Origin of the sequence: Arthrobacter sp. CG_A4, assembly GCF_035985125.1 — a bacterium.
In the GTDB taxonomy this organism is placed as follows: Bacteria; Actinomycetota; Actinomycetes; order Actinomycetales; family Micrococcaceae; genus Arthrobacter.
In genome coordinates this window covers 1-57,671 of the sequence record NZ_JAXCID010000005.1, presented here as the reverse complement: position 1 = coordinate 57,671, position 57,671 = coordinate 1, and the positions used below count along the sequence as shown (strand labels likewise).

Annotated in this window: 46 protein-coding genes (1 of these 46 running past the window's edge); 29 read left to right on the top strand and 17 right to left on the bottom strand. The window is 67.2% G+C overall.

Annotation, left to right across the window (positions count from 1 at the left end; all coding sequences use genetic code 11):
- Positions 1-231, top strand: the end of a protein-coding gene (gene metK, locus RCH07_RS03565; protein WP_326966099.1) for a methionine adenosyltransferase. Its footprint begins 1,005 nt before the window's first position; only the last 231 of its 1,236 coding nucleotides appear in the window; the start codon falls outside the window, past its left edge; its stop codon occupies positions 229-231.
- Between the two features lie 180 nt (positions 232-411).
- Positions 412-2,616: a primosomal protein N' gene (locus RCH07_RS03560; protein WP_326966098.1), complete on the top strand. Its 2,205-nt coding sequence runs from the start codon at positions 412-414 to the stop codon at positions 2,614-2,616.
- Between the two features lie 504 nt (positions 2,617-3,120).
- Here RCH07_RS03560 and RCH07_RS03555 read toward each other — a convergent pair.
- The 4 genes from RCH07_RS03555 to RCH07_RS03540 form a co-directional block, all read right to left on the bottom strand.
- Positions 3,121-4,230: a glycosyltransferase family 4 protein gene (locus RCH07_RS03555; protein ID WP_326966097.1), complete on the bottom strand. Its 1,110-nt coding sequence runs from the start codon at positions 4,228-4,230 to the stop codon at positions 3,121-3,123.
- A complete protein-coding gene (locus RCH07_RS03550) occupies positions 4,227-5,153 on the bottom strand; it encodes an alpha/beta fold hydrolase (protein WP_326966096.1) in 927 nt (308 codons plus the stop codon). The genes RCH07_RS03555 and RCH07_RS03550 overlap by 4 nt, the downstream gene beginning before the upstream one ends.
- 11 nt (positions 5,154-5,164) lie before the next feature.
- Positions 5,165-6,025, bottom strand: a complete 861-nt coding sequence (locus RCH07_RS03545) for an aldo/keto reductase (RefSeq protein WP_326966095.1) — start codon at positions 6,023-6,025, stop codon at positions 5,165-5,167.
- 62 nt (positions 6,026-6,087) lie between these two features.
- Positions 6,088-7,050 (bottom strand): sugar-binding transcriptional regulator, encoded by a 963-nt coding sequence (locus tag RCH07_RS03540; protein WP_326966094.1) that lies wholly within the window; start codon positions 7,048-7,050, stop codon positions 6,088-6,090.
- A gap of 125 nt (positions 7,051-7,175) precedes the next feature.
- Here RCH07_RS03540 and RCH07_RS03535 point away from each other — a divergent pair, with 125 nt between their 5' ends.
- The 3 genes from RCH07_RS03535 to glpK all read left to right on the top strand — a co-directional run bounded on the left by RCH07_RS03535 (position 7,176) and on the right by glpK (position 11,482).
- Positions 7,176-8,975, top strand: coding sequence for a glycerol-3-phosphate dehydrogenase/oxidase (locus tag RCH07_RS03535; protein WP_442784765.1), 1,800 nt, complete (start codon positions 7,176-7,178; stop codon positions 8,973-8,975).
- A 158-nt stretch (positions 8,976-9,133) separates the two neighbouring features.
- Positions 9,134-9,883, top strand: a complete 750-nt coding sequence (locus tag RCH07_RS03530; RefSeq protein WP_326966092.1) for an MIP/aquaporin family protein — start codon at positions 9,134-9,136, stop codon at positions 9,881-9,883.
- An 84-nt stretch (positions 9,884-9,967) separates the two neighbouring features.
- On the top strand, positions 9,968-11,482 hold the full coding sequence (gene glpK, locus RCH07_RS03525; protein WP_326966091.1) for a glycerol kinase GlpK: 1,515 nt from the start codon (positions 9,968-9,970) through the stop codon (positions 11,480-11,482).
- A gap of 97 nt (positions 11,483-11,579) precedes the next feature.
- Here glpK and RCH07_RS03520 read toward each other — a convergent pair whose 3' ends face one another.
- The 4 genes from RCH07_RS03520 to RCH07_RS03505 are packed head-to-tail and all read right to left on the bottom strand — an operon-like array spanning position 11,580 to position 19,308.
- A complete protein-coding gene (locus RCH07_RS03520) occupies positions 11,580-12,500 on the bottom strand; it encodes a hypothetical protein (protein ID WP_326966090.1) in 921 nt (306 codons plus the stop codon).
- A 37-nt stretch (positions 12,501-12,537) separates the two neighbouring features.
- The gene (locus RCH07_RS03515) at positions 12,538-15,681 is read right to left on the bottom strand and encodes an efflux RND transporter permease subunit (RefSeq protein WP_326966089.1); all 3,144 of its coding nucleotides are present in this window, start codon (positions 15,679-15,681) and stop codon (positions 12,538-12,540) included.
- A gap of 1 nt (position 15,682) precedes the next feature.
- Positions 15,683-16,135: a hypothetical protein gene (locus RCH07_RS03510; protein ID WP_326966088.1), complete on the bottom strand. Its 453-nt coding sequence runs from the start codon at positions 16,133-16,135 to the stop codon at positions 15,683-15,685.
- Complete coding sequence (locus RCH07_RS03505) at positions 16,132-19,308, bottom strand: efflux RND transporter permease subunit (protein WP_326966087.1); 3,177 nt, start codon at positions 19,306-19,308, stop codon at positions 16,132-16,134. The genes RCH07_RS03510 and RCH07_RS03505 overlap by 4 nt, the downstream gene beginning before the upstream one ends.
- A 786-nt stretch (positions 19,309-20,094) precedes the next feature.
- Here RCH07_RS03505 and leuS point away from each other — a divergent pair.
- The 5 genes from leuS to holA all read left to right on the top strand — a co-directional run bounded on the left by leuS (position 20,095) and on the right by holA (position 27,718).
- A complete protein-coding gene (gene leuS, locus RCH07_RS03500) occupies positions 20,095-22,626 on the top strand; it encodes a leucine--tRNA ligase (protein WP_326966086.1) in 2,532 nt (843 codons plus the stop codon).
- Positions 22,627-22,692: 66 nt separating this feature from the next.
- Positions 22,693-23,703 (top strand): DegV family protein, encoded by a 1,011-nt coding sequence (locus tag RCH07_RS03495; RefSeq protein WP_326966085.1) that lies wholly within the window; start codon positions 22,693-22,695, stop codon positions 23,701-23,703.
- Between the two features lie 153 nt (positions 23,704-23,856).
- A complete protein-coding gene (locus RCH07_RS03490) occupies positions 23,857-24,723 on the top strand; it encodes a helix-hairpin-helix domain-containing protein (RefSeq protein WP_326966084.1) in 867 nt (288 codons plus the stop codon).
- A gap of 26 nt (positions 24,724-24,749) precedes the next feature.
- Positions 24,750-26,771, top strand: a complete 2,022-nt coding sequence (locus RCH07_RS03485) for a ComEC/Rec2 family competence protein (RefSeq protein ID WP_326966083.1) — start codon at positions 24,750-24,752, stop codon at positions 26,769-26,771.
- The gene (gene holA, locus RCH07_RS03480; protein ID WP_326966082.1) at positions 26,705-27,718 is read left to right on the top strand and encodes a DNA polymerase III subunit delta; all 1,014 of its coding nucleotides are present in this window, start codon (positions 26,705-26,707) and stop codon (positions 27,716-27,718) included. Before RCH07_RS03485 ends, holA begins: the two co-directional genes overlap by 67 nt.
- A 196-nt stretch (positions 27,719-27,914) precedes the next feature.
- On the opposite strand, the gene rpsT is transcribed toward holA, so the two are convergent.
- Positions 27,915-28,175: a 30S ribosomal protein S20 gene (rpsT, locus tag RCH07_RS03475; RefSeq protein WP_326966081.1), complete on the bottom strand. Its 261-nt coding sequence runs from the start codon at positions 28,173-28,175 to the stop codon at positions 27,915-27,917.
- 260 nt (positions 28,176-28,435) lie between these two features.
- Positions 28,436-29,062, bottom strand: coding sequence for a type II toxin-antitoxin system PemK/MazF family toxin (locus RCH07_RS03470; protein WP_326966080.1), 627 nt, complete (start codon positions 29,060-29,062; stop codon positions 28,436-28,438).
- Between the two features lie 231 nt (positions 29,063-29,293).
- On the opposite strand from RCH07_RS03470, the gene lepA reads away from it, so the two are divergent.
- Both lepA and hemW read left to right on the top strand, forming a co-directional pair.
- The gene (gene lepA / locus RCH07_RS03465) at positions 29,294-31,147 is read left to right on the top strand and encodes a translation elongation factor 4 (protein ID WP_326966079.1); all 1,854 of its coding nucleotides are present in this window, start codon (positions 29,294-29,296) and stop codon (positions 31,145-31,147) included.
- 45 nt (positions 31,148-31,192) lie between these two features.
- The gene (hemW, locus tag RCH07_RS03460; RefSeq protein WP_326966078.1) at positions 31,193-32,431 is read left to right on the top strand and encodes a radical SAM family heme chaperone HemW; all 1,239 of its coding nucleotides are present in this window, start codon (positions 31,193-31,195) and stop codon (positions 32,429-32,431) included.
- A 72-nt stretch (positions 32,432-32,503) separates the two neighbouring features.
- Here hemW and RCH07_RS03455 read toward each other — a convergent pair whose 3' ends face one another.
- Together RCH07_RS03455 and RCH07_RS03450 are read right to left on the bottom strand one after the other, a co-directional pair.
- Positions 32,504-32,923 (bottom strand): DUF4870 domain-containing protein, encoded by a 420-nt coding sequence (locus RCH07_RS03455; protein ID WP_326966077.1) that lies wholly within the window; start codon positions 32,921-32,923, stop codon positions 32,504-32,506.
- 175 nt (positions 32,924-33,098) lie between these two features.
- Positions 33,099-33,950 (bottom strand): DUF3097 domain-containing protein, encoded by an 852-nt coding sequence (locus RCH07_RS03450; protein ID WP_326966076.1) that lies wholly within the window; start codon positions 33,948-33,950, stop codon positions 33,099-33,101.
- Between the two features lie 238 nt (positions 33,951-34,188).
- On the opposite strand from RCH07_RS03450, the gene hrcA reads away from it, so the two are divergent.
- The 3 genes from hrcA (at position 34,189) to RCH07_RS03435 (ending at position 37,182) form a co-directional block, all read left to right on the top strand.
- On the top strand, positions 34,189-35,202 hold the full coding sequence (gene hrcA, locus RCH07_RS03445) for a heat-inducible transcriptional repressor HrcA (RefSeq protein ID WP_326966075.1): 1,014 nt from the start codon (positions 34,189-34,191) through the stop codon (positions 35,200-35,202).
- Positions 35,203-35,263: 61 nt separating this feature from the next.
- Positions 35,264-36,391, top strand: coding sequence for a molecular chaperone DnaJ (gene dnaJ, locus RCH07_RS03440; RefSeq protein ID WP_326966074.1), 1,128 nt, complete (start codon positions 35,264-35,266; stop codon positions 36,389-36,391).
- A gap of 2 nt (positions 36,392-36,393) precedes the next feature.
- Entirely contained in the window at positions 36,394-37,182 is a 789-nt protein-coding gene (locus tag RCH07_RS03435; protein ID WP_326966073.1) for a 16S rRNA (uracil(1498)-N(3))-methyltransferase, read from the top strand.
- Between the two features lie 9 nt (positions 37,183-37,191).
- Here the strand turns inward: RCH07_RS03435 and RCH07_RS03430 are convergent, their stop codons facing one another.
- Complete coding sequence (locus RCH07_RS03430; protein ID WP_326966072.1) at positions 37,192-38,097, bottom strand: GerMN domain-containing protein; 906 nt, start codon at positions 38,095-38,097, stop codon at positions 37,192-37,194.
- A gap of 487 nt (positions 38,098-38,584) precedes the next feature.
- On the opposite strand from RCH07_RS03430, the gene RCH07_RS03425 reads away from it, so the two are divergent.
- The 10 genes from RCH07_RS03425 (at position 38,585) to RCH07_RS03380 (ending at position 48,141) form a co-directional block, all read left to right on the top strand.
- Positions 38,585-39,673, top strand: coding sequence for a PhoH family protein (locus RCH07_RS03425; protein WP_326966071.1), 1,089 nt, complete (start codon positions 38,585-38,587; stop codon positions 39,671-39,673).
- On the top strand, positions 39,670-40,143 hold the full coding sequence (ybeY, locus tag RCH07_RS03420; protein ID WP_326966070.1) for an rRNA maturation RNase YbeY: 474 nt from the start codon (positions 39,670-39,672) through the stop codon (positions 40,141-40,143). Before RCH07_RS03425 ends, ybeY begins: the two co-directional genes overlap by 4 nt.
- Positions 40,140-41,471 (top strand): hemolysin family protein, encoded by a 1,332-nt coding sequence (locus RCH07_RS03415; protein ID WP_326966069.1) that lies wholly within the window; start codon positions 40,140-40,142, stop codon positions 41,469-41,471. Before ybeY ends, RCH07_RS03415 begins: the two co-directional genes overlap by 4 nt.
- Complete coding sequence (era, locus tag RCH07_RS03410; RefSeq protein WP_326966068.1) at positions 41,455-42,414, top strand: GTPase Era; 960 nt, start codon at positions 41,455-41,457, stop codon at positions 42,412-42,414. The genes RCH07_RS03415 and era overlap by 17 nt, the downstream gene beginning before the upstream one ends.
- Positions 42,415-42,656: 242 nt before the next feature.
- Complete coding sequence (locus RCH07_RS03405; RefSeq protein ID WP_326966067.1) at positions 42,657-44,120, top strand: LCP family protein; 1,464 nt, start codon at positions 42,657-42,659, stop codon at positions 44,118-44,120.
- 138 nt (positions 44,121-44,258) lie between these two features.
- The gene (locus RCH07_RS03400; RefSeq protein WP_326966066.1) at positions 44,259-44,792 is read left to right on the top strand and encodes a DoxX family protein; all 534 of its coding nucleotides are present in this window, start codon (positions 44,259-44,261) and stop codon (positions 44,790-44,792) included.
- The gene (locus RCH07_RS03395; RefSeq protein WP_326966065.1) at positions 44,789-45,208 is read left to right on the top strand and encodes an Rv1678 family membrane protein; all 420 of its coding nucleotides are present in this window, start codon (positions 44,789-44,791) and stop codon (positions 45,206-45,208) included. The genes RCH07_RS03400 and RCH07_RS03395 overlap by 4 nt, the downstream gene beginning before the upstream one ends.
- Entirely contained in the window at positions 45,183-46,334 is a 1,152-nt protein-coding gene (gene fadE16 / locus RCH07_RS03390) for an Rv1679 family acyl-CoA dehydrogenase (protein ID WP_326966064.1), read from the top strand. The genes RCH07_RS03395 and fadE16 overlap by 26 nt, the downstream gene beginning before the upstream one ends.
- Positions 46,331-47,143, top strand: a complete 813-nt coding sequence (locus RCH07_RS03385) for an Rv1680 family SBP-like protein (protein ID WP_326966063.1) — start codon at positions 46,331-46,333, stop codon at positions 47,141-47,143. The genes fadE16 and RCH07_RS03385 overlap by 4 nt, the downstream gene beginning before the upstream one ends.
- Positions 47,137-48,141 carry an Rv1681 family radical SAM protein gene (locus tag RCH07_RS03380; protein WP_326966062.1) on the top strand — a complete coding sequence of 335 codons (1,005 nt, stop codon included), beginning with the start codon at positions 47,137-47,139 and terminating at the stop codon, positions 48,139-48,141. Before RCH07_RS03385 ends, RCH07_RS03380 begins: the two co-directional genes overlap by 7 nt.
- 12 nt (positions 48,142-48,153) lie before the next feature.
- Here RCH07_RS03380 and RCH07_RS03375 read toward each other — a convergent pair whose 3' ends face one another.
- Entirely contained in the window at positions 48,154-50,106 is a 1,953-nt protein-coding gene (locus RCH07_RS03375) for a M13 family metallopeptidase (RefSeq protein WP_326966061.1), read from the bottom strand.
- 250 nt (positions 50,107-50,356) lie between these two features.
- On the opposite strand from RCH07_RS03375, the gene leuA reads away from it, so the two are divergent.
- From leuA to RCH07_RS03360, 3 genes are read left to right on the top strand one after another with little or no spacing between them, the layout of a single operon-like run.
- Complete coding sequence (gene leuA, locus RCH07_RS03370) at positions 50,357-52,096, top strand: 2-isopropylmalate synthase (protein ID WP_326966060.1); 1,740 nt, start codon at positions 50,357-50,359, stop codon at positions 52,094-52,096.
- A gap of 57 nt (positions 52,097-52,153) precedes the next feature.
- Positions 52,154-52,948, top strand: coding sequence for a DNA repair protein RecO (recO, locus tag RCH07_RS03365; protein WP_442784768.1), 795 nt, complete (start codon positions 52,154-52,156; stop codon positions 52,946-52,948).
- Positions 52,949-52,950: 2 nt separating this feature from the next.
- On the top strand, positions 52,951-53,784 hold the full coding sequence (locus tag RCH07_RS03360) for an isoprenyl transferase (protein ID WP_326966058.1): 834 nt from the start codon (positions 52,951-52,953) through the stop codon (positions 53,782-53,784).
- A 66-nt stretch (positions 53,785-53,850) separates the two neighbouring features.
- On the opposite strand, the gene RCH07_RS03355 is transcribed toward RCH07_RS03360, so the two are convergent.
- Genes RCH07_RS03355 through RCH07_RS03345 form a run of 3 tightly spaced genes read right to left on the bottom strand, consistent with a single transcriptional unit; the run spans position 53,851 to position 56,306 of the window.
- Positions 53,851-54,987 carry an alpha/beta hydrolase gene (locus tag RCH07_RS03355; protein WP_326966057.1) on the bottom strand — a complete coding sequence of 379 codons (1,137 nt, stop codon included), beginning with the start codon at positions 54,985-54,987 and terminating at the stop codon, positions 53,851-53,853.
- Positions 54,984-56,093, bottom strand: a complete 1,110-nt coding sequence (locus RCH07_RS03350) for an alpha/beta hydrolase (protein ID WP_326966056.1) — start codon at positions 56,091-56,093, stop codon at positions 54,984-54,986. Before RCH07_RS03350 ends, RCH07_RS03355 begins: the two co-directional genes overlap by 4 nt.
- Before the next feature lie 9 nt (positions 56,094-56,102).
- Positions 56,103-56,306: a hypothetical protein gene (locus tag RCH07_RS03345; RefSeq protein WP_326966055.1), complete on the bottom strand. Its 204-nt coding sequence runs from the start codon at positions 56,304-56,306 to the stop codon at positions 56,103-56,105.
- Between the two features lie 67 nt (positions 56,307-56,373).
- Here RCH07_RS03345 and RCH07_RS03340 point away from each other — a divergent pair, with 67 nt between their 5' ends.
- Entirely contained in the window at positions 56,374-57,447 is a 1,074-nt protein-coding gene (locus tag RCH07_RS03340) for a quinone-dependent dihydroorotate dehydrogenase (protein ID WP_326966054.1), read from the top strand.
- The last annotated feature ends 224 nt before the right edge of the window (positions 57,448-57,671 follow it).

Here is a 57,671-nt window from a genome sequence, read left to right as displayed (position 1 = left end):
GGCACCTATGTGGAGACCTTCGGCACCGAGACTGTCGACCCGGCAAGGATCAGCGCCGCGATCGCCGAGATCTTCGATCTGCGCCCGCGCGCAATCATCGACGCACTGGACCTCAAACGCCCGATCTACACCAAGACCGCGGCCCACGGCCACTTTGGCCGCGAGGACCCGGACTTCACCTGGGAGCGGCTGGACCGGGTGGATGAGCTGAAGGCGTTCTTCAACGCCTAGGACGCTATGGATGCCTGGGACGGGAACGTCGCCAGGGCCGATGTCATTTTCCTGAAGTCACCGGCGTAAATGTCACTGCTGTGTGATGTGCTGTAGCCAGGCCGCCGATCCGGAGGCCTGGCTACTCTTTCTGGGGCTGCCGTTGACCTGTTGTACCGCTGCGGGAAGGAGGAGGGTGCCATGACGCCGACGCCTGGCGGCGCCACAAGGCCGGATGAGCCGCTCCAGCTGTCCCTGCTGCAGGGATTCCCAACGAAAGCCGCGGTTGCCGGCCCTGTCCTCGCGGCGGAGCTGCCCGTGGCCCGCGTCCGGCTCGAATCGTCCCTCCCGCACCTGGACCGGGCGTTCGACTACAGCGTCCCCGCGAGCCTCGATGCCGCGGCGCAGCCGGGCGTCCGCGTAAAGGTGAAGTTCAACGGCCAGGAGCTGGCCGGCTACCTTATGGAGCGGGTGGCCGGATCCGACGCCGGCCATGACCTCTTGCCGCTGCACAAGCTCGTCTCGCCTGTTCCCGTGCTGACGCCCGCCGTCGCCGAACTGGCGGGCCGCGTCGCCGCCCGGTACGCCGGAACGCTCAGCGACGTCCTGCGTGTCGCGGTGCCGCCCCGGATGGCCAGGCTTGAAAAGGAATTTGCCCCGGACGGCCGGCCGGACCCGGCCCTGTTTGCCGGCGCCGCCGCGGCCGGTGCCGCCGCGGCCGACGCCGCCGCGGCCGACGCCGCCGCCGCGGCCGGCGGGGCGGGAGCGGCCATTCCGCCGGCCCGCCTGGCGGCCTCGAGTTGGGCTTCCTACCGCAACGGCCCGGCCTTCCTCCAGCATCTGAGTGCGGGGGAATCGCCGCGGGCGGTGCTGGGCGCGCTCCAGGGCTACGGCGCCGCCGGCTGGCCCCGGATGATCGCCGAGGCGGTGGCCGCCGTCCGCCTGTCCGGCCGGGGCGCCGTCGTTGTGGTGCCCGACTACCGGGACCTGGACCGGGTGGAGTCCGCCCTGCTCGAAGTCCTTCCTGCCGGGGACGTCGCCCGGCTCGCTGCGGACGACGGCCAGACGCCGCGCTACCGGAGCTTCCTGCGGATCCTCAGCGGCGCAGCCGGGGTCGCCGTCGGCACCCGCTCCGCCGCCTATGCGCCCGTCCGCGACCTGGGCCTCGTGGTCTGCTGGGACAACGGCGACGATCTGCACATCGAGCAGCGCTCCCCGTACGCCCACTCCCGTGAGGTCCTGCTGCTCCGCGCCGGCCAGTCGGGTGCCGCCTGCCTGCTCGCCGGACACTCACGCAGCACCGAGACCCAGCGGCTGGTCGAATCGGGCTGGGCCTGGCCCGTGGAGGCGGACCGCACGGAGGTGCGCCGGACCGTCCCGCGCGTGCTCAACACGGCCGACAGCTTCGAACTGGAGCATGATCCGCTGGCCCGGATCGCGCGGCTTCCCGGCGCCGCCTGGCGCGCCGCCAAGGAAGGCCTGGAGCGCGGTCCCGTGCTGGTCCAGGTGGCCAGGGCCGGGTACGCTCCGTCGCTCGCCTGCGAGAACTGCCGCGAACCGGCCCGCTGTACGGCCTGCGGCGGCCCGCTGGCCATTGCCGGGTCCACTGGCAGCTCCGCCGTCCCGCAGTGCCGGTGGTGCTCGACGCCGGCCCCCGCCTGGCGCTGCGGCACGTGCAACGCTGTGCGGCTGCGGCGCGGCGCCACCGGGGCGCTCCGCACTGCCGAAGAGCTTGGCCGGGCCTTTCCCGGCAAGCCGGTCATCACCTCCTCCGGTGACCGGGTGTTGGCCACCGTTGGGGACACAAAGGCACTCGTGGTGGCGACGGTGGGTGCCGAACCCGTCGCATCCGGCGGCTATGCCGCGGCCCTTTTGCTCGACGGCGACTCGCTGCTGCGCCGGGAAAACCTGCGGGCAGGGGAGGACGCCGTCCGGCGCTGGTTCAACGCCGCGGCCCTGGTCCGGCCCGCACTGGATGGCGGCCTCGTGGTCATCACCGCGGACGACGCCGCCGGAGTCGGGGCCTTGCTGCGCTGGGATCCCGCCGGCTACGCCCGGCGCGAGCTGGCCCTCCGGCAAGAACTGCATCTTCCGCCGGCCGTGCGGGTCGCCTCCGTCACCGGCGGACGCACCGCCGTCGGGCACTTCACCCAGGCAATCGCACGGCAGTTGGCCGCGGACGGAATTGTGCTGCGTGAAGCTGGCCCGGCCCCGCTGGTGATGGCCGGTTCCGGCGCCGGCAGCCAGGGGCGGGACGCCGGCGAGGACGTCCGCACCCTGCTTTTCATCCCGTACGGCCAGGCGGCAGCGGCCACGAAGGCGATGCGGGCGGTGAAGGCCGCCGCTGCCGCCAAACGCAGCGACGACCCCGTGCAGTTGCGCCTCGACGGCGTCGACGTGCTCTAGTACTGGCTCCAGCGGGCATTGTCGTTAGGTCGTCGGGGGTTGGGCTGAGCCTGGTCCTTTTCGCGCCGGGGCGAGGAAGGCAACGGGGTCATGCTCATTCTTCGCACCCGGGACTGGGCATAATGGCACTCTGTCCATCCGCTGGCCCCGGCGCGGGGCATGTCCCTTTGGGCCGGTGTCCAGTCAACGGGGGGGGACATGCTCATTCTTCGCACCCGGGACTGGGCATAGTGACACTCTGTCCATCCGCTGACCCCAGCGCGGGGCATGTCCCTTTGGGCCGGTGTCCTGGCCAGCGGGACATGCTCATTCTTCGCACCCGGGGACCGGGCATAATGACACTATGTCCACCCGCTGGCCCCGGCGCGGGGCATGTCCCTCTGGGCCGGTGTCCTTTCCGGACCCCCGACGAGCTAACGACAATGCCCACTGGCTCCAGTACCAGGGCTTTCGCGGCCAGGATAGTACCGGCGGGTGCGGCGCGGACGGGGGTCCGCGCGCCGGCTACTTCCGGCCGGCTCCTCTCGGGGTGCCGGGGCGGCGCGCGCGCAGTGCCACGGCCTCTTTGGCGAGCCGCAGCAGGTTGCGGGCGGACTCGTCCCAGCTGAAGTCGGCGGCGCGTTCCACGGAGCGGAGCGAGTGGGCCTTCCACAGCTCCGGCTCCTCGAGCTGGCGCACGGCCTCGGCGAATTCGGCCGGTGAGTCCGGCCGGACGTAGCTGACGGCATCGCCGCCCACCTCCCGGAAAATCGGGATGTCGCTGGCGATCACCGGAGTGCCGTGGGACATCGCCTCCACGAGCGGAAGGCCGTACCCTTCCGCCCGGGAGAGGCTGACCAGGGCCGTGCTGCGGGCCAGCAGGGCCTCATATTCGGCGTCGGTCACACCGTTGTGGAACACGATGCCCGCGCCGGCCGGGGCCAGGGCTTCCAGTTCCGCCCTGCGCACCGGAGAGATCCGGCTGAGCAGGTGCAGGGTCATGCCCGGCAGCCCGGCCATGCCCCGGATAATGGTTTCCACGTTCTTGTAGGGCATAAACGAGCCCATATAGAGCAGCGTCTTGTCCGCCCCGGCGCCGGGATCCCGGGGCGTGAGGCCCGGCTGCGGGGCGTTCCCGACGATCCGGACCGGCCGCTTGGTGAGCCGGTACTTTGAGATCAGGGCCGCCGTGGTGGCACTGATGGTCGCGACAATATCCGCCCGGTTCAGCAGCACACGCTGGGGCCAGAACGCCTTGTGGTAGAGCCGCCAGAGGACCCGGACCGGGGCCGGGAGGAAGCCGGGCGGGGCCGGGTGCTCGTAGTAGATCAGGTCGTGCAGGGTCAGCACCAGGGGATACTTACGGCCCCAGCTGCCCATCGTCTGCATGGGGCACACAACAACGTCGGCTCCGAGCCTGTTGACCTTGGCGGCCACGAACAACTCGGCCGCTGAGAGGGGGCTGTTGACCAGCGTGTACGGCACGTCCGGCAGCAGGGCCAGCTGCCGCACGTCGCTGATCAGCATGGAGACGTCCGCGATCCTGGCCGTGGCCGCGATCAGGCTGGCGCCGTAGCGGCTGATCCCGTCGTGGTGGTCGAGCCGGGTGAAGCGGGCATCAATAAGGATTTTCACGCGGTGTGGTCCTTCAGGAAGCGGAGGATGAAGCCCGCGGCGGCTTCCGGGGTTTCATAGTGGATGAGGTGCCCGACGCCGGGAATGACGTCCAGGCGTCCGTCCGGCAGCAGGGCCAGGAGTTTGTGCTGGTCCGGGAGGCTGGCGATCTCGTCTTTTTCGCCGGCAATCAGCAGTACCGGCAGGGTAAGCCGGCGGGCGACGCCGGAGACAGTGCCGCCGACCGAGGCCTTGAACGCCTCAAGCAGGCTGTCCCGGTCCGCGAAGGCGGAGAAATACGAGCTGTGCTGGGCATGGATGAAGCGCCGGAGGCCTTTGTCCCGGGTCTTGGCCATGGTTTCGCTCATAAGCCGGACAATCAGCTGGCTGCGCAGCAGGGCCTGGCCCGGACGGCGGGGGAGGCGGGCGGCGGCCTCGTAATACAGCACCGCGAGCTTGGTCATAACCCCCTTGGGTCCAGCGAGGGCCGGGGACGCGATCGGGTTGATCAGGATCAGCTCCGCGACAGCGCCGGGGTGGTCGGCGACGAAGTGGCTCGCGACAATCGAGCCGAAGGAGTGGCCCAGCAGAACCGTGTCCGGCCCCAGGTCCAGGGCGGCCAGGAAGTCGCGGACAAAGCGGACGTAGCCCTCGACGCTGTGTTCGGTGCCCGCAAACGCTGCGGAACTGCCGAAGCCGGGGAGATCCGGCATGATGAGCCGCATCCCGGGAAGCTGGTCCGCCACCCGCAGGAGTCCGTGGTGATCGCCGCGGAAGCCATGGATCACCAGGATGGTGCGGGTCGCCGGCGACACCTTGACAGGCTCGAAGCTCCAGTAGGCGACCCTGGTGCCGCCGAGGTCCACAAGGGAGGAGCGGGTGCGGGTTTCCAGCCCGGCGCTGAAGAGAGGCGTGAAGGAGGACTCGGTGGCCACGTGTTCCATTTCCTGGGATCCTAGTTGACGTTGTCCGGGTGGGAGCCGGTCCGGAGACCGCACTCCAGGGCGGCGATATCGGCCAGGTCCGTTGCGGAGAGCTCGAAGTCAAAGATGCCCCGGTTTTCCCGGAGCCGCCCGGAGGAACTGGCTTTGGGGATGGCGAGGTTGCCGAGCTGGAGGTGCCAGCGCAGGACGATCTGTGCCGGCGTGCGTTCGTGTTCGGCCCCGAGGGCCAGAATCACCGGGTCCGTGAGGGCCCGCCCGCGTCCCAAGGGGCTCCACGCCTCCGTCAGGATGTCCAGGGCCGCGTGCATTTCCCGCAGTTCCGCCTGCTGCAGCCAGGGGTGAAGCTCGATCTGGTTGACGGCCGGCACCACCTCGGCCGTTTCCAGCAACCGGTCCAGGTGGCGGGGCTGGAAGTTGGCGACCCCGATGGCGCGGACCCTGCCCTCCCGGTAGAGCGTCTCCATGGCCCGGTATGTCTGCGTGAACAGCCCGCGCTTCTCGCACGGCCAGTGAATCAGGTAGAGGTCGAGGTACTCCAGCCCGAGGTTTGACATCGAGGCATCGAAGGCCCGCAGTGTGGCGTCGTAGCCATGGTCGTCATTCCAGACTTTGGTGGTGACGAACACGTCCTGGCGAGTCAGTGAGCCTGCCGGCTCGCCGGATCCGCCGGCGAAGGCCGATAGGGCGCCGACGCCTTTGCCCACTCCGGTTTCGTTCCCGTACATGGCCGCCGTGTCGACATGGCGGTAGCCGGTCTCCAGTGCCATGGTTACCAGACCGGCGGCGTCGGCCGGCGGCACTTTGTACAGCCCGAAGCCCAGGCGGTCCATCATCACACCATTGTTCAGGGCCAGCCGGGGGGAGAGTCTCATAGCACTGACTCTACCGACTTCGCCGGCCCCATCCCCCCGGGCCGGGGTATTGGGACGGACCATCAGGTCAGCCCGTCCAGGCTGACCAGGCGCCGGGCGCTGGCCTCGTCGAGGATCAGGTCGGTGGCCAGGCCTGCGGCGAGGGCGCCCCGCAGCCCGTTGATTTTGGAGGCGCCGGACACCACGCAGATCCTTCGCCGGACCTGGCGGAGCCGGGCCAGGTCCGGACCGGTGGAGCGTTCATTCAGGGTGATGCCGTCCGAGGAGCCGTCGGCCCGGAAGAAAACGGTGGCGACATCACCGGCGACCCCGGAGTCGGCCAGCACGTCCAGGTCTTCTTCATCGAGGTAGCCGCCGGCGTAGACGTGGCTGGGGTAGTCGGCGTCGACCGATCCGACGCCGAATATGGCAATGCTCATGCTGGCCTGCAGTTCGAGGACGCGTTGCACACTTCGCTCATTCCACATGGCGGTCTTGGTCGCGGCGTGGTCAAAGAACGCCGGTACCGGGAACTGTTCCACCCGGGCACCGTAGGCGCTTCCGAAGCGCCGCATGATGTCAGAGGCATAGGTGATGCCCGTGGTCTGCATGTTGCCGGCGCCGTTAAGCTGGACGATCACGCTGTCATGGGTGATCTTCCGGGTCAGGTGCCGGCTGACGGCGCTGAGCGTGGAGCCCCAGGCCACCCCAATGATGGCGTTCGAGTCCACCAGCGGGCCGATGGTGCGGGCAGCCTGCATTGCCACGCGGTCCAGTGTTTCCGCCTCATTCAGGGTGTCAAGCACCGGAACGACGTGGACATCCACCTTGTACTGGAGCCGGATCATGCTTTCCAGTTCGGGGCCGGTGTCCAGCGGGTTGCGGATCTGGATCTGCACCAGGCCGGATTCCCGGGCCGAGGACAGCAGCCGCGAGACCGTCGATCGGGAGGTCCGGAGTTCGCGGGCAATCGCGTCCATGGTCAGGTCCTGCAGGTAATACATCTGGGCCGCCCTGAGGGCGTCAGAGTGGCGTGAAAGTGTCATCCCGATTCCGTTCTGCACGTTTGTGCATAGTGCTTGACTCCATTTTCCAATACTCCAAAGAATAGTGTTGGACGGCGCCGCGCCGCACGGCGCGCCGCACAGGAACAAACCCAAGGGAGCAGTTTTTGGGACACAAGGATTCAACTCGCAATCAGGCCCAGGCGGGCGAGCGCGCATCCGTGCAGCAGCTGCGAGAGCGGCCCCGGGCGCAGGTGCTGATCATCGGCGGCGGCATCAACGGCGTCGGCACGTTCCGGGATCTGGCACTGCAGGGTGTGGATGTGGCGCTCGTGGAGCGCGGCGACTACTGCCAGGGCGCCAGCGGCGCCTCCTCGCACATGATCCACGGCGGTATCCGCTACCTGGAGAACGGCGAGTTCCGCCTCGTGCAGGAGTCCGTGGTCGAGCGGAACAGGCTCCTGCGGATCGCGCCGCACTATGTGAAGCCGCTGCAGACCACCATCCCCATCTTCAGTACCTTTTCCGGTATCCTCGCGGCTCCGCTGCGCTTCCTTACACACAAGCAGCAGGGGGCGTCCAAGGAGCGCGGGGCCTTCCTGATCAAGCTCGGCCTGAGCCTGTACGACTTCTTCTCCCGCGACGGCGGCACGGTGCCCCGGCATCAGTTCCGCGGCCGCAAGCGTGCCCTGGCCGAACTGCCCCGGCTGCACCCTGGCATCAAGTACGCGGCCACCTACTTTGACGCTTCCGTGCATAATCCGGAGCGGCTGACCCTGGATGTGCTGCAGGACGGCGAAAAGGCCGGCGCGGCCGGCGGCGACAGCGCCCGCGCCAGTAACTACCTGTCCCTCGTGTCCACGAAGGACACCGGTTCCGGCGGTACCGTCCGGCTCCGTGACGAACTCACCGGAGAGCTGTTCGACTTCACCGCCGATGTCATTGTGAACACCACGGGCGCCTGGGTGGACCTGACCAACCAGGCGATGGGTGCGGCGTCGGCGTTTATGGGCGGCACCAAGGGCTCGCACATCGTGCTGGACCATGCGGAGCTGCTGGCGGCCTGCAACGGCCGGGAGATCTTCTTCGAACACACCGACGGCCGGATCGTCCTCATCTACCCGATGGGCGACCGGGTCCTCGTCGGCACCACCGACGTCGATGCCGACATGGCCGAGGACGCCGTGTGCACCGAGGCCGAGATCGACTACTTCTTTGACCTGATCGGCCATGTCTTCCCGGACGTTGCCGTGGACCGCGGGCAGATCGTTTACACCTTCGCCGGTGTGCGGCCCCTGCCCAAACACGACGCCACCCAGCCGGGCTTCGTCAGCCGGGATTACCGGATCGAGCGGCACGCCGGATCAAGCGGTCAAGCGGGCGGCAGCGGGAGCGGCGGCGCCGTCGTCCTCAGCCTGGTGGGCGGCAAATGGACCACTTTCCGGGCCCTCGCAGAGCACCTGAGCAACGACGTCCTTGCCGAGCTCGGCCTGGAACGGAAAGTCTCGACGGCGAAGCTGGCCATCGGCGGCGGCGCCGCCTTCCCGGACAGCGAGGACGGCGTCCAGCGCTGGATCAAGGCGCACATATCCGCCGGCCGCGACGCCGACCGGGTCGCGGGCCTGCTGACCCGCTATGGGACGCGTGCCGCGGAAGTCATCTCCTTCCTCGACGACGCCACAGACGCCGGACCGGACCGGCTCCTGCACTCCACCCGCGAACTCAGCAGCCGTGAACTGGAGTTCATGGCGCAGAACGAGCAGATCGGGCACCTGGTCGACGTACTGATCCGCCGCACCTCCCTGGCCTTCCGCGGCCTGGTGACCGGCGAACTGCTGAACGAGGTTGCCGAGATCCTTTCCGGCCCGCTGGGCTGGGACCCGGCAACCCGGTCTTCCGAGATCAGCCACGCTCAGGAGGTGCTCAAGCGGTACCATGGCGTCCAGGTCCACAGCCTGGTCTCCTGATAAACCTCGGCGTCCGGACGGGGGACGTCCGGACGCAAGGACTGCGGGGTCCCCTCGAGGGACCGGTGCAGTGGCCGGCCGGCGGCGTCAACGCGCCGCCGGCCCACAGACCCTTCAAACCCGCGAAGGGCTGACAACAGAAAATAGAGGAGTCAAAGATGTCTCTTGGAATAGTTTTCCTGTCCGAAGTAATGGGCACCGCGATGCTGACCCTGCTGGGTTGCGGCGTCGTGGCAAACGTTGCGCTCAAAGGCACGAAGGGGAACAACGGCGGGTTCCTGATGGTCACCTGGGGATGGGGCATCGCCGTCTTCGCCGGCGTGTACGTTGCCGCCAAGTCGGGCGCGCACCTGAATCCCGCCGTGACCCTGGGCCTGCTGATCAACGGTAAGGCGGAGTACGCCCCGGGCGTCAAGATCGATGTGATGTCGACTCTGACGTACTTCGGCGGCGAATTCCTGGGCGCCTTCCTCGGCGCAGTGGTGATGTGGCTGGCCCACAAGCAGCACTTCGACGCGGAGCCGGAGCCCGCCAGCAAGCTCGCGGTGTTCTCCACCGGTCCTGCCATCCGCTCCACTCCGTGGAACCTCGTCACGGAAATCATCGGCACCTTTGTCCTCGTCTTCGTCATCCTGACGTTCGGCGGGACACCCTCGGGCCTCGGCCCGCTGGCCGTTGCACTGCTGGTTGTCGGCATCGGTGTGTCGCTTGGTGGTCCCACCGGCTACGCCATCAACCCGGCCCGTGACCTCGGCCCCCGCATCGCCCACGCCCTGCTGCCGATCAAGGGCAAGGGCTCCAGCGACTGGAGCTACTCCTGGATCCCGGTGGTGGGACCTGTGGTGGGCGGACTCCTGGCGGGCATCGTTGCCCGGTACGTGCCGATCATCGTCGCCGCAGCCGCCTAGCCAACTCAACAGCACGATAGCGGCCGCGTCGGGGACGCGGCCGCATGAAGCCAGCCTTCACACCCTCAAGACAAGGACGTCACCATGAACCAGTACGTAATCGCCATTGACCAGGGCACCACCAGCACGCGCGCCATCGTGTTCGATCACAGCGGCAACATCGTCTCCTCCGGCCAGATGGAACACGAGCAGATCTTCCCGCAGGCAGGCTGGGTGGAACACGACCCCGCCGAGATCTGGAACAACACCCGCGAGGTCATCGCCTCGGCTCTTTCCAAGGCGAACCTGACCCGCCACGACATCGCCGCCGTCGGCATCACCAACCAGCGCGAAACCGCCGTCGTCTGGGACAAAACAACCGGCAAAGCGGTCTACAACGCCATTGTCTGGCAGGACACCCGCACGCAGCCGATCGTGGATGAGCTCGCCAGGGACGGCGGGCCGGACCGGTTCAAGCAGAAAGTGGGCCTGCCGCTGGCGACCTACTTCTCCGGCACCAAGATCAAGTGGATCCTGGACAACGTCGAGGGCGCCCGCGCCAAGGCCGAAGCCGGCGACCTGGTCTTCGGCAACACGGACTGCTGGGTGCTGTGGAACCTCACCGGCGGCACCGACGGCGGCGTGCACGTCACCGACGTGACCAACGCCTCCCGGACCCTGTTCATGGATCTGGAAACTCTCGCCTGGGACCAGGAGATCCTTGACACGTTCGGCGTTCCGGCGTCCATGATGCCGGCCATCAAGTCGTCCTCGGAGGTCTACGGGACGGTGCACACCTCCCAGCTGCTGCGCGAAGTTCCGGTCGCCGGCATCCTGGGCGACCAGCAGGCGGCAACGTTTGGCCAGGCCGCGTTCGAGGCCGGCGAAGCCAAGAACACCTACGGCACCGGCTGCTTCCTGATCTTCAACACCGGTGAGGAAATTGTTCACTCCAAGAACGGACTGCTCACCACAGTGGGCTACAAGCTCGGCGATGCGGCACCGCACTACGCGCTGGAAGGCTCGATCGCCGTCACCGGATCGCTCGTGCAGTGGCTGCGCGACAACCTCGGCATGATCAGCAGCGCCCCGGAAATCGAGACGCTCGCGGCCTCAGTGGAGGACAACGGCGGTGTCTACATTGTCCCGGCCTTCTCCGGACTGTTCGCGCCGTACTGGCGTTCCGACGCCCGCGGTGCGATCGTCGGCCTGACCCGCTTTGTGAACAAGAACCACATCGCCCGTGCGGCGCTGGAGGCCACGGCCTTCCAGACCCGCGAGGTGCTCGACGCCGTCAACGCCGACTCCGGCGTTCCGCTGACCGAGCTGAAGGTCGACGGCGGCATGGTTGCCAACGACGCCCTGATGCAGTTTCAGGCCGACATACTCGGCGTCGCGGTGATCCGGCCGAAGGTCGTCGAGACCACTGCTCTGGGCGCCGCCTACGCGGCAGGGCTCGCCGTCGGCTTCTGGAAGGATCTGGGCGAGTGCTCGGCCAACTGGTCCGAGGACAAGCGCTGGGAGCCGACGATGGAGCAGGGCGAACGGGAGCGGCAGATGCGGCTCTGGAAGAAGGCCGTCACCAAGTCCATGGACTGGGTTGACGAGGACGTCAAGTAAAACCCTTCCACGCAAAAGCTCCGGCCGGGGAAACCCGGCCGGAGCTTTTTTCGCTGGTGTGCCGCTGCCCGGTTAAGGCTAAGGGCAGCGGCACGTCTCAGGAGACCGGGCCCGGATAGGCCACCACGGCGCGCGGCGTCTTGGCATAGACATCCTTGCTGACCGTGTATCCCCGTTTGTCCTGCTTCAATGCCTGCGCATTGACGCTCGCCAGCTCGGCACGGCTCAGCTTCTTGATCTTGACGAGGTCCATGAACTCCTGGTCCGCGCCGCTGACGGCCGTCACCTTGATAAGCCCCGTTCCGGCCGAATAGAACTTGCGCTGGTGGCCCGCGCTCGGCGGATCCAGCGGATTGAATTCATCGATCACCATCACATCGTTGTAGCAGCCCGTTTTCACACAGACGCGCTGGTTCTTGTACAGCACACGGCCGCAGTCCAGGAAGTCCACGCTGGGCGCGTAGGCCTGGACATACGCCGGGGAGTTACGGTGGGGGCTCCCTTGTAGGGCGATTCCCGCCTGTGTCCCCTTAATACCGCTGACGAAGGTGCTGGGAGCGCCCGCCAGCTTCCCGTTCTCGTACTCCTCCGGATACTCCCCGAAGAGCCAGACGCTGCCCGACCTCTTCGACTGGGCGAAGAACGCGAGTTCCGATTCCGCCAGGACGCCGTCGGAGTAGTCCCGGTCCCACAGCACCTGGGTCTTGACGCCGTTGATCACCTTCGTCAGCCCCGTCACCGTGTGGACGACCGAATGGGCGCTCACGCTGCCGTCGGCGGACCTGACCTCCCCGGTGGTGGTGAACTGCATGCCGGGCTTGAGCGTGAGCCATTTGTTGTCGATCACCGGATTTGCCGGGAAATCGGCACGGTTGAACTTGATCGCCGAGCCTGGTCCGCAGAGTTCCTGCGGATTCGGCGCGGCGGTGGCCGCGGCGGCCGTTCCCACGGTCAGCGTTCCCAGTACCAGCAGGATCGCTGAACCGTAGGCTGTGAAGCGTTTTCCTCGTTGAGACATTGGTTTGGCCTCTCCTGCTGGGGTTGGTTGGCTTCGGCTAGACGGCCGGAACCGGCTGGGGTTGGTTGGGCCGGCGCTCACGCTTTGGTCCTTTCTTGGCGAACCGCAGATACAGCGAGGGGACGATGAACAGGTTGACCAGCGTCGAAGTGACAAGGCCACCCAGGATCACCACCGCCATGGGATGTTCGATCTCATGACCCGGAATGTTACCCATGACCACCAGGGGGACGAGGGCCAGGGCGGTCGCGAGCGTCGTCATCAGGATCGGTGACAAGCGCTCGGCTGCACCGCGCAGTACCAGGTCCCGGCCGAAGGGCATACCCTCGAACTGTTCCAGGTGCTGGCAGTGGTTGATGAGGAGGATGCCGTTCCGGGCTGCGATGCCCATCAGGGTCAGGAAACCGACCAGGGACCCCAGGGACAGGATCCCGCCGCTGAGGTGGGCTGCGATAATGCCGCCCACCAGGGCCACCGGAAGCGTCAGGATGGCTAGTGTCGCCAACCGCCAGCTTCTAAAAGCAGCCTGGAGCAGGAGATAAACCACGATGATGGCACCAATCGAGTAGAGCAGGAGCCGTTGTGAGGCGGCTTGCCGCTCCGCGTATTCGCCGAGGACAACCGCACTGTAGCCGACCGGAAACTCAACCGACTCCATGTCAGATTTCAACTTCTCCACAACCTTCGCCAGGTCCCCTTCCTTGACGTTGGCACTGACGTCGATGCGCCGTGACCCCTCCGAACGCTCAATCACATTCGGTGTTGGCTTCACGGAGATCGTGGCGACATCCGCCATCCGGATCGTCACCCCACTGGGGGTATCCAGCGGGAGGTTCTCGATGCTCGTGACACTTGTCCGGGTCTCCGGCGGGCTCCACACCTGGACATCGTAGGCTTTGCCGTTCCGGTAGACGTCGCCCACTTCTTCGCCGGCGACCAGGGTGGCCGCGGCGCGCCGCACATCGCCGGGCTTCAAGCCGTAGCGGTTGGCAGCGTCCAGATTCACTTCCACGTCGATCTGAGGAATGTTGGCCTGGAGCGCGACCTTGGCACCGATGGTCCCCTCGATGCCGCCCAGGATGGTTTTGAGCTTGTCAGCCTCCTCACGCAGCGTCGCGAGGTCGTCGCCATAGACGCGGATGACGACGGCGTAGCCTGTGCCCGTCAGGACCTCGCGGATGCGTTCCTTGAGATAGGTCTGGACGTCCCGTGTAATTCCCGGGTATCCGTCCACCACATCCTGGACGGATGCAAGGGTCTCGTCATAGTCCACCGCCGGGTCAATACTGATCCAATTTTCACCGAAATTAACGCCCACGACTTCGTCGGCGGCGAAGGCTTGTCCGATATGGGACCCGCAGTTGTTCACGCCCGGAATCGTCATGAGCTCCTTGCATGCCAGCTGGCTGACGCGGACCTCTTCCGAGTTTGACGTGCCCGGCGCGGTGACCCAGTGCATCAGGAAGTCACGCTCCTTGAAAGAGGGCAGCAGCGACTGGCCCAGGAGCGGGGCCGCCACAACGCCGACTAAGCCCAGTGCTCCCAAAGCGACGTAGCCCGGCAACGGCCGGCGGACTATCGGGATCAGCGCTTCGCTGTACCAGCGCTTGAGTACCCTGACCAGCGGGGGATCGCGGTCCTCCAACTTGGCATTGCGGAGAAATATGTAGGCCATCGCCGGAGTGACTGTCAGCGCCACGAGCATGGACGCCATCACCGCGAGCGTGTAGGAGGTGGCCAGCGGCCGGAAAAACGCCCCCGTCAGGCCGTCCAGGAAGAAGATCGGCACCGTGGCGGCGACGATGATCAAGGTGGCGTAGACGATCGGTCCTCGGACCTCGAGCGAGGCATTTACCACGACCCGGGCGGTGCTGCCCACCCCGCCACTGGCCCGGTGGTGCCGAAGCCGTCTGACGATGTTTTCGACGTCGATGATGGCATCATCCACCACCACCCCGACGGCAATCACCAGCCCTGCAAGCACCATCGTATTGATTGTGCCTCCGGTCCAATACAACACGAGGGCCGCGGCCATCAGTGACAACGGGATAGCCATCACACTGACCAGCGCAGTTCGCCATTGGAAGAGGAAAACGCTCAACACCAGGATGACCAGGAGGCATCCCAACAGGAGGGCCACGCTGAGGTTGCCCAGGGATTCTTCGATGAACGTCGCCGGCCGGAAGAGGGTGGTGTCCACGGCAATCCCGGTAAGTCCGGGTTCCAGCTGCTTTAGCGCCTCTTCCACTCCCCGCGTCACTTCGAGCGTGTTGCCCCATGGGAGCTTTTCCACAATCAGCATCAGCCCGGGGCCGCCGTTGATGACGGCATCGCCGATCAGCTGCTGATGGTCCTCCACGACGTTTGCCACATCCGAGAGACGAAGCGGTGCTTGCCCCTCACGGTCCTCCAGCGCCACCTTAGCCAGTTCCTGCGGCGAGGTGATGGGCTGGACGTGGCGGATTCCCATGGTCTGGCTGGGCGTATCGAGCGCGCCACCGGTGCCGATCAGGGAACCCGGCGAATATTTGAGCAGCCCGGCGTCCAGGGCATCGGAGGTGGAGCTCATAACACTGTCCAGCGTCACATTGTTCGCCGCCAGCTTGACGGGATCAACCTGCACCTGAAGCATCTGGAGGCGTTCTCCCCAGATGGCGACATTGGCCACTCCCGGAACGCGAAGCAGACGGGCCCGGATGTTCCAATAGGAAATCATGGACATCTCGATCAGGGACCGGGTGTCCGAGGACAGGCCGATCTTCATAACGCGGCTCGTCGAAGACAGCGGCTGCAGCATCAGCGGCGGCGCGGCCCAGGTGGGCAGAGTGGGGATGACGGTCGCCATCCGTTCGGACACCAATTGCCGTGCGGTGAGCAGATCGGTTCCGTTTTCAAATTCCAGCACGATGGACGAGAGCTGGGATACCGACTTCGACCGCATGTGGTCGAGGCCGTCGATCCCGTTGAAGGCCTCTTCCATGGGGACCGATACGAGTTCTTCGACTTCGGCCGCAGTGAGGCCCAGGCAGGCGGTCTGCACCTCGACCTTTGGCGGCGCAAACTCGGGGAACACGTCCACCGAGGCGCTGCTGAGCTGTGCACCGCCAACGATCATCAGCGCCGCCGCCATCGCAATAATGATCGATCTGAACCGCAGGCTGGCTGCGACTATCCGGCGCATGTCATTTGCCTGTATTGAACTCGGCGCCGAACAGCTCAGCCGCGCCGACCGTGACCACGGCAGTCCCCACGGCGGGGCCCGCGTTGGCCGTGACCACGCCTGCCTCCACCTTGGTGACGGTGACGGCCTGGCGCTCGTAGACCCGCGGGGCCGGGTTCGTGAACACCCAGGTCTTCCCGTTGGCGTCGTACAACAAGGACGCGTAGGGCACAAGCACATCGGTACCGGTGCCGACCGCTACGGGCTCGGTCTTCAGATCGAGCCGCTCCACTCCGCGCTGGGTAAGGGTCAGTTTCGCGATGCCGGTGGTAGCGTTCTTCTCCACCTTGGCAGGGGCCTCAGCAACCGATGCAGGCGTCACCGAGGGCTGGGCGCACGCCGGGAGGAGAAGCGCAAGGGCGGCACAGACAGCTGCCGCCAGGGGCAGGCGCCGTTGGGGCTTTTGGCTGGTCATTTTACTTCCACCTTTTCCTGCGTAACGGGCTGAACCGGGATCTCTGATTCGTAGACTTCGTGCCACTCTTCCGGCGCGGTGCGGGGCCCGAACCAAAGTATGAGCAGCGGGAGCACTAAGAGCGCCACGAGCGTTGAGGTTACGATGCCCCCGCCGATGATCAGCAACATCGGGGCGATGACGGCCTGACCGACGGTACCGCCCAGCACAGCGGGCGGTATCAGGACCAGTACCGTGATGAGGGCCGATTTCAGGACCGGCGATACCCGGTCCCGGGCCGCCGCCAGGATGACCCTGGCGTGGGACGTCTGTGGCGTGGACCGCCACAGCTCGTCGGCTCGGGCCGACAACAGTGCAGCGTTGCGGGCGGCGATGGCAAGCACCACCGCAAAGGCGGTCAGCGAGAGCCAGGAGAGCGACGCTGCGCCAATCCAGGCAGCCACCGCAGCGCCGGCCAGGGCCGCGGGCATTGACAGGAAGACGGCGAGGGCCAGTTTCCAGCTCCGCACTGCGGTCTGGAGCAGCAGCAGTATGCCGATGAGGGCAGCCGCTCCGAGCCAAAGAACCAGGGTGTCGGCAGCCTCGAGCTGGCTGTACTTCTTCGGTATCTCGGCGTGGTATTCAAGCGGGAATTGAATCTGCTTGACTGCCGCTTCGATGTCGCGTTGTACATCCGCCAGCGGCCGGCCGCTTACATCAGCTACGACATCGATCCGCCGCGAGGTGTCATCGTGCATGATGACAACTTCGTTGGGGACCATCCGGACCGCGGCGATCTCGCCTAGCGTGATGTGGCCGCCGCCGGGGGTGTCGAGGAGCAGCTCACGGATACTTGTCATGTCATCCCTGGCGCCAACCGCACCGCGCACAACGACTTCGAAGACCTTCTGCTGCTCGAAGAGGTTACCGACGACGATTCCCTGCATAAGTGCAGCCGCGGCGCGCCTGGCGTCACCCGGCTTGATGCCGACCTTCTGGGCAGCCTCGAGATTAACTTCAACCTCCACGATGGGGGTCTTGGTGGTGGCGTTGATTTTCGGGTTCTTCACCCCGCTGATGCTCTCCATTGCCTTACGGACCTCTTCGGCTTTCTCGCGCAGGATCGGCATGTCCGTGCCGTAGACCCGGACCGCGAAGCCCGGTTCCATGCTGCTGCGCATTTCGCCGATCTTCTGCTGGGAGTAGTTCAGGACATTGTGGGCGATGCCCGGGTAGCCCTGGACCACATCCCGCACCGCCTGCTCCGTCTCGCCGAAGTTGGCAGTCGGTGCAATCGACACCCACAGTTCGGCCGAGCTGTTTCCGACCACCTGGTCCGAGGAAATGGCCCGGCCGATGTGCCCGCCGACTCCGGATACGCCGGGGAGGGACCGGAGTTCGTCGGAGGCTTTGGACGCGATCCGGCGGACCTCGTCATTGGAGGTGCCGGCCATGGTGTCCCACTGGACCAGCAGGGTCCTGTCCGGCAGGGTGGGAACGACCGGCCGGTTGCCGAGCAGCTGGGATCCGGCGGCAAGGCCGAGGACCCCGATGACAGCAATGGAGACCAGGCCGAGGGCGCGGCGGGAACGCATAGCGTTGAGTGCGCGATCGGAGTAGGCCCTGGCACGCCTGGTGGCAGCGGTTTCCCGCCTGGGTGGGGTCTCCCGCGGGAGGAGCATCTGGGCCAGTACCGGAGTGAGAGAGATTCCGACCAGGAGCCCGGCACCAAGGGCCAGCGCCAGAGACCAGAACAGCGGCTGGAAAAAAGAGCCGCCGATGCCGGTGACGAACAGCGTCGGAGTGAGGACTATCACCATGATGAGGGAGGCATGGAACAGGGGTGTGCGGACTCCCCTGACGATGTGGACCATGCGTGAGCGCAGCGTGGCGTCAGTTTCGGTGGCTGTGGTGACCAGCGGCCGTCGTCGCTGAGCCTGGACGTCTTCTACGATGTCTCCCACAATGACCGACATGCCGAGGAAGATGCCGACGAGGACCGCGATGTTAAGCGTGGCGTTTTGTGAGTACAGCACCACAGCGGCAGCGACGACGGTCGTCGAGATAGCCACGAGGGCGATCACCGCGACCCGCCAGGAGCGGAAGAGCAGCCAGAAGAGTCCCACTGCGATCAGGAGGCTGAGCAGCAGCGCCAGGCTAAGGCCGTTAACTGTTTCCTGGACGGTAGTGGCAGGGCGGAAAACGGTGGTGTCCATGGTGATGCCGGTCAGGCCGGGTTCCATGTCCTTCAGGGCGGCTTCGATGCCCTCTGTAACCTCAAGGGCGCTGGTTCCGGGAAATTTCTCTACGACCAGCAGGAGGCCGGCGTCCTGCCCCACGACTGCGTCGCCGATCAGGGGCTGGTGGTCTTCTTTGACCTGGGAGATATCGCCGAGGAGCATTGTCGGGGTCGAATCCTCAACGCTGACCTTGGCGAGGTCCGCCGGGGTGCGGATCGGCAGGACGTGCTGGATGCCGAGGCGCTGGCTGGGTGACTCCACGAAACCGCCGGTGCCCGGTGTCGAAGCCTCGAGGAAGCTCAACGGGGAAACCCAGACGGCGTTGCCGGCAGTCTTGATGACCTGTTCAAGGGTGATGCCCTTGTCCCGCAGCTGGGTCGGGGTGACCTCGACCTGGAGTTGTTGCTCGCGCTGGCCCCAGATGGAAACGTTGGCCACACCCGGAATGCCGATAAGCCGCGGCTTGATCTTCCACCGGGCCAGGACCGACATCTCGATCCCGGAGAGCTGCTTGGAGTTCATCTTGACCATCAGCACACGGCTGGTGGAGGAGAGCGGCTGCATGATCAGTGGTGGTGCCGAAACGTTCGGCAAGGCGTGCGCCTGGGTCATGCGCTCCGCGACCAGCTGGCGGGCGCGAAGCAGATCGGTGCCAGGCTCGAAGATTAGCTCGATTGATGACAGTCCCGGTACTGACTTGGAACGGATCTCGTCCAGCCAGGCCACCCCGTTGAGGAGGTCCGCTTCCATCGGGGAAGTGATGAGCTGTTCTACTTCAACAGCGGAAAGGCCCAGGGCCTCTGTCTGGATCTCAACGTGCGCCGGCGCGAATTCGGGCATCGTATCCACCGCCATGTGGGGCACGTTCACAACGCCGAAAGTAATGAGGCCCGCCGCGAGGGCGAGGACCAGGATGCGGAATTGCAAACTGAAGCGGGTAACCCAGCCAAACATGGCTAGCCCTCTTCCTGGCGGCCGCCGGATGTGCGGCGGTGCACGGGCAGATTGTTGAATTGCTGCAGGGCAGAACTACGCAAGAGATACATATCAGGCTCCTCAACCCGAGACCTATGCGAATCCCCCCACAGGATCCCCCCACGAGATCTTGAGAGAATAGTGTTCCTATTCGATCCGTTTGGCAAGGCGCAGAAAGTAGGGGTTGACTGCCAATTCCGGTTCATTCTTTTCGTCGGATCCGAGTAAATTCAGTACACGAACTGAATTCACCTGCAACGGATACTATCGATACTTGGACCGTGCCTAGAAGCTACGTGATCGGGTCAGCCGAGTACTTGCTTCTGAATTGAGGTTACGCAACTCCGCCTTAGCAGATAGTGCTGTAAGTACAGCTTGCCTGCAGGTGATGAATTTGTAACAATTTGAGTTCGCGGACGTCCCGGATATTCCTGTGCTGTTACATCCGGTGCCAATCACCGCCACCGCCGCTTTGCTGCAATACCGCTACCGTTTCCCCGGGATGCGGCCGGAAGCGCTAAACTGGCCGTGTGCGTGCGGTCCTCTTGCCTGGCTAGCCGCCCGGCGTCCCGGCGAGAACTCGCAGTGCCGAGCGGCTGCCCCTCCATGTCGAGGGGCTTTTGTGTGTCCGGGCCGTGTCCGGGCCGGCAGCAGGGTCCAGGTGCCGGGGCAAAGCCGTTGCCGGAGGACAAAGCCTGACCGTTAAGTTTGAATACCGTGAAGTTTTGAACACCGTGAAGCTTGAAAGAACAGAAGAGGCCAGCAGTGAGCGTTCAGCCGGAGACAGAGACCGGAACACCCGCCGTCGCGGCGGAGGTCCCCGACGAGGGTTCCTACAGCTTTGCGGCGATGGAAGCCAAATGGCCGCAGGTCTGGGAGGACCTGAAAGTCTTCACGCCGCTGGACGACGGCTCCAGGGAACGCCGCTACGTGCTGGACATGTTCCCGTACCCGTCCGGCGACCTCCACATGGGCCACGCCGAAGCGTTCGCGATGGGCGACGTCGTCGCGCGGTACCTGCGCCAGCAAGGCTACGACGTGCTGCACCCGATCGGCTGGGACTCCTTCGGGCTGCCGGCGGAGAACGCGGCGATCAAGCGCAACGCCCACCCCAGCGAATGGACGTACGCCAACATCGATACCCAGGCGGCGTCCTTCAAGCGCTACGCCATCTCCGCCGACTGGTCCCGCCGCATCCACACCTCGGACCCGGAGTACTACCGCTGGACCCAGTGGCTGTTCAAACGCTTCTACGAGCGCGGCCTGGCGTACCGCAAGGATTCTCCGGTCAACTGGTGCCCCAAGGACCAGACCGTGCTGGCCAACGAACAGGTGGTCAATGGTGCCTGTGAGCGCTGCGGCACCCCCGTCACCAAGAAGTCGCTGAACCAGTGGTACTTCAAAATCACCGAATACGCCGACCGGCTGCTCGATGACATGGACGAGTTGCGCGGCCACTGGCCCGAGCGTGTCCTGGCGATGCAGAAGAACTGGATCGGCCGTTCCGAAGGTGCGCACGTCAGCTTCGTGATCGAGGCCGACGGCGGCAAGCCCGCCCGGGACGTCACGGTGTTCACCACCCGCCCCGACACCCTGTACGGCGCCACGTTCTTCGTCGTCGCCGCGGACGCGCCGATGGCCCTCGAACTGGTCATGGACGAACACGCCGCAGCCCTGGACGCCTACCGCGAACAGGTCAAGGCGCTCTCCGAAATCGAACGCCAGTCCACCGAGCGGGAGAAAACCGGTGTCTTCACCGGCCGCTACGCCATCAACCCGCTGAACGGTGAAAAGCTCGCCGTCTGGGCGGCCGACTACGTGCTGGCCGACTACGGCACCGGCGCGATCATGGCTGTCCCGGCCCACGACCAGCGTGACCTCGACTTCGCCCGCACCTTCGGGCTGCCGGTCCGGACTGTGCTGGACACCGGGGTGGAGGATCCCGCGGTGACCGGCATCGCGACCACCGGCGAGGGAACGCTGATCAACTCCGGCGCCCTGGACGGACTGCCCAAGGCGGAAGCCATTCCGGCCGCGATCGGGATCCTGCAGCAGCAGGGCACGGGGGAGAAGTTCGTGAACTTCCGTCTGCGTGACTGGCTGCTCAGCCGGCAGCGTTTCTGGGGCACCCCGATCCCGATCATCCACTGCCCTGACTGCGGGGAAGTCCCGGTGCCGGACGATCAGCTGCCGGTCACGCTGCCTGCCGACCTGCGCGGCGAAGACCTGTCCCCGAAGGGCACGTCCCCGCTGGCCGCCGTCGAGAGCTGGGTCAACGTCGAGTGCCCCGGCTGCCACGGCCCGGCCAAGCGCGACACGGACACCATGGACACCTTTGTGGATTCATCCTGGTACTTCCTGCGGTTTGTCTCCCCGGAGTACACCGACGGGCCGTTCGATCCGGCCAAAATCAACGACTGGATGCCCGTGGGCCAGTATGTGGGCGGCGTGGAGCACGCCATCCTGCACCTGCTGTACGCGCGGTTCTTCACCAAGGTCATCCACGACCTCGGCATGATCGACGCCGACGAGCCGTTCAGCGCCCTGCTCAACCAGGGCCAGGTGCTCAACGGCGGCAAAGCCATGAGCAAGTCGCTGGGCAACGGGGTGGACCTCAGCGAGCAGCTGGACAAATTCGGCGTCGACGCCGTCCGGCTCACCATGATCTTCGCCTCCCCGCCGGAGGACGACGTCGACTGGGCGGACGTTTCGCCGTCGGGCTCCGCGAAATTCCTGGCCCGGGCCTGGCGCCTGGGGCAGGACGTGGCGAGCGAACCCGGCGTCGACGTCTCCACCGGCGACCGGGCGCTGCGCACCGTCACGCACCGGACCATCGCCGATGCCGAAGCCCTGCTGGAGAACAACAAGTTCAACGTGGTTGTGGCGAAGCTGATGGAACTGGTCAACGCAACCCGCAAAACCATAGATGCAGCCAGCGGAGCCGGCGGCGCAGACCCGGCCGTCCGCGAGGCAGCGGAGGCCGTCGCGGTGATCCTGAGCCTCTTCGCGCCGTACACGGCCGAGGACCTGTGGAGCGTGCTGGGGCACCTGGCCTCCGTGGCCAACGCCGGCTGGCCCACTCACGACGAGGCACTCCTCGTGCAGGAGACGGTGACCGCCGTCGTCCAGGTGCAGGGCAAGGTGCGGGACCGCCTGGACGTCTCGCCGGACATCAGCGAGGACGAACTGCGCGAACTGGCGCTGGCCTCGGAAAACGTCCGGCGCGCCCTCGACGGCAGGGCAATCCGCACGGTGATCGTACGGGCGCCTAAGCTGGTCAACATCGTCCCGGCGTAGCCGGGCTGGTCAAGCCGGCTACTTCATGGTGACCAGCCGCCAGATCAGCACAGCAGGAGGTGCCCCGTGCCGGACCGCGAACCAGCAGGATGGCCGTGGCTGAGGGAGCGCCTTGTCCGGCTCCGGCAGTCCGCCCGGCCCGGCGCCGTCCCCGAGGCGGCGCCCGCCGCCGTCGTCCGGACCGCTGTGGTCACGGACTCCGCGGCCGCGCTGCCGGCCGACTGGGTGCGGGCCTTCACCGAAAACGGCCTGCTGACCGTGGTGCCTATGCCCGTGATGGTGGGCGCGGAAATCTACGGGGAGGGCGAAGACGACATCGCCGACACGATTGCGGTGGCCCTCGCCAGCGGCACTCCCGTCAAAACCTCGCGCCCCTCGCCCGGACAGTTCGAGCAGGCATACACTGCCGCACTCCAGCGTGGCTTCGAGTCCGTGGTATCCGTCCATATTTCCGGCGAACTCTCCGGAACCGCAGACTCGGCCCGGCTCGCGGCCGCCCGTGTCGGCATCCCGGTGGAGGTCCTGGATTCACGGACCGTCGGGATGGCACAGGGCATGGGTGTGCAGAGCGCCGTTGTGGCTGCCGCCGACGGCAGGAACGCCGCGGACGTGCGGGCTTTCGCCGAGGAACGGCTGGCCCGCACCCGGGTCTACTTCTACGTACCCAGCCTCGAACAGCTGCGCCGCGGCGGCCGGATCGGCGCGGCCGCGTCGCTCTGGGGCACCATGTTCGCGATCAAACCCATCCTGGCGGTCGGGGACGGCAAGATCATTCCGCTGGAAAAGGTCCGGTCCGCGGCCAGGGCCATCACCCGGCTGGAGGAAATCGTGGCCGCCGATGCGGCCGCGCGCCCCAACGGACAGGCCCGGCTGGCGCTACATCATTTCGGCAACCGGGCCGAGGCCGAGCAGCTTGCCGCACGCCTGGCGCTTCTGCTGCCTGAGTGCCCGGCGGCTCAAATCAGCGCGCTGCCGGCCGTTCTGGCCGCCCACGCCGGACTCGGCGTGCTGGCAGTGATCGTGGGGGAGAGCAGCACCCCTGCAGCCCCGGCAGGGTCCCGGGCTCATTCCGCCTAGCCCTCTTCCGCCTGCCATTGTCCGCCTAACCATTGTCCGCCTAGCCCTTTTCCACATAGCCATTGTCCGCCTAGCCCTTTTCCACATAGCCCCGGCGGGGAATGGGCGCCCGGCCGGAGAGCTTCTACTGTGGTTCCCATGTCATGCCGGAACGTGTCACACCGGACGCCGGGGCCCGAATCCGCCGCAACGTGTGGGACCGCCCGGCATCGGCGGTCTGCGACGCTCGGAGCGGGGGTCGACGCCGGGCGCACGGGCGGGCTGCTGGAGCTGAAAGTTACCGGCGGCCCTGAATCGGCGGAGAGCGGGCGGTGGCCCGCGGCGGCGAGGCTGCGGCACCGGACCGGACTGAGGGCTGCGCTTCTGCTGGGGGCCGTTGCGCTGGTGGTGGGCGGCTGGTTCTGGTGGCAGGTGGCCACAGGAGCGCCCGAGGTAGTGCCGCTCAGCGAGGTTTCCGCGGCCGGGGTCCAACCGGCCGGACCTGACGCCGACGCCCTGACTTCACCTGCGGGAGCCGCCACAGAGGCGACGGCGAAAAGTATCTTCGTCCACGTGGCGGGAGCCGTGGCAAAACCGGGCGTGTTGGAGATGCCGCAGGGAAGCCGGCTCCACGAGGCCATCGCAGCCGCGGGCGGGAGTACGGCGTCGGCGGATCCGGGCCGGCTCAACCTCGCCGCTGTACTTGAGGACGGACAACGGATTCTCGTTCCGGAGCAAAGCGAACCCGGCGCCGACGAGCCTCTCCCGGATGCCGCGGGGGCGGGAGAACCCGGAACCGGGAGCACCCGAACCGGCAAATCCGGAGCCGGGGGCACCGGTTCGGGCGGCGGGAAGGTCAATCTAAATACGGCCGGCGTCGAGGAGCTGGGCACCCTCCCGCGGGTCGGACCCGTGCTTGCCCAGCGCATCGTGGACTGGCGCAGGGAACACGGCAGGTTCCAGACGGTTGAGGAGCTTGATGCCGTGGACGGGGTGGGCCCGAAACTGATGGCGGCGCTGCTGCCACTGGTCCGGGTCTGAGCGGAAGCAGTGGAGATGACACAGCCATGACGAAACCGCGCAGTCCCTGGCAGCGCTACGTTGACGCCGCAGTCACGGGCCAGCCGCCGTCCGTCGGTCCCGCAGATACGGCCGGCGGCGTATCCCTGCCCGCCCGTTCCGCCGCAGACAGGCACCGTTACACCGCACCCGGCCGATTCGAGGGGCTCCGGGAACGGCTCCAGGAAACCATCTTCCCCTTGGTTCCCGCCCCGGGACCGGAGGCAACCCGTCGCCGGACCGACGTCCGGCTGGTGCCCTCCGCCTTGCTGGTCTGGGGGGCTGCCGTAGCCGGAAGCTGGCTGGAACCCGCCGCTTTGGCGGGCATTTGCCTCGTCCTGCTGGCATGCTCGGCCCTGCTCCTGCTCCGGGTGTCCGCACGGGCCGCAGCTGTGGCCAGGGCGGGGGTAGGTCCCGGGGCGGTTGTAGGTTCCGGGGCCGGGGCAACGCCCCGTGAGCACCCGAGGCGGCGCAGTGCGCTCGCGACGCTTGCCGTGGCGCTACTGCTATCTGCCGCTGCAGGCGCTCACGGGGCTGTCGCCTCGTCACAGCGCCACGACGGTGCAGTCGCCGGGGCCGTCGCCGCGCGGGCCGCCGTGGTGGCCGAGCTGGAGGTAGTAGGCACACCGCGGCGGCTGAGGGCGCCGGGAAGCTCCGGGCTCGCCGACCGGTGGGCGGTGCCTGCCACGCTGCTGACGCTGGATTTCGGTGGCCGCCGGATCCTGGCCGGGGCAAAGCTGCTGGTGCTGGGCGGCGCAGAGTGGGAACACACGACGCCGGGCCAGCGCATCCGGACGACAGGCAAGCTCAAGCCGCCGGAGCCTGGACAGGCCGAAGCGGCCATTCTCGCAGCGAGCTCAGCGCCGCGCACAGCGCGGGCGCCCGGCCCCTGGCAGCGGGGTCCCGGCGAACTGCGGACCGGTTTCACCGCTGCGGCCAGCCGGCTCGACGGCGATGCCCGCGGCCTCCTGCCGGGAATGGTGACCGGGGATACCAGCGCGCTGGATCCGCAGTTGGATGCCGCCATGAAGACGGTCGGGATGACTCACCTGACCGCCGTCAGCGGGGCGAACTGCAGCATCATTCTTGGTAGCATGCTGTTCGCCGCCCGCAGCCTCCGGCTCAAGCGCACCGCTGCTGCCGCCGTCTGCCTTGCTGGGCTGGGTATGTTTGTCCTGATGGTGGGTCCGGACGCCAGCGTCCTGCGCGCGGCCGTGATGGGCGCGGTCGGCCTCATGGCCCTGGCCGGCGGACGAACCGGACGTGGACTCAGTTTTCTGTGCCTCGCGGTCATCGGGCTGCTGCTTGCCGAGCCGGCGCTGTCCACGAGTTTCGGATTTCTGCTATCCGTGCTGGCCACCCTGGGCATTGTGGTGGCCGGCAGACCCATCATGACGTGGTTCCCGGCCGCCGTGCCGCGCTGGGCGGCGGCGGGACTGGCGGTTCCGCTGGCGGCGCAAACTTTCTGCGGGCCGGTGATTGTGCTGCTGCAGCCCCAGTTTTCCAGCTACGCGCTGCCCGCGAACGTGGTGGCGGCCGCCCTCGTCGCACCGGTTACCCTGCTGGGCACCGCTGCCGTGCCGCTCGTGGCTCTGCTACCGGCGGCCGCGGCAGTCCCGTTGGGAATAGCGGCGGTTTTCGCCGGTGGTGTGGGCGGGGTGGCCCGGTTCTTCGCGTCGCTCCCTGGCGCCGTTCTTCCCTGGCCGGAGGGCGGCTTTGGCGTCGCCACGATGGCGTTGCTCTCCGGTGTTGTGCTGGCTGCTGCCTGGCTGGCGTTCCACCCGGCCGCGGCGGTATGCCTGGCGGTGCGTGCGCATACGAAGACCGTCGACTGGCTTGAGCACACCTGGCCCCCCGGCGCACGCCGGCACAGCGGGCCGGAACGGCGCCGGCGCGGCTTGGTGGACCGCTCAGGCCGTGGCACGCTTAGAGTCTGCAAAAGATCTTCCGGGAGGAAACGAGAGTGGCTGCTGCCCAGACCCAACGCACCAGGACGTCGGCGTCGAAGACGGCCACCTGGCGTGATGTGACACCGGCGCCGGTGGTGCTGGTGGGCGGTCCGGAGGACTACCTCGGTTCCCGCGCCATGGACCGCATCCGTGCGCAGGCCCGCGCGGCAGCGCCCGACGTCGAGGTCATCCGGCTCAACGCCGGCAGCTACGAGCCGGGTTCGCTGGCCATGAATGTCAGCCCGTCGCTCTTCGGTGAGCAGAAGCTCATCGAGGTCGAGGGCCTCGAGTCGATGAATGACGCGTTTCTTGCCGACGGACTGAGGTATCTTGAACAGCCCGAGCCGGACGCCGTCCTGGTGCTCCGCCACAGCGGCGGTGTCCGCGGCAAGAAACTGCTGGACGCGATCAAGGCCGGTGGGTGGCCGGTGGTGGACTGCCAGCCCCTGAAGAAGGACGCCGACAAGGTGGCCTTCGTCACCTCCGAGTTCAGGGCCGCAGCCCGCCGCATCGATCCCGATGCCATACACGCCCTGGTCAACGCCGTCGGCGCCCACCTGGCGGAGCTGGCCGCCGCCTGCAGCCAGCTGATCTCCGATGCCGCCACCGGGGTCGACGCCGCGATGGTTGACCGCTACTACGGAGGGCGGGTGGAAGCCACCGCCTTCAAGGTTGCAGACGCCGCGATGGCCGGCAACGCCCCGCTCGCGCTCTCCACACTCCGGCACGCCCTTGCCACCGGCGCTGACCCCGTCCCGCTGGTGGCGGCGCTGGCATCGAAGCTGCGCTCCCTGGCGAAGGTCGCAGGGGCGCAGGGCTCCTCCGCCCAGATCGCCAAGCAGCTGGGCATGCAGCCGTGGCTGGTGGAGCAGGCGCAGCGTGAGGTCCGGCGCTGGACCCCGGAGGGACTGGTCCGCTCCATCCAGGTGACCGCAGAGGCCGACGCGCAGGTCAAGGGACTCTCCCGGGATCCGGTCTACGCCGTGGAACACGCAGTGACAGTGATTGCGGCGTCTGCCCGCCGCTGAGCGGGGTCTCCGCCTCGCGCCGGGCCCCAGTTTCCTGCCCGCAGTTTTTCCGGGCCGGGCGGACTCTCGACGGGTAACGGGTAAGGGGTAAGGGATAACGGGTGGGGGCCGCGGCCGTCACCGCGCCCGTTTAACTGGAAGTGGCCGGCACCCTGGGGCGCCGGCCACAATCATCAGTTCAGTGAACTGGAAACCTTTAGAGCGCGTTGACCTTTTTGGAGATCGCGGACTTGCGGTTTGCTGCGTTGTTCTTGTGAAGAACACCCTTGCTGACAGCCTTGTCCAGCTTGCGGCCGGCAGAAAGCAGGGCAGCAGCGGCAGCATCCTTGTCGGCAGACTCAACGGCGGTGTTTACGGCGCGGATGGCCGTCTTCAGCTCCGACTTGGCTGCGTTGTTGCGCAGCCGAGCCTTCTCGTTGGTGAGGATGCGCTTCTTCTGGGACTTAATATTAGCCACGTGTGAACTCTCTTTTTCAATGCGGAAAATGGTCTAGAGGGCTTTCAGATTGGCCATTGACTGAGCGGCGTGGGGATACCTATGGCGACCAACCATATGTGGCCGTCGACCTGCACGGACACACAGCTACTGATGTTAGCAGAGACGCCGGTGCCGTGACGATTCTCCGGGCATCGGCATCGGCATCGGCAGCGGCAGCGGCCCCGACGTGGCCCTGCCCAGGCCTCCGCCTGTGGCCATCCCGGGGCCGCCGCCTGACGCTACGACCACCCGTGACGGGACCGCAGCGCCGCCGCGATGAGGCGGAAGCGGCCGGCGTCAAGGATGGCCCCTTCACGCCGGACATCCTGGGGGTTGATCTGCAGGATACGATCCAGCTTCGCTTCGCTGGGACGCCGCTGCCGGTCCCAGGGGCCGGTTCCGATGTCGACGTACTCATCCGCCCGGCGGTCGTCGCCGTCGTGGTCCCTGCTCGTGAGCATGAGGCCCAGCAAGTACCGGCCGCTATGGCCCACCAGCAGCACCGGGCGGTCCTTGCCCCGGGAGTAGTCCTCTTCATAGGGCACCCAGGTCCAGACGACCTCGCCCGGTTCGGGCCGCCCGTTGGGGGAGGGGGCGTAGAGGACTGCCGCCGTTCCGCGGAAATCTCCGGGGTAGCTTCCGGTCATCCCGACGCCGGCACCGGCACCGGCACCGGCGCCGGGCCTTCCGCGCACCGCCACAGCCGGACGGCCGGAGCGGGACTTCGTGCCGGACCTCGTCGAAGCGGACCGGGGCTTCTCCGCCGCACCACCGGCGCTGCCGGGTGCCGGGCCACCGGAGAGCCGGCCCAGGAGACGCAGGGTTGTGCGGAATGCGCTGCCGATCGAGCGAAAGTTCAAAGCCATGGGGAAACACTACCGGCAGCACCCGCGGGACGCCGTGGCTGGCGGGAGGCAGTTGCCGCGACTGCGGCTGTCCCGTGGTGCCAGCAGTCGTTCCGGCCGTCGTGCCGGCCGTCGTGCGCTCCAGGCGGCCCGGACGTGGGAGACTATAGGAACGAGAAATGCGGCACGTTGCTGGATGGCGAAACATCAATCCGCGCGAAGCCGCGGAAATGCCAACAGTAAGGACCCTGCGTGTCTCCCATGGCCCGCACCGCCCCGGTGCCCGCGGCAACGGATCCGGCCATCATCCGGAACTTCTGCATCATTGCGCACATTGATCACGGGAAGTCCACACTGGCCGACCGGATGCTCCAGTTCACCGGCGTGGTCCAGTCCCGTGACATGAAGGCCCAGTACCTGGACCGCATGGACATCGAGCGCGAACGCGGTATCACCATCAAGTCCCAGGCTGTCCGGATGCCGTGGGAACTTGACGGCATCGGCTATGCGCTGAACATGATCGACACCCCCGGCCACGTTGACTTCACCTACGAGGTCTCGCGCTCACTCGCGGCCTGCGAAGGCGCAGTGCTCCTGGTGGACGCGGCCCAGGGCATCGAGGCCCAGACCCTCGCCAACCTCTACCTGGCGATGGAAAACAACCTCACCATCATCCCCGTCCTGAACAAGATCGACCTCCCGGCCGCCCAGCCCGAGAAGTACGCGGCGGAACTGGCCAACCTGATCGGCGGCGACCCCGACGGCGTGCTCCGCGTCTCCGGCAAAACCGGCATGGGTGTCGAGGTGCTGCTGGACAAGATCGTCCGAGACCTGCCCGCCCCGGTGGGTGACCCCAACGCCCCCGCACGCGCCATGATCTTCGACTCGGTCTACGACACATACCGCGGTGTGGTCACCTACGTCCGCGTGGTTGACGGCATGCTGCATCCCCGCGAACGCATCCAGATGATGTCCACCCGTGCCACCCACGAACTTCTCGAAATTGGGGTCAGCTCCCCGGAGCCCACCCCGTCCAAGGGCCTCGGCGTCGGCGAAGTGGGCTACCTCATCACCGGGGTGAAGGACGTGCGCCTGTCCAAGGTGGGCGACACCGTCACCAATCTGGCCAAGCCTGCCACCGAATCGCTCCCCGGCTACGCGGACGCCAAGCCGATGGTCTTCTCCGGCCTGTATCCGCTGGATGGCACGGACTATCCGGTGCTCCGCGATGCGCTGGAGAAATTGATGCTCAACGATGCCGCGCTGGTGTACGAGCCCGAGACGTCCGCCGCGCTGGGATTCGGCTTCCGGGTGGGTTTCCTGGGCCTGCTGCACCTGGAAATCACCCGTGAGCGGCTCGAACGGGAATACAACCTGGACCTGATCTCCACGGCCCCCAACGTGGAATACGAGGTGACGCTGGAGGATAAGAAGGTCGTCCACGTCACGAACCCCAGCGAGTACCCCAGCGGAAAGATCGCCGAAGTCCGCGAGCCAATGGTGTCCGCCACCATCCTCGCGCCGAACGAATTCGTCGGCGCCATCATGGAACTGTGCCAGAGCCGGCGCGGTGTGATGGGCGGCATGGACTATCTTTCCGAGGACCGGGTGGAAATCCGGTACCGCCTGCCGCTGGCGGAAATCGTCTTTGATTTCTTTGACATCCTCAAATCCAAGACCCGCGGCTATGGGTCTTTGGACTGGAAAGCCGACGGCGAGCAGGCGGCCGATCTGGTCAAGGTGGATATTATGCTCCAGGGCGAGCAGGTGGACGCTTTTTCCGCGATCACCCACCGGGACAAGGCCTATGCCTACGGCGTGATGATGACGGGCAAACTGCGCGAACTGATTCCGCGGCAGCAGTTCGAGGTACCCATCCAGGCTGCCATCGGCTCCCGGATCATTGCCCGCGAAAGCATCCGGGCCATCCGCAAGGACGTGCTCGCCAAGTGCTACGGCGGTGACATCACCCGGAAGCGCAAACTACTGGAAAAGCAGAAGGAAGGCAAAAAGCGCATGAAAATGGTGGGCCGCGTCGAGGTACCGCAGGAAGCATTCATCGCCGCCCTCACCACGGACGAGTCCAAGGACAAGGCCAAGAAGTAGCGGTGCCTGCTATGACTGCTGCCGCAACGCAGGCCGGCCCGGCCAATGCCTAGCGCACTTCCACTGGGTGACCCGGCGCCGCCGGACGGGCTCCTGCCGGCGCAGGCGCTGGAGGCCGCCGCGGCCCGGGCTTTCGGGCTCTACGTGCACATCCCGTTCTGTGCCGTCCGCTGCGGCTACTGCGACTTCAATACCTATACCGCCACGGAGCTCGGCGGCGGGGCATCCCAGGACGCCTACGCCGGCACCGCCGTCGCGGAAGTCGACTTCGCGGCGGAGGCCCTGAAGAACAGCGGCCTGCCGCCGCGCCCGCTCAGCACGGTCTTTTTCGGCGGCGGGACGCCCACGCTGCTGCCCGCGGCAGACCTCGCCCGCATCCTCGCAGCCGCGATCGCGGCGTGGGGCCTGGCACCCGGCGCCGAGGTCAGCACCGAGGCGAACCCGGACTCCGTCACGCCCGAATCCCTGCAGCTGCTCGCCGCCGCCGGCTTCACGCGCGTCTCCTTCGGAATGCAGTCGGCGGTCCCGCACGTTCTGAAGATCCTGGACCGCACCCACACCCCCAGCCGGGTGCCCCGGGCGGTGCAGTGGGCCCGCGACGCCGGCCTCGCCGTCAGCCTCGACCTGATTTACGGCACTCCGGGGGAGTCGGCCGAGGACTGGCGCTACTCGGTGGAAACGGCGCTGTCCTACGGCCCGGACCACATCAGCGCCTACGCACTGATCGTCGAGGACGGCACCAAGCTCGCCGCGCAGATCCGCCGCGGCGAAGTTCCGGGAATCGACGACGACGACCACGCCGCCAAGTACGAACTGGCCGACGAACTCATCTCAGCCGCCGGGCTTGCCTGGTATGAGGTCAGCAACTGGTCCCGCACCCCGGAGCAGGCCTGCCGGCACAACCTCGCCTACTGGCGTGGGGATGACTGGTGGGGGATTGGTCCGGGGGCGCACTCACATGTGGGGGGCGTGCGCTGGTGGAACGTCAAACACCCCACCGCCTACGCGAACCGGCTGGGTTCCGGACTCTCGCCCGCCGCGGGGCGGGAGACGCTTGATTCCGCGACCCGGAACGTGGAGCGCGTTATGCTCGGGGCCCGGCTGAACCCAGGGCTGGAGATCTCCGGCCCCGGCGGGCTGGGGGACACAGGGCGCCACGCCGTCGCCGGACTCATCGCCGACGGCCTCGTGGACCCGGCCGCCGCCTTCAAGGGCCGCCTGGTGCTGACGTTGAAGGGACGGCTGCTCGCCGACGCCGTAGTGCGCCGCCTCCTGCCCGACTAGGGCCGTCAAACGTGGGCCCACGCCCGCAGGGTTCCCCGGCCGGGCTTGCGAGGTTAGGGTGCGGGGCGGGGACTACTTGATCCAGCGAAGGTTGAACTCGTAACGGTGCGGCTGGCCCCGGTTGACGTGAATGCCGGCCGCTACCGAGAAGCACGTCACAGCAATCCAGATGACCGTGGCGAGCACGGCGAAGACGTTGCCAACCACCGGCACAAAAACCAGGAGATTGGCGATCACCGCGGCGATCGTCGGGGGCAGCGTGAAGTTGAGCGCTTCCTTCGACTCCTGCGCCGTGAACGGGCCGCGGTCCTTGAAAATCAGGTAGACCAGCAGCGACGGAACGCAGCCCAAAATGCCGCCAAAGTGCGCCAGGGTGGCCCACTGCCGGTCCTCATTTGCCGTCAGCGGCAGCGCATTTGCGGGAACGCCTTGATAAGGGGGTTGGCCATGGCCGGCCTGGGTGCCCGGCTGTTCGCGTGCGTTATCTGCCACGGGTTCGTCCTTCGGATTGCGGTGATGCCTTGGAGCCTGGAAGTTCGCAGGCCGCGGGAGAAGCGCAGCCGACGTTCCAAGAATACGTGCTCGGACGGCCAAACGAAGATCAGGGTCCGCGAACGGTGCTGCCCGGCCGCGATCGCGCGTGGAGAAATGTCCGCATGGAGAAATGTCAGGGCACGGTGAGGAAGTCGATGACCTCTTCGACCCGGCCCAGCAGGGACGCTTCCAGATCGGCGTAGCTGCGGACGGCGCCGAGGAGCCTTTGCCAGCCCAGGCCGACATCCTCCTTGGTGCTGTGCGGCCAGCCGAACGCCGTCAGGATGCCGGTCTTCCAGTCCACGCCGCGGGGGATCACGGGCCACTGCTCGATGCCCAGCACTGCGGGCCGGATGGCCTGCCAGACGTCCACATAGGGGTGGCCGACGATCAGGACATTGCCCTTGGCCCCGGGCGAGGCCATCACGGCGTCGGCAATCCGTGATTCCTTGGACTGAGGCACGAGGTGGTCCACGAGCACGCCGAGACGGCGGCCGGGACCGGGCCCGAATGCCGCCACCGCGCCCGCGAGGTCGTCAATGCCGTGCAGCGGCTCGACGACGATGCCCTCCACCCGGAGATCGTCGCCCCAGACCTTCTCGACGAGTTCGGCGTCGTGTTTTCCTTCCACCCAGATCCGGCTGGCTTTAGCGACCTGGGCCCGCTGGCCCCCCACCCGGACCGAACCGGACGCCGTGCGCGTGCCTCCTGCCGGTGCCGGGGCGGGCCGCGGCGCCGGCGGCGTCAGCCGGATCGGCCGGCCTTCCAGCAGGAAGCCGAAGCCAAGCCGGAAGGACCGCGACCTGCCCCGGCGGTCCTCCAGCGCCACAACATGCATCCCGCCGGACTTCTCCACCCGTGTGACGGCACCGACCCAGCCGGACTGCACGTCCTCGAGCACCATGCCGCGTTCCACCGGCACCTCGGGCAAACTGGTCTTGGCGGGGGCGGACAGGTCCTGGGGGCCCCAGTTCTGGTACGACATCTGTTACACACTGCTTTGCGCTTGGAATGATAGGGCGGGGTGTGCCCGAAAACACGAGCCCCTGGAACAACGCCTGGAGCGGATTCAATGCTAACAACGCGGCGACTCATATTAGACTTGTTAGCACTAAGGCATGTCGAGTGCCAGCCGCGGGCCGCCCGGGCCCCGGCGGGAAAGAACGGCCGGGCCCGCTGCCTGGGCCGGCTGCGAATGCAGGACCGTCGATTGGAGGTGCAGTGTGAGTGAACCGCGCAAACTCGAAGTGCTGCGCGCCATCGTCGAGGACTATGTCCACTCGCGTGAACCCGTCGGATCAAAGGCGCTCGTGGACCGGCACCACCTGGGCGTTTCCAGCGCCACGATCCGCAATGACATGGCGGCACTCGAGGATGAGGGCCTCATCACGGCCCCGCACACGAGCGCCGGACGGATCCCCACAGATAAGGGATACCGGCTCTTCGTGGACCAGATTTCGGCCGTCAAGCCGCTCTCCCAGGCCGAACGGCGGGCCATCCAGGCGCTGCTGGAGGGATCCCAGGACCTCGACGACGTCCTGGACCGGACGGTGCGGCTCCTTGCCCAGCTGACCAACCAGGTCGCCGTCGTGCAGTACCCCCACCTCAGCCGCGCCAGGATCCGGCACATCGAATTCGTCCTGCTCGCGCCCCGGAAGGTGCTGGCGGTCCTGATCGCTGATACCGGCAAGGTAGAGCAGCGCGTGATCGACGTCGGGCAGGACTTCGGAGACGAGGCCCTCGCAGAGCTGCGGACCCGGTTCCTGGGCAGCCTCTCCGGCACCGCGTTGAACCTGCTCCCGCAGTCGCTGCTCGCCGTCATCGCCGGCTGTCCGCCTGTCCGGCGCAGCGCAGCCCAGGCGCTGGCCCGCGGGCTGGAAGCCCTGGCCGTCAGCAGCCGCGAGGAGCGGATGGTCATGGCCGGGACCGCCAATCTGGCCCGGTCCACCGTGGACTTCCCACTGAGTATCGGCCCGGTGCTGGAAGCCCTCGAGGAGCAGGTGGTCATGCTCCGCCTGCTCAGCGATATGGCGGCGGACCCGCGCGGCGTGACGGTGAGCATCGGCCGGGAGAACCCGTATGACGGGCTCGCGGAGGCATCGGTGGTCGCGACGGGGTACGGGCCCGATGCCACCGCCAAGGTGGGCGTGCTGGGGCCCACCCGGATGGACTATCCCACCACCATGGCCGCCGTCCGTGCGGTGGCCCGCTACCTTTCAAGGATTCTCGGGCCCTAACGGACCGACACCAGACTTCTTGCCCCCAACAGGTAAGTACAACCAGGAAGAGATACACACTTTGAGCAGCCATTACGACGTTCTTGGAGTCTCCCGCGAGGCAACGGGAGAAGAAATCAAGAAGGCTTACCGCAAGCTGGCACGGAACCTCCACCCGGATGTGAACCCGGGGGAGGACGCCTCGGACCGTTTTAAGTCCGTCACCCATGCCTACGAGGTGCTCTCCGATCCGCAGAAACGCCGGATCTATGACACCACAGGAAACGAGAACGGCACCGACAACGGCTTCGGCGGCGGCAGCTACTCGGGCCAGGGATTCGCCTTCCAGGACATCTTCGAGACGTTCTTCGGTGCCGGCGGCCAGGGGGGCCCGGCGTCACGGATCCGCCGCGGCCAGGACGCCCTGATCAGCGTCCGGATCGACCTCCGCGACGCGGTGTTCGGCATCAACAAGAAGCTCGAAGTCGACACGGCCGTCACTTGCCCCACCTGCGAAGGCTCCTGCTGCCGCGACGGCAGCCACCCGGAGCGCTGCGACATCTGCGGCGGCAGCGGCCAGGTCCAGCGCGCCGTGCGATCCATCCTCGGCCAGGTCATGACGGCGGCCCCCTGCGGCAGCTGTGAAGGTTTCGGCACCGTCATCAAGGACCCCTGCAACGAGTGCAACGGGCAGGGCCGGATCCGCAGCCGCCGTTCCCTCACGGTCAAGGTCCCCGCCGGCGTAGCGACCGGCACCCGCATCCAGCTGTCCGCACAGGGCGAGGCCGGTCCTGCCGGCGGACCCTCCGGCGACCTGTACGTGGAGATCCGGGTCAACAACGACGCCACCTACGTCCGCGACGGCGACGACCTGCACGCGAGCCTCAACATCCCCATGACGGCCGCCGCTCTCGGCACCGAGCTCAACCTTGATACTTTTGACGGCCAGCACGGCATCGACGTCAAGGCCGGGACCCAGTCCGGCGAGGTCATCACCCTCCGCGGCCTCGGCGTCACCCACCTGCGCGGCTACGGCCGCGGGGACCTCAAGGTCCACCTGCAGGTTGACACCCCCGCCAGGCTCGACGCCGCCCAGGAGGACCTGCTCCGGCAGCTCGCCAAGCTCCGCGGCGAGCAGTTCACGGAAGGCAAGCTCGCGGCCAGCGGAGGCGTCTTCGCCAAGCTCCGGGACCGGCTCGGTAACCTGTAACGGTGAGCAACCCGGTCTTTTTCACGGCCCCGGGAACCCTCGACCGGCAGGTCCCCGGTTCCACTTTCGTCCTCGACGGCGCCGAGGCCCGCCACGCGGTCACCGTCAGGCGACTCGCGGTGGGGGAGAGGGTGGACATTGCCGACGGCGCCGGCCGGCGCCTGACTGGCACCGTCACCGCCGTCGCCGCCGGTGAGCTGACGGTGGAATGCAGCGGACTTACCGTCGAGTCCTGGCCCGTCATCCGGCTGGTCCTCGTACAGGCCCTCGCCAAGGGCGACAGGGACGTGCTCGCGGCGGAGACCGCGACCGAACTGGGGATCGACGCCGTCATTCCGTGGCAGGCCGAGCGCTCGATCGTACGCTGGAAAGTCGAGCGGGCGGCCAAGGCCCACGCCAAGTGGCAGTCCGTCGTCACGGCAGCAGCCAAGCAGGCGCGCCGTGCCTGGATTCCTGAAGTCCGCTCCCTGGCCGACGCCGCCGGTCTGCAGGCGGCCGTGGCTGGCGCGGACCTCGCCGTCATCCTGCACGAGGACGCGCTGCGTCCCCTGCGTCCGGTGCTGGAGGCCTGGCAGGCGCGCCTCGGCGACCGGCCGCCGGGCGAAGACACCAACGGCGCGCTCGAGGTTTTGCTGATTGTCGGGCCCGAAGGCGGCATCAGCCCCCGGGAGGTGGCCCGGCTCTGCGACGCCGGCGCCGTGACCGCCCTGCTGGGACACCACGTGCTGCGCTCATCCACCGCCGGTCCGGCGGCCACCGTGCTCGCGAGCGACATCCTGGGCCGCTGGTAGCAGGAGACGCTATTGGACGCTGAACCCGCGGGTATCAGCAAACAGGCCCTGGGCCGGGTTGCCGTCCTCCAGCTGGGCAACCCTGATTTCGTAATTTCCCGGACCCAGGTTCACTGAGAGGCTGAAGGCACCGGACTGGCCGGACTGGCCGGGCTCCGCCGAGGCGGCCGCGGTGCCGTTCAGGTAGGTGGTCTTGGCGCTTCCGTCGATCCGGAAGATCTCCCAGCGGAGTTTGCCGCCCGGGACGGTGCTCCGGCCGGAGACTTTGACGGTGCCGTCCTCCACCGGAGTGCCCTCCTGGGGATCAAGGATCCACACCGGGGCGACCAGGCCCGCGCTGCGCGACATCGGAGTGCCGAGCCGGACACGGTTGAATGCGACGTAGTCGGTGTGCCCGTCCACGAGCACCACGACCTGGACCTGCTGGCCGGAGTCGATCAGGCCCGCGCTGGCGCCGGCCGCCGTCGCGGTGTAGACGAGTTGCTGGATGGCCCGCTCGGCCATCGCGGCGTCGACGTTGGCGTTGAAAGCGTCAGCCGAGACGTCCACCGTAATCACGTTCTTGCCGGAAATGGAGCTGGCAAGTTTCTTGGGATTCTGCCACGGGGTGAAAAAGTCCGGATCCAGTGGCTTTTGGGACATCATCACCCGGAGAGCCTGCGTGACAGGGTTTTCCTGCTCCGGAACATCGCGGAACTCGCGGTACAGGAAGGTATTCTCGTCGCTGCGGCCGATCCAGTACACCGGAGCCTTATTGGAGGCCTGCGCGGTTTCCAGCGGCGCGCTGGTGCTCGGAGCACCCGGGGAGGCCGCGCCGTTCAGGACCGAAGGGGTGCTGGGGTTGCTGCTGCCGGGCTGGGGAGTGACTACGCAACCGGACAGGCCAAGCGCCGCGGGCAGCACCAGCAGCAGCATGCCGGCACGTATCCGCCTGCCGGCTGCCGTCTGTTCAACTCCACGCTGCCTGATTGCCGCTGTCCTCTTCTGCTTGTCGATCCTGCTTGTCGATTCTGCTTGCCGATCGTGCATGCCGCCGGGCGGGGCCGTTGTTCCGTGGCCCGTCCGCCCTGGCAGCGGCCGATTTCCAGCATGGCACAGCGGCGCGGCACGGCACCGTGGTTTGGGACCGGGCCGGTGAACTGCAACGGGAACGATATGAGGCCGATACGAAGTTGATACCAAAAACCGGGAACAGGGCCCGGCGGCGGCCGCCGGTCCGGCCCGGCGGCACACCGGTTCCGCCTGCCACGGCGCCGTGCGGCGCCGTGCGGCGCGCCGCGCTGGCGTAAGATGGGAGGACCCTGAGGGGCCGGAACCAGGAGGCGGACACCGCCGTCGGGCCGGATCAGCGGGACAGACCATTTCCGAGTTGGAGGGGACCAGAGGCCCGCGGGCCAACACCATGACTGAAGCAGCGAACAGCAAGGCCCGGATCAGCGCCGGAGGGCGCCCCGCAGGAGACTTTCCCCACTCCCTTCCAGGGCTGCGGACGGAGGTGGTCCTGTTCGACAACGCCGACCAGATGGTCCAGTCCCTCGGCAGTCATGACGAAGCCCTGCGTTTCATTGAGATCCAGTTCCCCGCCGTTGACTTCCATGTCCGCGGGAACGAGCTCTCGATCAGCGGGCCGTCAGCGGATGTGCCGCGGATCATGCGGCTGCTCAACGAGGTGCGCGAGCTTGTCGCCAGAGGCACCGTGGTGACCCCCGCCGTGCTCAAGCAGCTGGTTTCGCTGCTTCGCAGCCAGTCCCTGCAGAACCCGGTCGACGTGCTCACCCACAACATTCTCTCAAGCCGGGGCAAAACGATCCGCCCGAAGACGCTGAACCAGAAGAACTATGTGGACGCGATCGACGCCAACACCGTGATCTTCGGGATCGGCCCGGCAGGAACCGGCAAGACGTACCTGGCGATGGCCAAGGCCGTCCAGGCATTGCAGCAGAAGGAAGTCAGCCGGATCATCCTGACCCGTCCCGCCGTCGAGGCGGGGGAGCGGCTCGGGTTCCTGCCCGGCACGCTGAGCGACAAGATCGACCCCTACCTGCGGCCCCTTTACGACGCATTGCACGAAATGATGGATCCCGAGTCCATTCCTCGGCTGATCGCGGCCGGCACCATCGAGGTTGCCCCGCTCGCCTACATGCGCGGACGCACCCTGAACGACGCCTTCATCATCCTCGACGAGGCGCAGAACACAACGCCGGAGCAGATGAAGATGTTCCTCACCCGGCTGGGGTTCGGCTCCAAAATGGTGGTCACGGGTGACGTCACCCAGGTGGACCTGCCGTTCGGGACGCGCTCCGGGCTCCGGATTGTCGAAGGAATCCTGCAGGGCATTGAGGACATCAACTTCACGGTCCTGGACGCGTCCGACGTCGTCCGTCACCGCCTCGTCGGCGACATCGTGAACGCCTACGGTGTCTGGGACGAGATCCAGAGAAACCGGGTCAAGACTTCCGTGGCCCGTGAAAAGCGCGGAGACCACACATGAGCATCGAGATCAACAACGAATCCGGCGTCACCGTGGACGAGGCCGAGCTGGTGCGGCTGTGCCGCTTTGTCTTCGAACGGCTCTTTATCCATCCCCAGGCCGAGCTGTCCATCCTGTTGGTGGACGAGCCTGCCATGGAAAAGCTCCACCTCGAGCTGATGGACGAGCCCGGCTCCACCGATGTGCTCTCGGTGCCGATGGATGAACTCACCCCCGGCACACCGGACAAGCCGACTCCCCAGGGCATGCTCGGCGACATCGCCATCTGCCCGCAGGTGGCAGAGGTCCAGGCCAAGGCTGCGGGACACTCCAGCCAGGACGAGATGCTGCTGCTCACAACGCATGGCATGCTGCACCTGCTCGGCTTCGACCACGCAGAGCCGGAAGAGAAGGACGAAATGTTCGGGCTCCAACGCGAGCTGCTCTCCGCCTTCACCGGCAAAGACGCCCCGGCCGAGACGATTCAGTGACCCCACTGATCCTTGCCGGCATGGCGCTGGTGTTCCTCAGCTTTGCCGCGCTGCTGACCGCGGCCGAGTCCGCCTTCAGTTTCCTTCCCCGGAGCGACGCCGAGCAGGCGATCCTGCAAAGCCGCGGCACCGCGCTCAAACGCATCATGGAGCACCCCGTGGCGCACATGCGGGCTCTCCGGTTCTGGCGGATCTGGTTCGAAATGGCCTCCGCGGTGGCCGTGACCGTGCTGCTCCACAGCCTGCTGGGCAACGTCTGGCTTTCCGGGCTGGCGGCGACCGGCATCATGGCCATCGTCGGTTTCGTGATCGTCGGTGTCTCCCCGCGGCAGCTTGGCCGCGTCCACTCCGCGGGCCTGGTCCGGTTTACCGCGCCGCTGATCCGCGGGCTCTGCGCGGTGCTTGGCCCCATCCCCGGCTGGCTCGTCACCCTCGGGAGCGCTGTGGCTCCCGGGGCCTCGGCCGACAACGAGGCACTCTTCAGCGAAGAGGAATTCCGGGAGCTGGTCGACCGCGCGTCTGAATCCGACGTCATCGAGGATAACGAGGCCGAGCTGATCCAGTCGGTCTTTGATTTCGGCGACACCCTGGTCCGCTCCGTGATGGTGCCGCGGACGGATATTCTCTGCATCGACTCCGGCTCCAGCCTGCACCGGGCCATGTCGCTGTTCCTGCGCTCGGGCTACTCCCGGATCCCCGTGATCGGTGAGAACACGGACCACATCCTCGGGATCGTCTACCTCAAGGATGTGGCCGCGGTGATCCACAACCTCGGCCCCGGAGAGGAACCGCCGCTCGTCGACGAACTGGCCAGGGAGGTCCGCTACGTGCCGGATTCCAAGCCGGTCAGCGAACTGCTGCGCGAACTGCAGAAGGAATCAACGCACGTAGCGATCGTCATCGACGAATACGGCGGCACCGCCGGGCTGGTCACCCTTGAGGACCTTATCGAGGAGATCGTCGGTGAGATCGTTGACGAGTACGACACCGAAAGCGCGGAGGCGGTGGAACTCGGGGACGGAAGCTACCGGGTCAGCGCGCGGATGAGCATTGACGATCTCGGCGAACTCTTCGATCTGGAGCTCGACGACGACGAAGTGGACACCGTCGGCGGCCTGCTCGCCAAGGCGCTCGGGCGGGTCCCGATCGTCGGCAGCACCGTCGCCGTGCACGGTCTCTCGCTCCGGGCCGACCGGCTCGAGGGCCGGCGGAACCGCGTCAGCCACGTCATTGCGGCCACCGCTGCAAAAGAAGAAACTGACCTTGACGAGCTTCTCGACAAGGCCGCACAAATCCAACAGGGAGTTCCACGTGAGCAAGCAGAATAAGCCCGACGGCGACGCAGCCTACGGCGGCTACCGCGCCGGTTTCTCGGTGCTGGTGGGGCGGCCCAACGCGGGCAAGTCCACCCTCACCAACGCCCTGGTGGGCCAGAAAGTCGCCATCACCTCGGCGAAGCCGCAGACCACGCGCCACACGATCCGCGGAATCGTCCACCGCGAGGACGCCCAGCTGATCCTGGTGGACACCCCGGGCCTGCACCGGCCGCGCACGCTGTTGGGCAAGCGCCTCAACCAGCTCGTCGCGGACACCCTCGCCGAGGTGGACGCGATCGGCTTCTGCCTGCCGGCCAACGAAAAGATCGGCCCGGGAGATAAGTTCATCGCCGCCCAGCTAGCCGCCGTCGGCAACAAACCGGTTATCGCGATCGTGACCAAGGCAGACCTCGTGGACCGCCAGGGCCTCACCGAGCAACTGCTCGCCGTGGCCGCCCTCGGCCGCTCCGTGCTGGGCGAGGATGGCTGGAAGGATATTGTCCCGGTCTCCGCCGCGGACGGTTTCCAGGTCGAAACCCTCGCTGACGTGCTGATCAGCCATATGCCGCCGTCGCCGCCGCTCTATCCGGAGGGTCATCTGACGGACGAGCCGGAAGCGGTGATGGTCGCCGAACTCATCCGGGAAGCCGCCCTGGAAGGCGTCCGTGATGAGCTGCCGCACTCCCTGGCTGTAGTCGTCGATGAGATCGTCCCCCGCGAAGGCCGGGCCGAAGACAGCCCGTTCCTCGACGTGCGGGTCAATCTCTACGTGGAACGGTCCTCGCAGAAGGCCATCATCATCGGCAAGGGCGGCGCCCGGCTCCGCGAAGTCGGCACCAACGCGCGCAAGAGCATCGAGGCGCTGCTGGGCACCCGCATCTACCTCGACCTGCACGTCAAAGTAGCCAAGGACTGGCAGCGGGACCCGAAGCAGCTGGTGAAGCTCGGCTTCTAAGCGGCGTCCTGGCAGGTGGTGTGGCGTTCGCGCCGCTCCGGCGCAGCGGCGCATCGGGAAATTCACAGCTTGAGACACTAAAGTAGGCAGACTCCTATGCGTGAAGAAAGGCTTTAGCTGTGGCTCGACCCCGAGACAACCGTGCCGACGGAACCGCCCCGACGGTTCCGTCGGTTGTTGCTGCCCGGCACACGGAAGATCCCGCCGTCGGACCCGCCCGGCACTTAGGTGCCCACCGAGGGATGCCCGGCTGGCTGAAGATCGGGACGGCAGTCGTTTCCGTCCTGCTCGTCGGTGTCCTTGCCCTGGGCGCCTACTGGGCCATCCGGCTGCAGGGAAACCTCACGAAGGCGTCGCTGAGCGCAGGCAATAACAAGACCGAAGGGCCGGTCAATGACTCGACGGACCGGATGCAGATACTGGTTCTTGGTTCGGACACCCGTGACGGCAAGAACTCCCAGTACGGCGGCGCCAGCGAATCCACCGGCTACGGGAAATCCGACGTTATGATGCTGATGGACATTTCCGCCGACAACAAGCGGATCAACGTCATCAGCTTCCCCCGCGACCTGCTCGTGGATATCCCGAAGTGCACCGACCAGGAATCGAAGCGGGATTTCCCGGCGCAGAAGAACGTGATGATCAACGCGGCGATGTCCGAGGCCGGCATCGGCTGCGCCGTCGACACCGTCAACAAGCTCACCGGCCTGGAAATCGACCACTTTATGATGGCGGACTTCAACTCGGTCAAGGAACTGTCCAACACCGTCGGCGGTGTGGAGGTCTGCATCAGCGATGCCGTCTTTGATCCCGACTCCGGGCTGCGCCTCCCGAAGGGCACCTCCAAGGTGGAGGGCGAACAGGCCCTCGCGTTCCTGCGCACCCGCCACGCCTTTGCCGGCGGCGGAGACCTCGGCCGGATCAAAGGCCAGCAGGGGTTCCTGTCCTCGCTGGTCCGCAAGATCAAGGACGACGGGACGCTCGGCAACCCCGGCAGGATGCTCCAGATCGCCGACGTGGTCACCAGGAACCTCACGATCGACGACGGCATGGCCTCCGTCCCGACGCTGCTGAGTGTGGGCAACCGCCTGAAGAACATCGACGTCGGCAAGGTGGCGTTTGTGGCCGTCCCCACCGAGCCGGCGGTCAGCGACATCAACCGTCTGCAGTTGGCAGAGCCCGCCGCCTCGCAGCTTTTCGCCGCGATGCGCAAGGACGTGGACCTGACGGACCCGGCGGCGACGCCGGGTGGTGCAGCCTCCACAGGCGCCTCCGCGTCCGCGTCCGCCAGTGCCGAGCCGGGCGCCACGCCGGCTGCACCGGCCTATGACGAGACGCTGCAGCCGGTCGCGGTGGCCAACGGTTCCGGGGTTCCCGCCCGGTCCCAGGAGATCATCACGGCGCTCATTACCGGGGGATTCAGCAACACCGTTCAGCTGGCGGCCAAGCCCGTGGCGACCACGGCCGTGTACTACGGCGCCGAGTTCGCCGATGTAGCCGCCGACGTGGCTGCGCTGCTCGGGATTCCTGCCGCGCAGGTTCGTCCGGCCGTCGGCGTCGTCGGCGTCCAGGTCTATCTGGGCAGCGACCTCACGGGCGGCACCCCGGGCGGGGGCAGCCAAACGGCCCTGCCCGCGGATATCGTCAACCAGACGGCCGGGGACATCGTCTGCCAGCCGGCGAACCCGGCGCTCATCACCGGCTAACTGCGCGCCGGAGGGGCGTGCTGCCCCTGCCGGGCCGCGGGACGGTGGTGAGCGGACCGTTCCGGAACCAGAGGGGCCCTGGTCTTGCGCCGCCCCGTTCATAGGTCCTTAATGGGGTCCATGAGTAGGGATCGTTCCGTGAAGGCTGCAACGCCTGGCCCCATTGAGGCGGGGGACGGCCGGCTGGCCCGCGGAGGGATCTTCGCCCTGCGGGCAGGGGTGGCGTTGCTGTGGATCCAAAACGCCGCCTGGAAGGTGCCACCGGATTTCGGTGAACGGGAGAACACCGGACTTTACTTTTTCACCCGCTTCGCCGTTGACTATCCCGTTTTTCCGCCCTATGCAGCGCTCGTTGAGAATGTGGTGCTGCCCAATCTTCCGTTTTTCGGGTGGATGACGCTGCTGGTTGAGGCGGGGCTTGGCGCCTTCCTGCTCATCGGTTTTGCCACACGCCTCTGGGCGGTCGTCGGCGTATTCCAGTCGCTGGCGATCACCCTGTCCGTTCTTAACGCCCCGAACGAATGGCACTGGTCCTACTACCTCATGATCCTGGCCCACATCGCCCTGTTTGCCACCGCGGCAGGTCGCGCCTACGGGGTAGACGGAGTCCTCCGGCCCCGCTGGGTGGAATCCACCGGGCGCGTCGAAAAAGTCCTCGCGAGGCTGTCATGACCCGGCGCCGCGTCGATCTTCCCGTGCTCACCCTGGGCGGGGCCGCACTCTTGGGCTCTGCGTTCACGTTCTCCAGCGGCGGACCGGCGCAGATCGAGTTCATCCACATCCGGGGTGCGGGTCTTGTGCTGCTCCTCATCCTCGGAGTTGCCGCGGTTGTCGCCGGGATTCTGCGCGTGCGCGGCCTGGCGGTCGTGTCCGGGGCGGGATTCGTCGCGGCCGCGTTGCTTCAGCTGCTGCAGGCCGACAGGAGCGTCAACTGGCTCGACGGAGATGGCTCCACCGTGGCTCTGATGGGCGGTCTGGGGATCGGGCTGCTGGCTGTCACGCTCACGCCGCGCCCCTCGGCAGACGCAGTTTCCGTACCTACAGCCCGGAAAGGGACTAACCATGATGAATCTGACCGCGCGGCTTGATCCGGTGCTCGCCGTTGCCGGCGCCAATGCCCGCGACGTGGACGCGGCCGCCCGGTTCCCCACCGAGGCCGTCCATGCCCTGCGCGAATCCGGGTTGCTCGGGCTGACCATGCCGCAGGACGCCGGGGGCCTGGGCGGAGGACCGCACGAACTGGTCGAGGTCTTGAGCGCACTGGCCGGCGCCTGCGGGTCCACGGCGATGATCTATCTCATGCACATCAGCGCCGTGATGCCCGTTGCGGCCGCACCACCGGCGGGATTGCCGGGCGTTGTCGCGGATATGGCAAGCGGCCGGGCTCTGGCTTCGCTGGCGTTCTCGGAGCCAGGATCCCGGTCGCATTTCTGGGCACCCGTCTCACGGGCGCGGCAGAATGATGCCGGCGTGCTGCTCGACGCCCGGAAGAGCTGGGTGACCTCGGCCGGACACGCCGACGTGTACCTCGTCTCCACGCGGACCGCCGCGGCGGACACCGTGGACCTGTACGCGATACCGGCCGGCCATCCCGGCGTCGAAGTGTCCGGGGAATGGCGCGGCATGGGACTGCGGGGCAACGCCTCAAGCCCGATGACCTTCGCGGGCGAAGTACCGGAGGAGAACCGGGTCGGGGCGGCCGGCGGCGGGATGGACCTGATGCTGCAGACGGTGCTGCCCTGGTTCAACCTGGGCAACGCGTCGGTGTCGGTGGGGCTGTCCCGCGCCGCTGTCGAGGCCGCAATCCATCACACCAGTGCCGCCCGGCTCGAACACCTCGGGGAAAGCCTGGCGGCGCTGCCCACCGTCCGCGCCCGGCTGGCGAAGATGTCGATCGAATTGGCCGTCACGACGGCCTATCTGCACCAGGCTGCCGGCCGGCTTGCGGAGCCACGCGATGACACGATGCTGCACGTGCTGGGCGTCAAGGCCGCAGCCAACGACGCCGCCCTGAGTATCACCGATGCCGCGATGCGCGTCTGCGGCGGTGCGGCGTTCTCCGAGCATCTTCACATTGACCGGTACTTCCGTGATGCCAGAGCCGGCCACGTGATGGCCCCGACGGCAGATGTGCTGTACGACTTCTATGGAAAGGCCATCACCGGGCAGCCGCTCTTCGACAGCCCCTCCGCCGCAGTGAATGCGCCGGCGTGAGCGCCCCGCTGCTGGTGGGTTCGGTGGCGTACACCCCCACCGTCGTCACTATCTGGGAAGGAATCCGGGACTACTTCGCCGGGACACCGGCCGAGATGGATTTTGTGCTGTTCTCCAACTATGGGCGCCAGGTGGACGCGCTGCTGGACGGGGTCATCGACATAGCGTGGAATACCAACCTGGCGTGGGTCCGTACCGTCGCCCGGACCGAAGGCGCGTGCCGGGCGCTGGCCATGCGGGACACGGACGCCGCCTTCCGGTCTGTTTTTGTGACCCGGGCTGGCACCGGTCTGGCAGGTCTGGAGGGCCTTCGCGGCCGCCGCCTGGCACTGGGGTCCCGGGACTCCGCCCAGGCCGCGATCCTGCCGGTCCATTTCCTGGCCACGGCCGGGCTCGGCGACGGAGCGGTGGATCTGCTGCGGCTCGACAGCGACGTCGGAAAACACGGCGACACCGGCCGAAGCGAACTTGATGCCCTGCGGGCCGTCCTAGATGACAGCGCCGACGCCGCCGCCATCGGTATCAACACCTGGGAGGCGATCGGCCGCGATGAGCTGATGCCGGGGGCCTTCGAGGCGTTGTGGGAGTCGCCCGTCTACAGCCACTGCAACTTCACCGCGCTGCCCGCGCTGTCGGAGGAACGCGCCACGGCCTGGGTGGAGCACCTGTTCGCGATGGACTGGGAGAACCCGGCGCACCGGCCGATCCTGGAAATGGAAGGACTCCGTCGCTGGGTAGCCCCCCGGCTGGAAGGCTACGAGACATTGTTCGAGGCCGTCCGCGAGCAAGGCATCGGGCCCCGATGGTAAATCCCGTCCTGATCCTGGAACTCCTGGAACGGATCGCCGCCGTGCCCGCAGGCTCCACCGTCACCGTGCCGCTTGGCTCCGCTGACCAGGAGGAGGCAACGCCAACAGTGGCCGCCTGGTGCCACCGGACCGGCAATGAACTCGTCGGCGTCCGCGACGGTGCCGTCACCGTCCGGCGCGGCCGCGCCCCCGCCCCGCGCACGGCAGTGGAGGACGGGCGGCTGCCCGGGACCCGGCTGTGGATGTATACAAACTTCGACTGCAACCTGGCCTGCGACTACTGTTGCGCGAGGTCCTCACCACAGACCGCCCGGCGCGCCCTCGGACTCGACCGCATCCGCCGGCTGGCGGCGGAGGCTGTTGCATCGGGCGTGAGCGAACTCATCCTGACCGGTGGTGAGCCATTCCTGCTGCCGGACCTTGACGGGCTCGTCGCCGTCTGTACGACGGCGCTCCCGACCACGTTGCTGACGAACGGGATGCTTTTCCGCGGGCACCGGCTCGAACGGCTGCGCCGGATGGACCGCAGCAGGCTCACTCTGCAAATCAGCCTTGACTCCGCCACTCCGGACGGTCATGACAGCCACCGCGGCAAAGGATCGTGGCAGCGAGCCGTTGCCGGGATCCGGATTGCCCAGGACGAGGGCTTCCGGGTGAAGGTCGCGGCCACGCTGCCTGCCGCTCAAAGCCACGAACTCGAGCCGTTCCACGAGTTCCTCGACGCGCTCGGTATCGACCCCGTTGACCAGGTCATCAGGGCACTGGCGCACCGAGGCAACGCCGACGCGGGCATCGAATTAACCATTGAATCGCTGATCCCCGAAGTCACGGTCACCGCCGAGGGTGTCTACTGGCACCCGATCGGAGCCGATGACACGGACCAGCTGATCACCGCGGAGATCTTCCCCCTGGCCGCGGCCATCGCCGAGGTGCGCCGGCGGTTCACCGACCAACGGGCCCGCGCCGACGCCGCCAGCCAATGGTTCCCCTGCGCCTGAGCGCACCTGACATCACCAGATGCTGACACGCTCCGCGGCCGGCATCCACATGCCGTCCTGCCCGGCGGTGCCGAAGGCCTCGTGGAACGCGTCAAGGTTCCTGGCGATCTGGTTGGTGCGGAATTCGTTGGGGGAATGCGGGTCCGTGGCCAGCCGACGGATCGCTTCCTCAGTGCGCATGACCTGCCGCCAGCCCGCCGCCCAGGACGCGAAGAAGCGCTGGACACCGGTCAGGCCGTCCAGGACCGGCGGCTCCTGGCCATCGAGGCTGATCAGGTAGGCCTTGTACGCAATTGTCAGGCCGCCGAGGTCGCCGATGTTTTCGCCGAGGGTCAATTTCCCGTTGACGGTGTGGCCGGGGGCGGCGCTGGGGGAGAGCGCCTCGAACTGGGCCACGAGCTGTGAGGTCAGCGCCTCGAAGGCGGTGCGGTCATCCCCTGTCCACCAGTTGCGGAGCAGGCCGCTGCCGTCGTACTGGGAGCCCTGGTCGTCGAAGCCGTGGCCGATTTCGTGGCCGATCACGGCGCCGATGCCGCCGTAGTTGACGGCGTCGTCGGCGTCGGCGGTGAAGAACGGCGGCTGCAGGATGGCTGCCGGGAACACGATCTCGTTCAGCAGTGGGTGGTAGTAGGCGTTGACGGTCTGCGGCGTCATCAGCCATTTATCCCGGTCCACGGGCTTGCCCACCTCGTCAAGGTGGCGGTCGACGTCGGCGCTGTGGGCGCGCTCCACGTTCCCCAGCAGATCGGACGGGTCGATGTCGACGGCCGAATAGTCGATCCACTTGTCCGGGTAGCCGATTTTTGCCCGGAAGGAATCGAGCTTCCTGAGCGCCTCGAGCTTCGTTTCCGCGCCCATCCAGGCGAGACCGGTGATGGATTCGCGGTACGCCTCGATCAGGGTGCCGACAAGCGAGCGCATCCGGGCCTTGTGCGTTTCCGGGAAGTGCCGGGCGACGTAAATCTGGCCGACGGCCTCGCCGAGGGCGGCCTCGACGACTGCGACGCCGCGCTTCCAGCGGTCCCTGTTGCGCGGTGTGCCGCTGAGGGTGGTGCCGTAGAAGGCGAAGTTTGCGTCCACGAACGCGGCGGGAAGGTACGGGGAGGCGGCGCTGATGACGCGCATTGCGAGCCATTCCTGCCAGACGGCCAGGGGCTCCGTGTCCAGCAGGGAGGCGGCACCGGCGAAGAAATCGGGGGTGCTCACCACGAGTTCGGTGCGTTTCTCCGGCGCGACGGCGGCGGCGTCGAACCAGGTGCTGAAGAGCGGGAAGAGGTGCGATGCCTCGTCGGCGGTCTTCAGATTGTACGTTTTCTGCGGATTGCGCAGGGTGACGTTGTCCCAGTGGTGTGCGGCCAGGGCGGTTTCCAGCGCCACGACGCGGCCGGCCGCGCCGTCCGGATCGGTGACGCCGGCGAGCTCGAGGACCGTCTTGACGTGTCCGCGGTAGGCCTGGACCATTGGCGCGAACTTCTCTTCGCGGTAGTAGGACTCATCCGGCAGGCCGAGGCCGCCCTGGCCCGTGTACAGCAGGATCCGGTCCGGGTTGCCGGCGTCGGGGGCGGGATAGATGGAGAAGAGGCCGGCAACGTCGGCGCGGAACAGCCTGCCGGCCAGGGCCATGAGCCCGGCAACGGATTCTGTGGCGAACACGTCGGCGAGCCGTCCCCGGATCGGGTCCAGTCCCTTGCCCTCGACCGAGGCCTCGTCCATGAAGCTGTTGTAAAGGTCCCCGATCTTCTTTTCTATCCCGGTGGATTCCGTGCCGCGGCCGGCAGCGTCCTCGATGATCTCCTTCACCTGCTGCTCCGAGCCGTCCCGCAGCGCGGTGAACGTCCCCTCCAGGGGCCGGTCATCCGGAATCTCCGTGTTGTTGAGCCAGGTGCCGTTGACGTGCCGGTACAGGTCGTCCTGCGGCCGCACGCTGGAGTCAATATTGGACAGGGCGATTCCCGAATGCGGCACGGATTCTCCTTTGAGAGGCGTCCCGTCAGCGCAGAAAACACTGTTACGGGGCTGCACGATGGACGTTACGAGGTCTGACTCCTTCATCCTACGGCCCGTGTTACTGTGAAAAGGTGCGCGCAGAACTGCTTCTTCTTAGCTGCCGCGGCGAGGCCTCAGACGCGATCTAGCGCAAGGCCCACCCTCGCTGCGGAGTCTGTGTTGCCCGGCCACCCTTTCACCAGGAACGATAGAAAAGGCCCCGATTCTCATGCGAAACGCACAGCAGCCCTCAGGAATGCCCGTCCACCGCTACGTCCCGTTCCAGGACATGATCACGGTGGAACTCCCGGACCGGACCTGGCCGGACAAGGTCATCACCAAAGCGCCGCGCTGGTGCGCCGTGGACCTGCGTGACGGCAACCAGGCCCTGATCGACCCCATGAGCCCGGCCCGCAAGATGAAGATGTTCGATCTGCTGGTCCGCATGGGCTACAAGGAAATTGAGGTCGGCTTTCCGTCAGCATCGCAGACCGACTTCGACTTTGTCCGGCAGCTGATCGAAGGCAACTACATCCCGGACGACGTCACCATCCAGGTGCTGACCCAGGCCCGCGAGCACCTGATCGAGCGGACCTACGAATCGCTGGTCGGCGCCAGGCAGGCAATCGTCCACCTCTACAACTCGACGTCGGTCCTGCAGCGCCGGGTCGTCTTCAACCAGGACGAAGACGGCATACTGGACATCGCGCTGCAGGGCGCACGCCTGTGCAAGAAGTACGAGGAAACCCTCGCCGAGACTCACATCACCTATGAATACTCGCCGGAATCCTTCACCGGGACCGAGCTGGAGTACGCCGTCCGGGTCTGCAACGCCGTCGCCGACGTGTTCGAGGCCTCCGCCGACAGCCAGGTGATCATTAACCTGCCGGCCACCGTCGAAATGGCAACTCCCAATGTGTATGCCGACTCGATCGAGTGGATGAGCCGGCATCTGCACCCGCGCGAGGGCATCATCCTGTCCCTGCACCCCCACAACGACCGGGGCACCGGCGTCGCCGCGGCCGAACTGGGGTACCTGGCCGGTGCGGACCGGATCGAAGGCTGCCTCTTTGGCAACGGCGAGCGGACCGGCAACGTGGACCTGGTGACCCTGGGCCTGAACATGTTCGTCCAGGGCATCGACCCGATGATCGACTTCTCTGATATCGACGACATCCGCCGCACCGTGGAGTACTGCAACCAGCTGCCTGTGGCTGAGCGCTCACCCTACGGCGGTGACCTCGTCTTTACCGCCTTCTCCGGCTCGCACCAGGATGCGATCAAGAAAGGCCTGGAAGCTTTGGAGAGGGACGCCGCTGCTGCCGGCAAGGGCGTCGCCGACTTCACCTGGCAGGTCCCGTACCTTCCCGTTGACCCGAAGGACCTCGGCCGCAGCTACGAGGCCGTCATCCGGGTGAATTCCCAGTCCGGCAAGGGCGGTGTAGCCTACCTGCTGAAGAACGAGCGGAACCTGGACCTGCCGCGCCGCGCCCAGATCGAGTTTTCCGGCGTTATCCAGAAGCAGACGGACCTGGTGGGCGGCGAGGTCAGTGGTGCCCGGCTCTGGCAGGTCTTCCAGGACGAGTACCTGCCCTCCGGCTCCGCGGACCAGCAGTGGGGCCGCTATGCGCTCGGCGCGGTGAGCACGGAGTCGGACGAAGACGGCACGATGACGCTGCACGCCGCCCTGAAGATCGACGGCGCCCAGGTCCGCCGCACCGGCACCGGCAACGGTCCGATCGCGGCCCTGCTGGCCATCCTGCGCGAAGACGGCGTCGACGTCCGTGTGTTGGACTACAGCGAACACGCGCTGTCCGAAGGCGGCAGCGCCCTCGCCGCCGCCTACGTCGAAGCTGCCGTGGGGGAGCGTGTCCTGTGGGGCGTGGGGATCGACGCCAACACGTCCACGGCGTCGCTGAAGGCCGTCATCTCGGCCGTGAACCGTGCCATCCGGGACGCACGCGCCTAAGCGGTGAGCCAGCACTGCGCCGCCGGGTTCTCGGTCGGCGCAATGCTGCTTCCCGCAATGGCAGCGTTCCACTCAAAGACAGTGCGAAGATTGACCGTGGCACAACCATCTTCCTTTGCAGCCCGCGCCTACCGCGACGACGCCGTCGTGCTGCGCACCCATAAGCTGGGCGAGGCGGACCGCATCATCACGCTGCTCACAAAACACCATGGACAGGTCCGCGCCGTGGCCAAGGGAGTCCGCCGCACGAGCAGCCGATTCGGCGCCCGGCTCGAGCCCTTTATGGTGGCAGATCTCCAGCTGATTTCCGGCCGGAGCCTGGATATCGTCACCCAGGCTGTCGCCAAGGGCGCGTACGGCAGCAACATCGCCGCAGACTACGGCCGCTACACGGTGGCCGCTGCCATGACGGAGACCGCGGAGAAACTCACGGACGTCGACGGCGAATCCGGCACCGCCCAGTACAACCTGCTGGTGGGCGCCCTGGCTTCGTTGAGCCGCGGCGACCATACCCCGGAACTTATCCTCGATTCGTACCTGCTGCGCGCCCTTTCCACCGGCGGCTGGGCGCCGAGCTTCACGGACTGCGCGCGCTGCGGTGCCCCCGGGCCGCACACCGCGTTCTCGGCACCGCTAGGCGGCATGGTGTGCGCGGAGTGCCGGCCGCCGGGGTCCCCGGCCCCCGCCGCAGAAACTGTCCTGCTGCTCGGCGCTCTGCTGACCGGGGACTGGACGACGGCGGACGCCTCGGCCCCGGTACACCGCCGCGAATCCGCCGGCCTGGTGTCCGCCTATCTGCAATGGCATCTGGAACGTGTCCTGAAGTCCCTCAAACATGTGGAGCGTACCTGACTGTGGCCTTGGGTAAGAAGAAAAATCCGGTCCGGCAGCGGAGCGGCCCGCCGGTGCCGCCCTACCCGCACCCCTCCGGAGCCGCGCCCCCGGCCATTCCTGCGGAGTTAATCCCGCGGCACGTCGCCATCGTGATGGACGGCAACGGCCGCTGGGCCAACCAGCGGGGCCTGCCTCGGATCGAAGGCCACAAGGCGGGGGAGCCGGCGCTGCTGGACGTCGTGGCCGGTGCGATCGAACTCGGCATCGAGTATGTCAGCGTCTACGCGTTTTCCACCGAAAACTGGCGCCGCTCGCCCGAGGAAGTCCGCTTCCTGATGGGATTTAACAAAGATGTGCTACGACGCCAGCGGAACCAACTGGACGGGTGGGGCGTCCGGATCCGCTGGTCCGGGCGGCGCCCCAGGCTCTGGGGCTCGGTGATCCGCGAGCTGGAGGAAGCCGAGGACTTCACCCGGGGCAACAGCACCTGCACATTGAACATGTGTGTTAACTACGGCGGACGCGCCGAGATTGCCGATGCCGTGTCCGCCATTGCGGCGGAAGTGGCGGCCGGACGGCTCAGGCCCGGAGCCATCACCGAGAAGACCATCCAGAAGTATCTGGACGAACCCGATCTCCCGGACGTGGACCTTTTCCTGCGCAGCTCCGGCGAACAGCGGCTCTCCAATTTCATGCTCTGGCAGTCGGCCTACGCCGAATTCGTCTTCCTGGATACGCTCTGGCCTGACGTGGACCGGCGCACATTGTGGGACGCCGTCGAGATCTATGCCCGGCGGGACCGCCGCTACGGCGGGGCTATCGACGAGGCCCCCGACGGCGGCCCGGCGGCCTAGAACGGGCCTAGCACCAGGGGCGGCAGGCCGGCCACGAGCCCCCTGGGGAACGTCAGCCCCAGGGAGTCAGCCGGGGTACAGGCGCAGCCAGAGCACAAGATCGTCGTAGGCCTCCTGGCGCACCGCGAGGCGGGAGAGGAAGACATCGTGGAGGGCCTGCGGGTAACGGAAGACAGCCGCGCGGCGGCCCAGTCCAAGCGCCCGGCGCGCCGTCTCCTCAACGTCGATTACGGCGTCGGCCCCGGTGATTTCTTCGGACCATTCGGCCTGGATCCGGGTGCGCCCGGACAACATCACCAGCACCGGTGACGTGATGTCGAGCCGCCGTTCCACGGCCGCGTGGCCGGCCATCACCGCCTTCGTCCAGCCGGGCCTGATGGGGAAAGACGTCCTTGGCCGCCACCCGGGATTCACGGTCCATTCACCGTGCGCCGTGTCGCTGACGCACTCCCAGTAGCCCGGCATACCCGGCAGCAGGAACGGCCGCCGGGGGTCTGCCCGCGCCAGCGGTTCCACCAGATGCATGGCGATGTTCCGGATCAGGCTGCTGCCCTGTAATTCCAACCAGGGGGCGTTGAGGATCAGGGTGCCCAGCCGGCCGGGGTGGCGGTCAGCCCACAGTGCCGCCACCAGGCCGCCGAGGGAATGCGCCAGCAGATGCACCGTCGGCGGGCGGGAGCGGCCGGTGCGGAGGGCGACGTCAGCACCGATGGCGGCCAGCGCGGCGGCGATGTCCTCGTCGTAAACGGCCAGGTCGGTCATGTAGCCGGGGGTCTGCCAGCCGCGGAGGCTGCGCCCGAACTTTCGCAGGTCCAGGGCATAGAAGTGGAAGCCGCAGGCAACCAGATGGTCGGCGAGTTCGGCCTGCAGGAAATAGTCAGCCCAGCCGTGCAGGTACAGGACCACCTTCTCCGGCGCCCCGCGCTCAGAAGCGCGCCGGCCGTTGCCCGGCGCCGGCGGGCGCCGGCCGTCCGGGCCGAAGAAGCGGTGCAGGGCCGAGAAGATCCTGTCCACGGGACTCGCTGCCGCCGTAACCGGCGTCCGTTCCACTTCCCCGTCCCCGCCTCCACCCGAGGCGGCATGCCGCACCAGGGTGGCGACCACGGGCCCCTCGTCGTCGGGAATTAGGGGCAGCTCCAGGAACTCGAACCGGCTGCCCAGCACGTCCTCTTGCCACCGGGGAGCGGCCGACGGAACGGTCATGTGGTCCCGCCGTCGGACGGTACATAGGCCCGAAGCCACCGGGCCAGCCGGGCGTAGGCATCCGCGCGGACGCGCGGTGCGGACAGGAACACGTCGTGCAGGGCGCCATCGATCCGTTCCAGGGTCACCGTGCGGCCCAGGCCCAGGGCCCGCAGCGCAATCGTGTTCACATCCAGGACCGCGTCGGTGCGCCGCATGGAGTCCTTCCAGAACATTCCGTTGGCGCTGGCCCCGGAGATCAGGACGAGGATCGGGACGTCAATATTCAGCCCGCGGGCCACCCTGGCCTGGCCGGTGAGCACAGCACTGAGCCAGCCGGCCCGGACGGGAAAGGCGCGCGGCGGTCGGTAGCTGTCGTCGAGGGTCCACTCGCCCTCGGCCGCGCTGCTGATGCTGCGCCAGTAGAACCCGCGTTCCGGGAGGCGGATGACGGACTCGGGCCGGAAGCGGGCGAGGGGTTCCACCATGGTCCGGGCTGCGCGGCGGACGGCCGGGCTGCCGTGCATTTCGAGCCAGGGGCTGTCGAGAACCAGCTGCGACACCACGCCGGGATGCCGGCTGGCCCACAGCGCGGCAATCAACCCGCCGGTGGAATGCCCCATCAGCGTCACCGACGGCGGGACGGCGGTCGGGTGGAGCGATCGGATGATGCCGATCGCGGCGGTGATCTCGGCGTCGTAGTCGGCCAGATCCGCCACATAGCCGCCGTGGGTGCCCGGCCGCAGGCTCCGCCCGTGATCGTGCATGTCCAGGGCGAAGAACTCGAAGCCCTGCCCGGCCCAGAACTCCGCGAGTTCCACGTTGAAGAAGTAGTCGCTCCAGCCGTGCAGGAACAACACAGACCGCAGCGGTCCGGGCCTGCCCGGCCCGGTGCCGGGCTGCACCGGCGCGGTCCTGTCCGGCCCGGTGCCGGGCTGCACCGGCGCGGTCCTGTCCGGCCCGGTGCCTGTCCCGTTGCCGGGTTGCAGCGGTCCGGGCCCGGTGCTACTGCCGGTGTCCGGGAGACGACGCACCAGGGTGGCGGTCCGCTCAAGGCCGTCGGGGCCCGCCGCCCGGAAGGCGCACGCCTCGAAGTCGTCCCCGAGGATGTCGGGTTCCCATTTCATCGCCGAAACCTAGATCGCCGCCGCCGCGGCACGGCCGGCAGCAAAGAGTCCGGGCATCTGGTCCAGTACCGCGGCGCGCGGGCCGGCAGCATGGGCCCGGGCCGCGGACACCGGATCGGTAAGCCCTGCGCCGGCAACAGTGGCACCGGCCTCGATCAGGGTGTTTCCCGCCCCCTGGGGTCCCGCGTCCGGGGATATAGCGTCGCTGGTCATGGCTTCATGCTAGCGCCCGGCGGGGAGCGGGTTTGGTCTGGACCGCCGGAACCGCAAAACTGGGACCATGCGCGTATATCCGACTTTCTTCCGCCTGGCCTTCTCATGGATGGACGCCGAACGCGCCCACAAAATCGGATTCAGGGTCATTCGCCTCGTCCATAGCTGCGGCGCCGGGCGCATGCTGCAAAAATTTGCTGCCCCGGCAGTTTCGCTGCAGACCCAGGCCTTCGGCCTGACCTTCCCCTCGCCGTTCGGGCTGGCCGCAGGGTTTGACAAGGAGGGCCTCGGCATCGAGGCCCTCACCGACCTCGGCTTCGGGCACGTGGAAGTCGGCACCATCACCGGCCAGGCGCAACCCGGCAACCCGGGCCCCAGGCTCTTCCGCCTCATCGAAGACCGGGCCGTCATTAATCGGATGGGCTTCAACAACGACGGCGCCGCCACGTTGGCGCCCCGGCTGAAATCAGCCCGTGCCGCCCTGCAGCGCCACTATCCCGGCGTCCGCCCGGTCATCGGGGTCAACATCGGCAAGAGCAAGGTCGTGGAGCTCGAGGACGCAGTGGCGGACTACCTCATCAGCGCCCGGAGCCTGGCCCCCGCCGCCGACTACCTCGTTGTTAATGTCAGTTCCCCCAACACGCCCGGGCTCCGGCTCCTGCAGGATGTTCAGGCGCTGCGCCCGCTGCTTGCGGCGGTGGGGGAGGAGGCGGACAAAGCCGCCGGACGGCATGTGCCGCTGCTCGTCAAGATCGCGCCGGATCTCAGCGACGAGGACCTCGACGACGTCGCTCGCCTGGCGCTGGACCTGAACCTGGATGGCATCATCGCCACCAACACGACGACCGCCCGCACTGGGCTCGTCTCCAGCCCCGGGAAGGTCGGGGCGTGCGGGGCCGGCGGACTCTCCGGGGCGCCGCTGAAGAAGCGTTCACTCGAGGTGCTGGCCCGTCTCAGGGCTGCAACCGGCGGCGCACTGACCTTGGTCTCCGTGGGCGGCGTCGAAACGGCGCAGGACGTCCAGCAACGGCTTGAGGCCGGCGCCACCCTGGTGCAGGGCTACACGGCCTTCCTTTACGAAGGACCCTTCTGGGCCGCCCGCATTAACCGGCAGCTCGCAAAACACCCGTCACGGCGCTAGCCGCATCCGCGTTCCCTCGACGCGCAACGTTCCCTGCGACGCGCGAAATGCCTGACGACTCCGGAATTCCCGCGTCGTCAGGCATTGTGCGCGTCGCGGGGCGATCTGCGTAGCGTGAGGGTTTAGGCGCAATGCCGTTCGGTTAAGGGCTGGGGGCGGGTGTCAAGATCCTCGTGCTGAGTGTCGCCGGGTACGTGCGGCGGTCGATATCGCGTTCCTTGGCC

Coding starts and splice junctions, on each gene's coding strand:
- RCH07_RS03560 (WP_326966098.1), top strand. CDS start 412: ATGACGCCGACGCCTGGCGGCGCCACAAGGCCGGATGAGCCGCTCCAG.
- RCH07_RS03550 (WP_326966096.1), bottom strand. CDS start 5,153: ATGGAACACGTGGCCACCGAGTCCTCCTTCACGCCTCTCTTCAGCGCC.
- RCH07_RS03545 (WP_326966095.1), bottom strand. CDS start 6,025: ATGAGACTCTCCCCCCGGCTGGCCCTGAACAATGGTGTGATGATGGAC.
- RCH07_RS03540 (WP_326966094.1), bottom strand. CDS start 7,050: ATGACACTTTCACGCCACTCTGACGCCCTCAGGGCGGCCCAGATGTAT.
- RCH07_RS03530 (WP_326966092.1), top strand. CDS start 9,134: ATGTCTCTTGGAATAGTTTTCCTGTCCGAAGTAATGGGCACCGCGATG.
- glpK (WP_326966091.1), top strand. CDS start 9,968: ATGAACCAGTACGTAATCGCCATTGACCAGGGCACCACCAGCACGCGC.
- RCH07_RS03520 (WP_326966090.1), bottom strand. CDS start 12,500: ATGTCTCAACGAGGAAAACGCTTCACAGCCTACGGTTCAGCGATCCTG.
- RCH07_RS03515 (WP_326966089.1), bottom strand. CDS start 15,681: ATGCGCCGGATAGTCGCAGCCAGCCTGCGGTTCAGATCGATCATTATT.
- RCH07_RS03510 (WP_326966088.1), bottom strand. CDS start 16,135: ATGACCAGCCAAAAGCCCCAACGGCGCCTGCCCCTGGCGGCAGCTGTC.
- RCH07_RS03505 (WP_326966087.1), bottom strand. CDS start 19,308: ATGTTTGGCTGGGTTACCCGCTTCAGTTTGCAATTCCGCATCCTGGTC.
- RCH07_RS03485 (WP_326966083.1), top strand. CDS start 24,750: ATGACGAAACCGCGCAGTCCCTGGCAGCGCTACGTTGACGCCGCAGTC.
- RCH07_RS03470 (WP_326966080.1), bottom strand. CDS start 29,062: ATGGCTTTGAACTTTCGCTCGATCGGCAGCGCATTCCGCACAACCCTG.
- hemW (WP_326966078.1), top strand. CDS start 31,193: ATGCCTAGCGCACTTCCACTGGGTGACCCGGCGCCGCCGGACGGGCTC.
- RCH07_RS03450 (WP_326966076.1), bottom strand. CDS start 33,950: ATGTCGTACCAGAACTGGGGCCCCCAGGACCTGTCCGCCCCCGCCAAG.
- RCH07_RS03430 (WP_326966072.1), bottom strand. CDS start 38,097: ATGCTGCTGCTGGTGCTGCCCGCGGCGCTTGGCCTGTCCGGTTGCGTA.
- RCH07_RS03425 (WP_326966071.1), top strand. CDS start 38,585: ATGACTGAAGCAGCGAACAGCAAGGCCCGGATCAGCGCCGGAGGGCGC.
- ybeY (WP_326966070.1), top strand. CDS start 39,670: ATGAGCATCGAGATCAACAACGAATCCGGCGTCACCGTGGACGAGGCC.
- RCH07_RS03405 (WP_326966067.1), top strand. CDS start 42,657: ATGCCCGGCTGGCTGAAGATCGGGACGGCAGTCGTTTCCGTCCTGCTC.
- RCH07_RS03395 (WP_326966065.1), top strand. CDS start 44,789: ATGACCCGGCGCCGCGTCGATCTTCCCGTGCTCACCCTGGGCGGGGCC.
- fadE16 (WP_326966064.1), top strand. CDS start 45,183: ATGATGAATCTGACCGCGCGGCTTGATCCGGTGCTCGCCGTTGCCGGC.
- RCH07_RS03380 (WP_326966062.1), top strand. CDS start 47,137: ATGGTAAATCCCGTCCTGATCCTGGAACTCCTGGAACGGATCGCCGCC.
- leuA (WP_326966060.1), top strand. CDS start 50,357: ATGCGAAACGCACAGCAGCCCTCAGGAATGCCCGTCCACCGCTACGTC.
- recO (WP_442784768.1), top strand. CDS start 52,154: ATGGCAGCGTTCCACTCAAAGACAGTGCGAAGATTGACCGTGGCACAA.
- RCH07_RS03355 (WP_326966057.1), bottom strand. CDS start 54,987: ATGACCGTTCCGTCGGCCGCTCCCCGGTGGCAAGAGGACGTGCTGGGC.
- RCH07_RS03350 (WP_326966056.1), bottom strand. CDS start 56,093: ATGAAATGGGAACCCGACATCCTCGGGGACGACTTCGAGGCGTGCGCC.
- RCH07_RS03345 (WP_326966055.1), bottom strand. CDS start 56,306: ATGACCAGCGACGCTATATCCCCGGACGCGGGACCCCAGGGGGCGGGA.
- RCH07_RS03340 (WP_326966054.1), top strand. CDS start 56,374: ATGCGCGTATATCCGACTTTCTTCCGCCTGGCCTTCTCATGGATGGAC.